We start from the raw sequence: 54135 nt of genomic DNA on the forward strand, positions 1-54135 counted from the left end.
TGCTGTGCCATCCACCAAGGTCAGTGTCAGGTCTTCCACCTCTCCGGCCACGCGGTCAGGAAAGACCGGTTCACCCGCAGCGTCCAGGTTGTCGTAAATGAAGCGTTTGCCCTCCACCCAGCCTACGGCTGTCAGCAACTCGGGGCCAAGATAGTATTTTCCATCGAGAAAGAAGCCAGTGAACTGGTGTGCACGTTCAACATTCTCCACCGAGTAGCGCTGACCTGCCTTCATACCTGTAGTTGGATCAATCATCACCTTCACCTCCATAGCTGGTATAGCGATGGAGATTGAGCCAGGCAGACCTGTTCCGAAGGGCTGACCAGCGGGCTAAAGCCTCGGTTGCAACCGGCCATGGCCAAGGCAACGATTACGAGAACGCTTTCGCTCATCAACGGTCTTGTTTGACCAGGCCAAGCTGGTGGTCGAGCGCGGCTTCATCGCCGCAGAGGATCACGCCCTCGGCGGCCAGCGCGCCACAGGCCTCGATGGCGCCTGCCTGGGTGAGGGCGCGGCAGGCCGGCAGGTACAGCAGCACCTGAAACCCGGCCTGGCGCAGTTGGCGGGCGGTGGTCTTGACGCAGTAGTCCAGGGCCAGGCCGCCGACGATCACTGCGGCTACCTGCTGCACCTTCAGAAATTCGATTACCCCGGTGGAGCGGCGTTCGGCCAGGTCGTGGTAGCAGGCGCCGTAGGGGTGCAGGTCGGGTTCGACCCCTTTCCACACGAAATAGTCGTAATCGATCGGCGCGGGCAGGCCGGGCAGCAGTTCGAAGCCTGGCGTGCCAGGCACGCAGTGGCTGACCCAGGTCAGGTCGGCGTTGGCCAACTGCAAGGGTTGCAGCATGCTCGCGGGCTCGGCCACCACCCACGCGGCGTTGGCAGGGTGGGCGTCCTTGCTTCCCAGGCGCAGGTCGGCGCGCAGGGCCATGGCATTCAGATCAGCCGCGATTTCGTCGCCTTCGGGGACGGGCAGCTCGTGCGGGGCGTTGGCGGTGAAGCCGTTTTGCGCGTCGACATCGAAACTGGCGATCTTCATGACGATTCCTCCTGGCCGTGGGGCGCGGGCATTTGTGTTTGACCAAAGTCTGATGCCAGGGGGGAAATGAGGTAATTGGACCTGACATGAATGCCAGCTTACCAACCTGCTGAGCGTGCTTGCTGTGAATTTCGAAGTTGAATTGCGTGAGTGAGGTCAATGCTGTAATTGCCGCGCATGAAGGGGCGCGCGCGTTTGCGCAGGATGCCCCGCCAGCGTATGGCTCTTGGTTCTAGACCACTAATAAAGCGGCCGCTCCCCTCGATAGTGTTATTCCTGTCGATCGAGCAGCCGCTTCACTTCATTGCGCGCAGCGGCTGGTATCCCCTTGCTCAGCCGGGGCCTTGCGCGCTGCTGCCAGGATAGTCGCCAGCACGATCAAGGCAGCCCCCGCCGCCATGCGCAGGGTCGGCTGGTCGCCGAACAACCACCACGCACCCAGAATCGCGTACACCGGCTCCAGCGCGATGATCATCCCCGCAGTGCGTGCTTCCAGGCCCTCCAGGCTCTTGACGAACAGGAACTGCGAAAGCCCGGTGCAAAATACCCCCAGCAGCGCCAGGTTGACCCAGTCACTGCCGCCCAGGCTGGTATTGCCCAGATGAGTGAAGGCAAACGGGGCCACCAGCGCAGCCACCACCACGTTCTGCCAGAACGCCACCTGCATGGCGTTCATGTTCGAGGCATTGCGGCGGTTGGCCACGGTCAGCAGAGCGAAGGCCAGGCCCGAGCCCAGGCCCCAGAGCAGGCCGATGGTGCCGCTGTCGAGCAGGTCGAACGATGGCACCACCATCACCAGGCCGGCAGTGACCATCAGCAACAGCAGACCTTGCACGGCACCGATCCGCTGGCCGAACACGCTGCGCTCGATCATGGCGATAAACGCCGGGAAGCTGGCGAAGCCCAGTGTGGCCACAGCCACGCCGCCCACTTTCACGGCGATGAAGAAGGTCACCCAGTGGGTGGCCAGCAGGGCGCCAGTCAGGCCCAGCACGGGCAGGTTGCGCAAGGTGATTGCATCGAGCAGGCGGGTGCCTTTCAGCCCGGCAACGAAGCCCAGGGCGATGAAGGCGAAGGTGGCGCGGCCAAAGGTGATGATGCTGGCGTCGGCTTCGATCAGGTGACCGAAGATACCGGTCAGGCCGAACAACACAGCGGCGATATGAGCAACGCACAGGGCGTTACGGTGGCCGGTGGCAGCACCGGCTACGGGGATTGAAGTCGCGATCATGGCAGTCAAGTCTTCACAATGTGACGCGCGCAAGCACTCCCGGCTGGCGCGGCGCGGGTCTTTAATACTGGAAGTTTTATCGTTATGAGCCCGGACGAACTGCCCGGTGCAAAAAGGCGCCACAGCGTTGGAATTGTGAAGCGAGGCTGCTTACTCGCAGGTACCACACCAGCCAGCCCACGGCGCGGGGCTGGTCGATGTGTGTATTATTTTTGTATACAGGGATTGGCAGCCGGTTGCGGGCGACGTGTGCTTGTCTGATCGCGACATTGGCTGTTGCCTTGCTGCGCCGCGTGGTGTCTGGCGGCTTTGTGCGGGGAGGGGCGTTGTGGGTTGTCTGATCTGGCCTCTTCGCGGGTGAACCCGCTCCCACTCAGGTATTACCGAGGTTGAGACCCGTGTAGGGTTTACCCGCTGAGGGGCCGGATCAGGCTGAATCAGTGCCCCATGGCAAGCTTGGCACTCGTCTGCCGACGACGGTAGGCACTGTCACGGCTGGCCAGCCACCAGTACAGGGGCGAGGTGATTGCCAACCCCACCAGCCAGGACAGATCGGCCCCGTTGATATGCTCGGAGATCGGCCCGACGTACAGCGGCGTGTTCATGAACGGGATCTGCACCACGATGCCGATCGCATACGCGATCAGCGCCTGCGGGTTGTAACGTCCGTAAATGCCGCCATCGACCTGGAAGATCGACTGGATGTCGTAGTCACCCTTGTGAATGACATAGAAGTCGATCAGGTTGATCGCAGTCCACGGCACAAGCACTACCAGCAGCACCAGCACCATGTCGACGAAGTGGCCGATGAAGTCTGCCGAGGCGAACACCGCCACCACGCAGCAGGCCGACAGCACGATCAGCGACAATACCGCTCGGCTCTTGGCGGTGGGGATCCAGCGGTAGGCGAAGGTTTGCACCAGGGTGATCAGCGACAGCACCGCACCATACAGGTTGAGGGCGTTGTGGCTGATCACGCTGAGCAGGAACAGCACCAGCATGACCGGGCCCAGGGTGCCGGTGGCCAGCTTGACCGCGTCCATGGTGTCCATGCCGGCCGGAATCGCCAGCACCGCCACGGCGCCAAAGATGAACGACAGGCTCGAGCCCAGGGCCGAGCCGAGGTAGGTGGTCCAGAAGGTAGAGCTGACTTTTACATCTGCCGGCAGGTAGCGCGAGTAGTCCGATACATAGGGCGCAAAAGCGATCTGCCACAGCGCCGCCAGCGACACGGTGGCCAGCCAGCCGGCCAGGTTGAAGCCGCCGCGGGTCAGGAAATCGTCGCTTTGCACGTGGGTGAAGATGTAGCCGAAGCCGACCACGATACCGATACCCAACACCCAGGTGCCAATGCGGTTGAGCACGTGGATGAAGCGATAGCCGATGATGCCGATGATGCCCGAGCCCAGCGCGCCGATGACGATGCCCACCGACACCGGCACGGCGTCGACCACACCATGCAGCGATTTGCCGGCCAGCACGATATTGGAGGCGAAGAAGCCGATGTACATCACCCCGGCGATCACCACCACCAGCAGCGCGCCGAGGGTGCCGAACTGGGCGCGGCTCTGGATCATCTGCGGGATGCCCATTTGCGGGCCCTGGGCCGAATGCAGCGCCATCAGCACGCCGCCGACCAGGTGGCCGACCAGGATGGCGACAACGCCCCACACCAGGTTCAGGTGAAACAGCTGCACGCCCAGCGCGCCGGTGACGATGGGCAGCGGCGCGATATTGCCGCCGAACCACAGTGTGAACAGATCCCTTACCTTTCCATGGCGGTCTTGCGGGGGCACGTAGCCGATCGTGTGTTTTTCTATCAGGGGTGCCGTATTGGCTGCACTGGTCATGACTGACTCCAAGGCAAGGTAGGGCATCGGGAACTGCCCGGGGGCGTGCCGGCGAAGGGCGACGCGTTCTTGTTGGAGCGATGATGCGGGGCGCCGGGATAACGGGAAATTAGTAAATATGTGCCCACAAACGTTAAAAAACCTAAGGCTGACAAAAGCTTAAGCGGGTGACGGTAGCAAGGAGGGTGCCATTTGGCGCGAGGGCCTGAAATAGAGGGATCAGGCGGATGGCAAGCCGGAACGGATGATCCGGCGTGGTGCATGTGTGCGTTTATGGGGCAGTCGATGTATCAGTTGTAGCCGCCTGGTGGCGGACGCCTACATAGGTAATAACCGATCCTGGATGACCTCTTTCATTACCAGGGTCGAGCTCAAGCGCTTCACATTGGGAATGCTGGTCAGGTGTTCGTCATACAGCTTCTGGAAGGCGGGCAAATCCCTGGCCACCACATGCAACAGGTAGTCCGGGTCGCCAAACAGCCGCTGCGCTTCGACAATCTGTGGGATCTCGGCCAGTGCCGCTTCAAAGTCCGCTACCGGCTGGCGGGTCACCTCGCGCAGGGTCACGAACACCAGGGCGGCAAAATTCAGCCCCAGCGCGCTGGGCGCGAGGCGGGCGTGATAGCCCAGAATCGCGCCCGAGTCTTCCAGCGCCCGGAGGCGCCGATGGCACGGCGACAGGCTGAGCCCCACGCGGTCGGCCAGCTCCGTCACCGAGAGCCGACCGTCTTTTTGCAGCTCGGCAAGGATTTTTCGATCAGTCCGGTCCATTGAGAAGATTCTTCCAGTCATTAGGCGCTCGGGGGAAATATACGAAAGATAATCCTCCAGTGGAATCCGTAATCTTTCGATATCCCCAAGCAGTGGAAAAGGAAGATACAAGTGGCTATCAGTGTTCTGACGGCGTTCTGGGCTGTGTCGATGCTGTTCGTGATTACCCCGGGTGCGGACTGGGCCTACGCCATTTCGGCGGGCATGCGCGGGCGCTGGGTGATGCCTGCGGTGGCGGGCATGTTGTCGGGGCATTTCCTCGCCACTTTGGTGGTCGCTGCCGGGGTGGGGAGTTTACTGGCCGGCCACCCGCTGGCGCTGACCCTGCTGACGCTGGCCGGGTGCGCTTACCTGCTGTGGCTGGGCGGCAACCTGCTGCTGAGCCCGGCCTTGCCCGAAGCCGGGCGGGCCGGGGCGGGGGAGTCTGGCTCGCGCTGGGCGTTGAAAGGGTTCTGCGTCAGTGGCCTGAACCCGAAAGTGTTCCTGCTGTTCCTGGCTTTGTTGCCGCAGTTCACCGACCCGCAGTCGAGCTGGCCGGTGCCATTGCAGATATTGCTGCTGGGGCTGGTGCATCTGTGCAGCTCGCTGGTGATCTATTCGCTGGTCGGTTACGGCGCCAAAGCCTTGCTGAGCACGCGGCCTGGGGCGGCGAAGCTGGTCGGGCGGGTGTCGGGGGGGGCGATGATCAGCGTGGCCCTGGGGCTGATCGCTGGGCAAATGGGATGAGTGCGCTCGGGCTGTCGCTGGCCTGCCTTATGGTCCGCACCCATGCCAGCTAAATGGTGCTGTTGATCTTGCCCAGAAAAACCGCGGAACGAACTGTTGATTGCAGCTCTCCTATCCAGAGATGGATGGCAATATGCCCGGGACTACCCAGACATGAGATCGCTTCAGCAATCGACGACCCCTGTGAACCCGGCGCTCGGCTTTCTGCTGAACGGCGGTGCCATCGGCAGCCTTCTGCAGACGATGGACTGGACCGAATCACCGCTGGGCCCACCAGAAACCTGGTCGCCGCACCTGCAGGCCGTGATGACCACGCTGCTGCCGGCCCAGGCGCAATTCGTGCTGTTCTGGGGCGCCGCCTATGTGGCGTTGTACAACGATGCCTACGCCCCCACCATCGGCACCAAGCACCCGCAGGCGCTTGGTCGACCGGCGCAGGAGCATTGGCGTGAACTGTGGGACGACCTGGAGCCGTTGCTGCGCGGCGTGCGGGAGACCGGCCAGACGTTCGCAGCCAAGGATCGCCCGTTCTATATCGAGCGGCGTGGGCTTGGTGAAACGGTCTACTTCGATGTTTCCTATTCGGCCGTGCGGGAGGCCGATGGCAGTGTCGGCGGCGTGTTGTGCCTGGTCACCGACACCACCGAGCGCGTGCGTTTCCAGCAGCGCCAGGCGTTTCTGCTGCAGCTGGGCCGGACCTTGCCAGGGTTGGGCTCGGCCGAGCGCATCGAGGCCTGTGCCGTGCAACGCCTGGCCAAGGAGCTGGGCGCGGCGCGGGTGTGCTTTGGCGAGGACCAGGGCGATGGGGTCTGCTTCAAGGTGAGCCAGGACTGGGCCGATGGCGTGCCATCGCTTGTTGGCCAGCATCGATACCAGGACTTCGGTGCTTCGTTGCACGCCCAGTTGACTGCAGGGCAGACGGTGCAGCAAGCCTATGAAGACTCGCCCGCCCGATTACCGGGCCTGCACTTGAGCCTGCACGTACCCATTCTCAGGGCAGGGCGCCTGGAGGCGATGCTGGGCTTGTATTTCCATAGCCCGCGCCAGTGTTTCGAAGACGATTGCCAACTGGTCGAGGAAACCGCCAAGCAGGTCTGGGCAGCCATCACCCACGCGCGTGCCGAGCGGGCCTTGCACTTGCTCAATGAAAGCCTTGAAGAACGAGTGGCGACTGCGCTGGCCCAGCGCGAGGCGGTCATGCTGCAGCTGCACGAAGCGCACAAGATGGAAATGATCGGGCAACTCACCGGGGGTATCGCCCACGACCTCAATAATATGCTCACCCCGATCATCGGCTCGTTCGAGCTGTTGCGCCGGCATCCGCATTCAGAGCGCGCACCGCGCTTGATCGACGGTGGCCTGCAGGCGGCCGAGCGCGCGCGCAACCTGGTCGGGCGCCTGCTGAGCTTTGCCCGCCGGCAAACCCTCAAGCCCCAGGCGGTGGCATTGTCGGCACTGGTGGAGGACATGCGCGAGCTGATGGCCCGTTCGCTGGGGCCGACCATCGCCGTGCAGCTGCAGATCGACCCGGCATTGCCGGTGGTGATTGTCGACCCGCATCAGTTGGAGCTGGCGTTGCTCAATTTGGTCGTCAATGGTCGTGATGCCTTGGGCGAAGGTGGCGGCCTGCGTATCGTCGCGGGCCTGGAGGCCCAGGGGCCACCGCGTCCCGCAGGCGTGGCGGCTGGGCGCCTGGTGTGGATCCAGGTGAGTGATGACGGCTGCGGCATGGACCAGGAGCAGTTGCGCCGCTGCATCGAGCCGTTCTTCTCGACCAAGGGCGTGGGCAAAGGCACCGGCCTTGGTCTGCCGATGGTGCAGGGCCTGGCGTTGCAGTCGGGTGGCGGCTTTGACATCCGCTCGACACCCGGCCAGGGCACCCAGGCCACTCTGTGGCTGCCGGCCAGCGATGAAGTGGCGGCGTGCCGTGCTGCCGATGCCCAGGAGGTGCCGCTGGCCGAGCGGCCGAGCCGGATATTGCTGGTGGACGATGAAAACATCGTGCGCCATGCCACCGCGCTGCAGTTGCGTGACCTGGGTTATGAGGTGACCGAAGCTGCCAGCGCGGCGCAGGCATTGCGGCTGGTAGAGCAGGGCTGGATGCCGGACGTACTGGTCACCGACCATGTCATGGCCGAGATGACCGGTGTGCGATTTGCCCAGCAGATGCGCGAGCGCCAGGCAGACTTGCCCGTGCTGATCATCACCGGGTATGCCAACCTGACGCCGCGTGAGCTGAAGGGGTTCGAGGTGTTGCGCAAGCCCTACCGGCGGGCAGAGCTGGCGCAGAGCGTGGCGCGGTTGCTGGCCGGGCGGCGGACCTGAGCGTTCCATGCTCAGCGAATGAAGTGCACTTTGCCGGTGTCGTCGTTGCCCATGTAGATCCCGTATACACCGGCTTGTCGCTCAAGGATGTAGCGCTCGAGAATCTGCCGGATGGCCGGGTAGTAGATCTCGTCCCACGGAATTTCGTCGGCCTCGAAGAACTTGTACGCCAGCGTCTCCGGCCCGTACTGGCCGGTCTCTTCGGTAGCGATGGCGCGGAAGATGATGTACACCTCGCTGATCTTCGGCACGCTGAAGATCGAATACGGCGAGACGATTTCGGCGCGTACCCCGGTTTCTTCCCAGACTTCGCGCAGCGCTGCCTGTTCGGTGGTTTCGCCGGCTTCCATGAACCCTGCCGGCAAGGTCCAGGTGCCGGGGCGCGGCGGGATCGCGCGCTGGCACAGCAGGTACTTGCCATCGCGCTCGATGATGCAGCCGGCGATCATTTTCGGGTTGATGTAGTGGACGTAGCCGCAGCCGTTGCAGAGCAGGCGTTCGTGGGTGTCGCCTGTGGGAACGCCCCGGGCCAGTTCTGTGGTGCAGTGCGGGCAGTAGCGCGGGGCGTTGGGCATGATCAGCGACCTATACGGGGTTCTATGCGGGGTTCCTTGAGGGCCAGGGGCTCGACCATGTCGCGCACCTTGGCGTTGTCGTCCTGTTTCTGGCGCAGGTAGTCCAGGGCCACCTTGGCGGCGGCGCGGACGTGGTCGACCGAGGCCTGGTGGGCCACCAGCGGGTCGCCACCCTTGATCGCCTCGACGATCTTTTCCATTTCGCGGTTGCTGGCGCCGCGGCGGTTTTCCTGCGATACCGACGTGGCCCGCAGGTAGCTGATGCGCGCCTGCAACTGGCGCAGCTGCTGCGCCGCCACCTGGTTGCCGGAGCCTTCCAGCAGCACATCGTAGAAACCCTGCACCGAATCCAGCACCTGTTGCAGCTCGCCTTCCTCCAGCGCTTCGCGGTTGACCTCCAGCGCGCGCTCCAGGGCACGGATGTCCTTGGCCTTGGCGTTGAGGGTGAACAACTGCACGATCAGGCCTTCGAGCACGCAGCGCAGCTCGTAGATATCGCGGGCGTCTTCCAGGGTGATGATGGCCACGCGCGGGCCCTTGGCATCGGCGAACTCCACCAGGCCTTCGGACTCCAGGTGACGCAGGGCCTCCCGCACCGAAGTACGGCTGACGCCGAGGCGGTCGCAGAGGTCGCGCTCGACCAGGCGGTCGCCTGGCAGCAAGTGGAAGTTCATGATCGCGGCGCGCAGCTTGTCGAGCACGATTTCGCGCAGGGTAACGGGGTTGCGGTTGACCTTGAAGCTGTCGTCGAGTGGCTGGCGTTTCATCAAGTGCGCTCTTAAAGAGGCTGCCCGGCCGCAACCGCAACAGCACCACGAACCTGGGGTGCTCCTTGCGTGGGTTCGAACAGCCCGGTGTTAACGGGTTGACTCCGCATCGGCTTCAGCGAACGCTTCGCGGGCCAGGCGGAAACTGTCCACCGCCGCGGGCACGCCGCAATAAATGCCGACCTGGAGCAGGATCTCGCGAATCTGTTCACGGCTCAGGCCATTACGCAAGGCGCCGCGAATGTGCAGCTTGAGCTCGTGGGGCCGGTTGAGCGCGGAAATCATGGCCAAGTTTATCATGCTGCGCTCTTTGAGCGACAAGCCTTCGCGGCCCCAGACGTGGCCCCAGCAGTATTCGGTGACCAGTTCCTGCAACGGTTTGGTGAAGTCGTCAGCGTTCTGGATCGACCGGTTGACGTAGTCCTCGCCCAGAACCTGGGTGCGGATCTGCAGGCCTTTTTCGTACTTCTCGTTGCTCATGGGCAGTACTCCGGAATAAAAAGGGGCCGCAACCGAGGGTGAGACGATTAGCGCGACCCCTGCAAAGCAGGAAGATCGGTGTTGGATTCTTCGCGGGTAAACCCGCGAAGGGGCCAGTGAGGTCTGTCAGCCAAGTGGCGGCAGGGCGCCCAGCTTGCCTTTGTGGTAGACCATCGGGGTCACCGGTTCGGCCGGCAGCACCAGGTTCTGCACCGCGCCGACGATGATCGCGTGGTCACCGCCGTCGTACTCGCGCCACAGTTCGCACTCGATGATCGCCGTGGCGTTGGCCAGCAGGGGATTACCCAGCTCGCTCAAGTGCCACTCGACACCTTTGGCCTTGTCCTTGCCCTTGCCGGCGAAGGCGTAGGCTTCGGCGGTCTGGTCGGCGGACAGCAGGTGAATCGCAAAACGCTTGCTGTCCCGCAGGATCGGGTAGGTGTCGGAGGCGTAGTTGGGGCAGAACAGCACCAGCGCCGGCTCGATCGACAGCGCGCTGAACGCGCTGGCGGTGATGCCGACGATGCCGCCGTCGGCGTCCAGGGTGGTGACAACCGTGACGCCGGACGGGAACGAGCCCATCACGTCTTTGTAGATGCCGGGTTCGATCATCTCGTGCTACCTCTTAGCGCATCACAAACGGGTCGGGCATCGGCGCGGTGGACAGGTTGATCCACACGGTCTTCAGCTCGGTATAGGCCAGCACCGAATCGATGCCGCTCTCACGGCCGTAGCCGCTGTTCTTGAAACCACCGATCGGTGCCATGGCCGACACGGCGCGGTAGGTGTTGACCCAGATGATCCCCGAGCGCACGTCACGGGCCAGGCGATGGGCACGGCCCAGGTCGCGGGTCCAGATACCGGCCGCCAGGCCGAACTGCGAGTCGTTGGCCATCGCCAGGGCTTCTTCCTCGGTCTTGAAGCGGATCACCGCTGCCACCGGGCCGAATACTTCTTCCTGCATGATGGTCATCGAGTTGCTGTCGCACTCGAACAGCGTCGGCTCGTAGAACCAGCCTTCACCCTCGACCTCGGCACGCTTGCCGCCCATGTGCAGCTTGGCGCCTTCGGCCTTGGCCGCAGCGACCAGGCCTTCGACCACGGCCAACTGCTGCGCGGTGGCCATCGGACCCATTTCGCTGGCGTCGTCCTGCGGGTTGCCGATGCGGATGCGCTTGGCGCGGGCGATCAAACGCTCGACGAACTCGTCGAAGATCTCGTCCTGCACCAGCAGCCGCGAGCCGGCCACGCAGCTTTGCCCGGAAGCGGCATAGATACCGGCCACTGCGCCGTTGATGGCGCTGTCCAGGTCGGCGTCGGCGAAGATGATGTTCGGCGACTTGCCACCCAGCTCCAGCGACAGCTTGGCGAAGTTCTCGGCGCTGCTGCGCACCACGTGGCGGGCAGTGGCGGCGCCGCCGGTGAAGGCGATCTTGCGCACCAGCGGGTGGCGGGTAAGGGCTGCCCCGGTGCTTGGGCCGTAGCCGGTGACCACGTTGACCACACCCGGCGGGAAGCCGGCTTCGAGGGCCAGGCGGGCCAGCTCGAGGATGGTTGCCGAGGCGTGCTCGGACGGTTTCAGCACGATGGTGTTGCCCGCAGCCAGGGCCGGGGCCAGCTTGATCGCGGTGAGGTACAGCGGGCTGTTCCACGGAATGATGCCGGCGACCACGCCAATCGGCTCGTGCACGGTGTAGGCAAACAGGTCGGGCTTGTCCAGCGGCAAGGTGCCACCTTCGAGCTTGTCGGCCAGGCCTGCGGTGTAGTGGAAGAATTCGGGCAGGTAGCCGACCTGGCCGCGGGTTTCGCGGATCAGCTTGCCGTTGTCACGGCTTTCCAGCTGGGCCAGGTGCTCCTTGTTTTCGGTAATCAGATCACCCAGGCGCCGTAGCAGCTTGCCACGCGCGGTGGCGGTAATGCTGCGCCATGCCTTGCTGTCAAAGGCACGCTGGGCGGCCTGCACGGCCAGTTCGACATCGGCTTCGTCGGCGTCGGGCAGTTGCGCCCAGGCCTGGGCGGTGGCCGGGTTGAGGCTGTCGAAGGTCTTGCCGCTTTGCGCATCGCGCCATTGGCCGTCGATGCACATCTGGAAACGAACGAGGGTCATGCAACTATCCCCTTGGCGGATTCGGTAAGGGTGCGGGCTTGGGCGAGGAAGTCCAGCAGCATCTTGTTGACTTCACGCGGTGCTTCCACCGGCATCATATGCCGTTGCTCGGCCAGCACCACGCTGTGTGCGCCAGGGATGCTGGCGGCAAGCTGGCGGGTCATGGCCGGGGTGGAGCCCGAGTCGAGTTCGCCGGTGGCGATCAGCGTGGGCACCTGGATGCTGCCCAGGTCGCTGGCGCGGTACATGTCCTGGGTGGCAAACAGCGAGTAAGTGGTGTGGTAGCCCTGCGGGTCGTTGCTCGCCAGCACCTGGCGAATGGCAGCGACCTGCGCCGGGTTGGCAGCCTTGTATTCACGGCTGAACCAGCGGTCCAGGGCGGCATCCACGTTTGCATCGGGGCCCAGCTCCGCGGCCTGGGCGGCGCGGGCGATAACGCCGGCACTCTGCTCGGGGGTGCGGTTGAACACGCTATTGAGCACCACCAGCGCAGCCAGGCGCTGCGGGTAATTGAGGGCGAAGGCCCGGGCAACCAGGCCACCCATGGAAAAGCCGATCACGGTGGCCTGTGGGATCTGCAGGTGGTCGAGCAGTTCGGCAAGCTGGGCGGCATAGCCTTCCAGGTTGGTGTCGGCAGCCGGCAGGGCACTTTGGCCGTGGCCGAGCATGTCATAGGCGATGACGCGGTAGTCGTTGGCCAGGCCAACGATCTGACCGCCCCACATTTCCTTGTTCAGGCCCACGCCGTGGATCAGTACCACGGGCTGGCCCTGGCCGACGGCAAGGTAGCTGGTGCCGGCAGGTGTGCGTTCAGCGACAGGCTGAATCATGGAGGGCGCTCCTTGAAGGTCGGGCGCGGCGGGTAAGCACGCCACGCCCCGGCCCGTCTTGGTTGTTGTTATTGAGCGTTGGCTTTTTCGGCAGCCAGTTCTTCCAGGTCGATGTAGCGGTTGCCGATACGCGGGTGCAGGCGGCCGCCGTCGGCTGCGCCCAGGACCACGACGATTTCGTCGGCACGCGGGGCGTCTTCGATCTGCATTTCCAGGGTGATGTAGTGCGAGCGCAGGCCTTCGTCGTCCTTCTGCATCATCGGGATCTGGATCGAAGTGCCTGGGCCGCCGCGCTTGTTGGTGAAGCTCAGGTAGCTCTTGGCCTGTACCGCTTCGCGGTAATGGTTGCCGAAGCGCAGGGTGTGGATCACCGCCGAAGCGTGCTCGATCTCGCCATCGGCGCCGACCACAGCGGCTTTACCGTAGGCTTCGATCTTGTCGGCACCGCCGATGGCGGCGGTCAGGCGCTCGACCATCAGCGCGCCCAGCTCGGAGCAGTTGGCGCGAATTTCCGGCTTCAGGTCTTCAACAAAACCGCGACCGGCCCATGGGTTCTTGATCACCACGGCCAGGCCGACCATGGTCACCGGCTTGTCGGTGGCCTTGCCGCCTTCGATGCGGGTCTCTTCGGAGTAGGTGACGATCTTGCGGATTTCGAAACTCATGGGTGGCTCCTGGTGAGGGTTATCAGCTCTTGTTGTCTGATGGTATACCATAATATTTGTTGTGCAAGAGATGTCTGGAAATTTCTCTTGCCGGGGGGACGAAAGGTGGGCTGATGCCTTGATTTCCGTGCCGTCTGTACTGGCCTCTTCGCGGGCACCACTCGAAAAAAAGCCCGCTCACGCGGGCCACAAGGGCCCACGGGAGCGGGCTGCGTCCCGCAACAATTCAGGCAATGGGAATTCAGGCGAACGCCGGTACCACTTCCTTGATGAACAGCTCCAGCGACTTCTTCTTCTCGGCGTGAGGCAGACTGTTGTCGCACCAGAAGCTGAACTCGTCGACGCCGAGCTCCTGGTAGTACTTGATGCGCGCGATGATCTCTTCCGGCGTACCGATCATGGTGTTTTTGCGGATGTTCTCCAGCTGGAACGCCGGCACTTCGGCAAACTTCGATTCCGGGCTTGGCTCAAGGAAGCCGTTGACCGGCACCGTCTTGTTGCCGAACCAGGCGTCGAAGGTGCGGTAGAAGCGCGAGATGGCCTGGGCGCCGACCTTCCAGCCTTCGGGCTCGGCCGGGCTGTGCACGTGGGTGTGACGCAACACCATCAATTGCGGGCGCGGCACGTCGGGGTTGTTGTCCAGTGCTGCCTGGAACTTGTTCTTCAGGTCCAGCACTTCTTCGTCACCCTTCATCAAGGGGGTGACCATCACGTTGCAGCCATTGGCCACGGCAAAGTTGTGCGAGTCTGGGTCGCGCGCGGCGATCCACATCGGCGGCGTAGCGTTGAATGGCTTGGGCACGCTGGTGGAGGTCGGGAACTTGTAGACTTCGCCGTCATGGGCATAGTCGCCTTCCCACAGCTTGCGCACCACCGGCACCATCTCGCGCAGCGCCTTGCCGCCGTCGGTGGCCGGCATGCCGTTGGCCATGCGATCGAACTCGAACTGGTAAGCGCCGCGGGCCAGGCCCACTTCCATGCGACCGTTGCTGATCACGTCGAGCAGGGCGCACTCGCCCGCCACGCGAATCGGGTTCCAGAACGGCGCGATGATGGTGCCGGCGCCCAGACGAATCTTCTCGGTGCGCGCGGCCAGGTAGGCCAGCAGCGGCATCGGGCTCGGCGAAATGGTGTATTCCATGGCGTGGTGTTCGCCGATCCACACGGTGCTGAAACCGCCGTCTTCGGCCATCAGGGTCAGTTCGGTCAGGTCTTCGAACAGCTGGCGGTGGCTGACCTGTTCATCCCAACGTTCCATGTGTACGAACAACGAAAATTTCATGTGGCTTTCCTCAACGCTTGAAAGTGGCTGGCACCGGGCAGGGCAGGCGCCAGTTGTCTCGATTCAGAATAGGCTTCAGGCAAAGGCCGGCAGGCTGGCCATCTTGCCGCGGCAGTACACCATCGGCCGCGGTGCTGCTTCAGGAACGATCAGGTTGTGCACCTTGCCGACCATGATGGCGTGGTCGCCACCTTCATATTCACGCCACAATTCGCATTCGATGACGGCGGTGGCACCGGCCAGGATCGGGTTTCCCAGCTCGCTCAGGGTCCACTCGATACCGCTGGCCTTGTCCTTGCCCTTCTTGGCGAACGCATAAGCTTCGGCTTGCTGCTCACCGGACAACAGGTGAATGGCAAAACGCTTTTGCTTGATCAGTACCGGGTAGGAATCGGAAGTGTAGTTGGGGCAGAACAGCACCAGCGGCGGGTCCATCGACAGGGAGGAGAAGGCGCTGGCGGTCAGGCCGACGACCGAGCCGTCGTCGTCCAGGGTGGTGATGACGGTTACGCCGGACGGAAAGGAGCCCAGGACGTTCTTGTAGACGGTTGCGTCGATCATCTGGTGTACCTCTAAAAGGCTGCGGTGGTCCGCGGTTTTTATCGTTGATGTGTCTGATGGTATACCGTAATACCTATTTTGCAAGCGGAATTTTCACTCGCTGTTTTTCACGATGAATGGCTACAAGCCACGTATAACGTGGCCTGTAGCGGTGAGGCGGTTTGTCGCACGGCAGGCGCAAGCGGATCAGTGGCCATTTTTTCATGCGGATCAGTGTTGTCAAAAGCTTGGAATACCATAATATGGTCCGCAGCTGAGAGGCCGCCTAGACGCGGTTTCCTTACAACGATAAAAACGACCTTTCGAGCTGAATCCTATGTCCCAATCGTCATCGCAAAACCAGTTTGTCGAGAATCACACGGTCGATTACGTTCCACCTGCCGAGCGCCATGGGAAGGCGCGCGATCTGTTCACCCTCTGGTTCAGTACCAACATTGCGCCACTGCCTATCGTCACCGGCGCCATGGTGGTCCAGGTGTTCCACCTGAACCTGCTGTGGGGGCTGATCGCCATCGTGCTGGGTCATCTTGTCGGGGGCGTGGTCATCGCCCTGGCCTCTGCGCAGGGACCGCAGCTGGGCATTCCGCAGATGGTGCAGAGCCGGGGCCAGTTCGGCCGCTATGGCGCCTTGCTGATCGTGTTCTTCACCGCGCTGATCTATGTCGGCTTCTTCATCTCCAACATTGTCCTGGCAGGCAAGACCATCCACGGCATTGCACCCAGCGTGCCGATGCCAGGGGCGATCGTGATCGGTGCCCTGAGCGCCACTGCCATTGGCGTGGTTGGCTACCGCTTCATCCATATCCTCAACCGCATCGGCACCTGGGTGATGGGCTCGGCGTTGCTGGCCGGCTTCATCATGATGTTTGTCCAGGACTTGCCGGCCGACTTCTTCAACCGCGGCGCGTTCAACCTGTCGGGCTTCATCGCCACGGTGTCGCTGGGGGTGATCTGGCAGATCAGCTTCTCGCCGTACACCTCTGACTACTCGCGCTACCTGCCGCGGGAAGTGGGCATTGCCAAGCCGTTCTGGGCGACCTACTTCGGCGCCACCCTGGGCACCATCCTGTGCTTCAGCTTTGGGGCGGTGGCGGTGCTGTGCGTGCCGGAAGGCACCGACGCGATGGATGCGGTGAAGCAGGCGACCGGCTGGCTGGGGCCGATCCTGATGGTGTTGTTCCTGCTCAACATCATCAGCCACAACGCCCTCAACCTGTACGGTGCGGTGCTGTCGATCGTCACCGCGATCCAGACCTTCGTCGCCGAGTGGACGCCGAGCATCAAGGTGCGGGTGATTCTGGCTTCGGTGATTCTGCTGGGCTGTGGCCTGGTGGCACTGAATGCTTCGGCGGGCTTCATCGGCCAGTTCATCGGCCTGATCCTGGCGCTGCTGCTGGTGCTGGTGCCGTGGGCTTCGATCAACCTGATCGACTTCTACCTGATCAAGAAGGGCCAGTACGACATCGCCTCGATCTTCAGTGCCGATGGCGGCATCTACGGCCGCTTCAACCACCACGCGATCATTGCCTACGCCTGCGGCATCCTGGTGCAGTTGCCGTTTGCCAATACATCGCTGTATGTGGGGCCGTATTCGAACATTGTCGAAGGGGCTGACCTGTCGTGGCTGTTCGGCTTGCTGGTGACGGTGCCGCTGTACTACTGCCTGGCGACCCGGGGCAAGGCTGCCGAGCAGCCGGGGCGGGTGGTGAGTATCAACGACTGATAGATAGAAGTTGCGGTGACAGGGGCTGCTTGGCAGCCCATCGCAGGCAAGCCAGCTCCTACAGGTACAGCGCAAGCCTTGGACATTGTGCAATCGGTGTAGGAGCTGGCTTGCCTGCGATGGGCCGCAAAGCGGCCCCAGCTGTTTCAGGTCATGCGTTGTATTGCTCGACCCAGCCAGCCACACCCACTGCAAGCCGGCCGCCGCGTTGCCTGGTAAAAATGCCAGTTCAACAAGAGATCATTTTTCCGCACAGTCTTACGAAAAGTAGTTCATGAAGGTGATGGAATGAACCGGCGCCGCAATCAAGTCTCAGACTGCCTACTTAACTATACGGCGTATGGTTACCTGCCAGTCAGCAGTGCTGAGGCAATGTTGGGGTTCAACGGCCAACTGCTGGATCGGATGATTCAGGGTTATTGGCTTGGCAACGGGCATCGGTCATACGCCCCCTCTCTCATGCGTTTTATCAGCCCGGACCAGCTGAGCCCATTTGGTGAAGGTGGGCTGAACAGTTATGCCTATTGCGCAGGTGACCCGATCAACTGGGTTGATCCGACGGGAAAAATACGCTGGCCTGGGCGTGCTTTCAGGCAGCGCAATGGACCGGGGAGTTACAAGGGCTTTCCGGAGCGTAGCGTGAATCGAACGGACATTTTGATGGCGATGGGAGAGAGCGCTCCGCGAAAAGATCTCTCAAAGCTCCCAACGCAAGAGGTCGTCGGTACTCCCTCAAATGGGCCAACTATCGATCAGTTAGTCCCTGAATGGTATTGGGAACACCGGCCAGTCCAACGCCCGTTTTCTCGTGATGAGATGATTGCCAATCATCAGCGAACCCAGGGAGGAGGAGAGATCGCGGCTGTTGAAAACAGGCAAGCAGACATCAGACAAATTCAGATCCTGTCCACTGTAGGACACGACCCACTCTGAACAACGGAACCAGTCGCCGTGAATGGTTGCAAGGCATTCAAGTTCCACCGCCGCGGTCATCTGGTTGACGGCGGTGGCGGCGTTACGGCATGAAGTGACAAAACCGCCATTTGCTGACGGTTCTGTCTGGAAATAGCCGTCAAACGATCGCGATCAGCGGGTCGGCCGCTGCCAGGGCCAGGGCGCGGTCCGCTGCTGGCGGGTAGATCCATACCGAGTTGATCTGGCGCTTGAGGTCCTTGCCTTCCTGGCCATGCAGCTTCAGTTCGCGCTCCCAGCCTTCACTGAAGGCTGCGCCCCAGTCGCCGAGGTCCAGGCAGGTGACATACTTGGGCTGGCGGTAGACCACCGGCTGCATGCCCAACAGGTCGGCCATGGCGTTATTGCCAGAGTGCCGGCCCATGGGGATGGCGTGCTGGCAGGTCATCAGGGCATGGTTGCCCAGCTCGTCGACGGCCGCCCAGGCAGTATCGCCGGTGGCGTAGATGTGCTCCTGGCCGATTACTCTCAGGTGGTCGTCTACCTTGAGCCGGCCGAAGTTGTCACGCTCGCCGTCCACCTGCGCAGTCAGCGGGCTGGCCTTGACGCCGACGGTCCAGATTACCGTGTTGCTGGCGATGTACTCGCCGTTGTCCAGGGTCACCCCACCGGCATCGACGGCCACCACCGACGTACCCGCCCGCCATTCGACACCGGCCTGCTCGCACGCTGCAATGATCGACGGCGTGATGCCTGCGCCCAGCGCCGCCCCGATCTTTGCGCCGCGGTCCACCACCAGCACCCGTACCGGCGCATCGCTGCCAAGCAAGGTACGCAAGCGCGCGGGCATTTCGGTGGCGGTCTCGATGCCGGTGAAGCCACCGCCACAGACCACCACGGTATTGCGTGCCGGCGAGGTGGGCAGGGCGGCCAGACCGGCCAGGTGCTGCTCCAGCTTGATCGCCGACTCCATCTGGTCGACATCGAAGACATGTTCTGCAAGGCCTGGCACTGCCGGGCGGGCGACCTGGCTGCCAGCGGCGAGGATCAGGCGCTCGTAGCCGATCTGCTGGCGCTGGCCGTTGGTGTCGGTGTAGCTGACGCTACGGCCAGCGGCATCGATGCCCTCGGCATTGCCGGTGATGAAACGCACGCCTACGGCCTCGAACAGGTCGCTGACCGACGCTTTCATGCTGTGCACATCGGCTTCGTAGAAGCGCGGGCGGATGCGCAGTTCCGGTTGCGGGGCCAGCACGCTGATGCTCAGGTCGTCGCGCTGCGCCTGGTCCAGGAGGCGTGCGGCGCTGAGGGCGCTCCAGACGCCGGCAAAACCAGAACCGATGATGAGGATGTTCGATTTCATGTAGGTGCTCCGCAAGGGTCGAAGAGGGCTTCGAGCACAGGTTGGGGTCGCTCGAATAACTACGACTGTATTTGTCGGAGTTGCTTGGTGCAAGTGTTTTTTTCGGGTGTTGGAGTTTTTGGCCGAGTGGTATGGCCTTGGGGAGATGGGTGTATGGGGCAGGCCGGTCGGTTGTGCGGGGTGGGGCTGACAGGTGCTGAAACTCTCATGTCGGTCACCTCTCAGCCCCAACCCCCACCCCCACGACAATCAGCCCATCCCCCACAACCAGGCCCGCAACCGACAGATTCACACTTTGCGCTATCCCTCTCCCACGCGTATTATTTACGACAATATTGGTCGGAGATTACTATGTCGCTCTACAGTGCTGGCGTCGAATACGGCATCCATTGCCTGCTGTTCCTGGTGGACGAGCGCGGTGATTCGCGAGATTCCAGCGTGCGCGATCTGGCAGAGTTGCAGGGTGTACCCCAGGAATACCTGGCCAAGGTGTTCACCAAACTGGCCCGAGCCGGGCTGGTGGCCGCCACCGAGGGCGTGCGCGGCGGCTTCCGCCTCGCCCGACCGTCCGATGAAATCACCGTGCTGGATATCGTCAATGCCATCGATGGGCAGAAAAAGATCTTCGACTGCCGCGAGATCCGTGAACGTTGCAGCCTGTTTGAGGGCTCGGCACCCAGCTGGGCGACCGAGGGCACCTGTGCCATTCACGCGGTAATGCTGGGCGCGCAGAAGCGCATGGAGGAGGCCCTGGCGCAGCAGACGATTCTCGACCTGGCGCGACGCTTCGGGCGCAAGGCGCCGGCCGAGTTCGGGCAGAAGGTCAATGCCTGGATGGGCGAGCGGCGGGATGGTAAAGGAGCAGGGGATATTCCGGTTAAACAAGTGTGAATCTGTTGGCTGTGGCGGTCTTATCGATGGGTAGCGCTCTGTGGCTCACCGCCCCTCATGCTGCCTGCGATAAGCCCCTGGCTGCACCCCCACGGCCTTGGCAAACGCCCTGGTAAACGCCGCCACCGACTGATACCCCACCTGCGCGCCAACCTGTTCTACCGTGTGCCCGGTTCTGAGCAGCTGGCTTGCATGGCGCATACGCAAAGCCAGCAGCACTTGCCCCGGCGACTGCCCGGCGACCTCACTGAACCGCTTGAAAAACGCCGACCGCGACAAACCGGTACACGCGGCCATGCTCTCCAGCGTCCAGGCTTGCCCCGGGTGCTCGATCAACTGCTGCAACAACCCGGCAAACGCCGCCTGCCGGGCCAGTGCAACCAGCCCGCCCAACGATTGCCCGGCATGCACCTGCTGGCGCAGCACATACAGGAACAGCAAATGCGTCAGCCGCTCCAGCAATGTCTGTGATGGCCCGGCGTCGCGTTGGCATTCTTGCAGAATCAGCTCGAACAACGCGCGTGCCGCATGCCCGGCCGGTTCGTTGCCGCGCAGCGTTATCCAGTCGGCCAGCCCTTCGACGATCAGCGCTGACAAGCCTGGCTTGAAATGGAAGAAACCGCACACCAGCCCAACCCCCTCGACCGCATCCGCTTCCAGTGCCTGCATGTGCTGGCGCGGCTGGGCGCAGGCGCTGGCCGGGTCCTGGTCGCTGGACAAGCGATAACCAAGGTCACGCAGCAGGAACACCGCGTCCCCGGCCTCCAGGCGCAGCGCCTGGGCATGGCCGTCGATGTGCAGCCAGCAATGCCCCTGAACCACCAGGTGGAAGCTGGCCCGGCCCATGCCTTGGGTGCTGGCGTGCCAACCGCCACAGTAGCGACCGACATGGAACAGGCTGGCATCGAGCTCCAGGCCTTCTAATAACCAATCGACAAGGGGGCTGGACGAAATCATCTAATACAAAGACTCGGGAGCAAGGAAAGGCGACTGATGAATATGGAGGGTAATTCTTATAACCAACAGACTGTAGTGACACCCATCAAAGGAGACCACTGCATGTCCTCGCGCATTACTCTACACACCCTGCAGACCGCACCGGAAGCGGCCCGTCCGTTCCTCGAGAACGCTCAGAAGGCATCCGGCTTCATCCCCAACCTGCTCGGCGTGCTGGCCAACGCCCCGGCAGCGCTGGAAACCTATGTGACCGTTTCGGCGCTCAATGGCAAGTCCGAACTGACCCTGGCCGAGCGCGAAGTGGTGCAGCTGATCGCCGCTACCCAGCATGGCTGCGATTTCTGTGTCGCCGGCCACACCGCCGTGGCCCTGAACAAAGCCAAGCTGCCGCAGGAAGTGGTCGATGCCCTGCGCGCCCGCGGCGAGCTGCCCGATGCCCGCTACGAAACCCTCGCCGCGTTCGCCCGTGAAGTGATCGCCACCCGCGGCAACGTCAGTGAAGCCACCTACCAGGCTTTGCGCGCAGCCGGTTTCAGCGAGGGCAACGCCCTGGAGGTGATTCTGGGCGTGAGTCTGGCAACGCTGTGCAACTTTGCTAATGTGTTCGCCCAGACGCCGCTCAATGAAGAGCTTGGCAAGTACCGCTGGCAGCCTTCCGCTTGATCCGCGCGTGACACCTGCCATAACGCGGTGGTTGTAGGAGCGGCTTTGTGCCGCGAATGGGCCGCACAGCGGCCCTGGCGTTTCCCAAGGAGCAAGACCATGCAAGATTGTGCATTTCGACGATGGCTGGACGCCAATGCCGAGGCCATCGACCGGGGCCAGTGCGAACCGCAATTGGTATTGGCGCAGATTGCCGAATCGCAGCTGCTGCGTATTGGTGTAGACCCGGCCCTTGGCGGCACGGGCGGGCAGGTTACCGACGCGGTCGAAGCCATTGCCGCCATCGCCAGTCGCTCGCTGGCCGCAGCCTTTGTCTGCTGGGGCCAACGCGCCTTCATCGAGTACCTGCTGCACAGTCCCAACCAGCCCCTGCGCGAGCGCCTGTTGCCGCGCTTGCTGACCGGCGAATTGGCCGGGGCTACCGGGCTGTCCAACGCCATGAAGTTTCTGTCCGGTATCGAAGCGCTGCAGGTGCGCGGTCGGCCGGCAGCCGATGGCTGGGACCTGGATGGGCGCCTGCACTGGGTGACCAACCTGCGCAAAAGTGGATTCGTGGTGGCGGCAGCGATTGAAGACGAGGCCGGAAGCGCGCCGTTCGTGCTGGCCATTCCATCGGACGTGCAAGGCCTGGAGCGTTCGGATGACCTGCAACTGATGGGCCTGCAGTCGAGCAACACGGCGGCGCTGGCTTTGCGCCAGGTGCAGTTGTCGCGGGAATGGCTGCTGCATGAGAATGCCCGCGAGTTCCTGCCGCGGGTACGCCCCGCGTTTCTGGCGTTGCAGTGTGGCATGGCCATCGGCCTGGCGCGACGTGCACTGGAGGAAGTACGGGCGCATCTGAATGGTCGTGCCTCGTTCCTGGAGGAGGCCCGCCAGGTGCTCGGCGAGCGTCTGGAAAATACCGTAAGCGAACTGAAACAGGGCCTGCTCGATGGCCGCTTCCAGCAGCAACCGGCGGCGTTGTTCAAGCTGCGCATCACCTTGGCTGAAAGCGCCGCCGACGCCGTACAACTGGAGCTGCAGGCCAGCGGTGGCAAGGCTTACCTGAGCGAGTATGGCGAAGGGTTTGCCCGCCGCTGGCGCGAGTCGGCCTTCGTGCCGATTGTCACGCCCAGCCTGGTGCAGCTGCGCGCCGAACTGCAGCGCCAGGCAGGCGCGGCATGAGCCCAGTGTTGCTCGAAGCCCGCGACATCAGCCTGGGCTACCCGCGCGAGGGGGGCTGGCAGCAGGTGCTGGCGCAGTTCGACCTGCAGCTGGCACCGGGCGAAGTGGTGAGCATTCTTGGCCCCAGTGGGGTTGGCAAGTCCAGCCTGCTGCGCGTACTGGCCGGCCTGCAGCAGCCACGCGCTGGCAGCGTCACCCTGCACGGTCAGCCGTTGCAAGGGCCGCACCCCCGGCTGGCCGTAGCGTTCCAGGACCCCAGCCTGCTGCCTTGGCTGAGCCTGGAGAAAAACGTCGCCTTCGGCCTGGACTTCGCCCGCCAGCCCAGACTGGCCGCAGCCGAGCGGCGTGCACGCATCGACCATGCCATCGCGGCCGTGGGCCTGGCCCATGCCCGTGGCCAGTTCCCGGCGCAGCTGTCCGGCGGCATGGCCCAGCGCACTGCACTGGCCCGTTGCCTGGCCCGCCAGCCCGAGGTGCTGTTGCTCGACGAGCCGTTCGGCGCGCTGGACGAAGTGACCCGGGCCGACATGCAGCAACTGCTGCTGCAGCTGATCGCCACCCACAACACGGCGGCGGTGCTGATCACCCACGATATTGACGAAGCCCTGCTGCTGTCCGATCGGGTGCTGCTACTGGGCAACCACCCAGCGCACATCCTCGGGCAGTGGCTCGTCGACCTGCCGCAGCCGCGCGCGCAGCGGGTCGACGAGCTGGGCGCCCTGCGTATCGAAATCCTCAAGACCCTTCGGCGGGCAAGCCGCACAGTCGAACCCACCCCAACCCCGTTGCCCTCGGAGGCTGTCCATGTGCATGGATGACTGCTGTTCCGCTTCTTCACGTCGCGATTTCCTCAAGCTCGGTGCCATGCTCACGGCAGCCGGCGCGCTGCCATTGCTTTCAAGCCTGCAGGCCCGCGCCGCCGCCGAACCGGACGCGCCGGTGCGTATCGGCTACCTGCCGATCACCGACGCCACGCCGCTGCTGGTGGCGCACAACAATGGCCTGTTCGAAGCCGAAGGCATCAAGGCCGAGCGCCCGGTGCTGCTGCGCAGCTGGGCCCAGGTGATCGAGGCGTTCATCTCCGGCCAGGTCAATGTCATCCACCTGCTGTCGCCGATGACAGTGTGGGCGCGCTATGCCAGCAAGGTGCCGGCCAAGGTGGTGGCCTGGAACCACGTGGGGGGCTCGGGTCTGACCGTGGCCCCGGACATCACCGACCTCAAGCAGTTAGGTGGCAAGACCGTGGCCATCCCGTTCTGGTATTCGATCCACAACGTGGTGCTGCAGCAGATGCTCAACGACAACGGCCTGACGCCGGTGTCGAGGCCGGTCACTGCCCAGCTGGGCGCCAATGAAGTCAACCTGCTGGTGCTGCCGCCGTCCGACATGCCGCCAGCCCTGGCCAGCAAACGCATTGCCGGCTACATCGTTGCCGAGCCGTTCAACGCCCTGGCCGAGAACCTCAAGGTTGGCCGGGTGCAGCGTTTCACCGGCGATGTGTGGCGCAATCACGCCTGCTGCGTGGTGTTCATGCACGAGCATGACCTGAACAATCGCCCGGAATGGTCGCAGAAAGTGGTCAACGCCATCGTCAAGGCGCAACAGTGGACGCGCGATCACCGCGCCGAAGCGGCGGCCTTGCTGTCCAGGGCCGGCCCCAACAAGTACACCCCGCACGAGCCTGCGGTGCTGGCCAAGGTGCTGGCGCCGGCCGCCGAGGACCGGGCTGGCTACATTGCAAGTGGTGCCATCCGCCATCAGCAGTGGGACGAAAAACGCATCGACTTCCAGCCGTACCCGTACCCCAGCTACACCGAAGCGCTGGTCAAGCGCTTGCAGACCACCCTGATCGAGGGTGACAACGCGTTCCTTGCCGGCCTTGACCCGGTGCAGACCGCCAGGGACCTGGTCGACGACCGCTTCGTGCGTAACGCCATTGCCGCCGTGGGCGGGCCGTCGGTGTTCGGCATTGCCGACAGCTACGAGCGTAACGAGGAGTTCGCGGTCTGATGCGCACGCATGTCCTGCACGCCGGGCTTGGTCTGGCGGGTTTGCTCGGTTTGTTACTGTTGTGGTGGGCGGGTGTTGCAGTGTTTGGCCAGGCCGATGGCTTGTCGGCGCGCTTTTCGCCCAACGCAACCCTGGCCAGCCTGGTCGAGCTGCTGGGGCAGGGGGAGGTCTACGGGCATATCTGGGTGAGCCTGAAACGCATCCTGATCGGGCTGCTGCTGGCGCTGCTGATTGGTGTGCCGCTGGGCCTGCTGGTGGGTAGCTACCGGCACCTGGAGGCGGCGACCACGCCAGCATTCCAGTTCCTGCGCATGATCTCGCCGCTGTCGTGGATGCCGGTGGTGGTGATGCTGATGGGCGTGGGCGACCAGCCGATCTATTTCCTGCTGGCGTTTGCCGCGTTGTGGCCGATTCTGCTGAACACCGCTGCCGGGGTCAGGCAACTGGACCCACGCTGGCTGCAGTTGAGCCGCAGCCTGAGCGCCACGCGCCGGGAAACCTTGTGCAAGGTGATCGTGCCGGGGGTGATCGGCCATGTGCTGACCGGGGTGCGGCTGGCCATCGGCATCTTGTGGATCGTGCTGGTGCCGTGCGAAATGCTCGGGGTCAGTGCGGGGCTGGGGTACTTCATCCTCGATACCCGCGACCGGCTGGCGTATTCCGAGCTGATGGCGATGGTGCTGCTGATCGGGGTGCTGGGCTTTGTGCTGGATGCCTTTGCGCGAGGGCTGCATCGGCGCTGGGTGCATGGCTGATGGGCCTATGAGGTTTCTTCGCGGGCTTGTCCGCTCCCACCGGTATTCATCGCCCTTGGGTCTTGTGATATCCCTGTGGGAGCGGGCGAGCCCGCGAAAAGGCCCCTCGATCAATGTACGGTCTTGCGCTGCCGCACACACTCCCGCGCCTGAACGGCCAGCTCGTCCAGCCGCTCATCGCGCATCTGTTCCGCTTCGATCATCGCATCTTCACCCTGCTGGTTAAGCAGGTAGGTATGAATCTGCATCACTTCAACCGCCTCGTAGATCGGTGCAATGTCCAGCCGCCCGATCAACGCACCGCTGGCTTGCCCGGTACTGCTCATCAGCACCTGCGGCCCGTTGGCGGCCACTGCCTGCATGCCCATGGCCTCGAACCACGGCACCTGGCTGGCAAAGGCGTTCAGTTCCACGCAGGCATGGCGCGCCTGCAGATCACCCAGCAAGGCGCGGGCGATACCTTGGCGGCGGTGGCTGGGTTGCACGGCCAGGAACGCCAGCGCGCAGGCCTGTTCGTCGTCCTCGGCCGGCAGCGACAGGGCAAAGCCCAGCAGCTGGTCGGGCGCCTCGGCGTCCAGCGCCAGTGTCAGCGCCACCGCCAGGCCGCGGGTGCCGTCCATGGCTTGCAGGTACTGGTGCACCTCCATGCCGACGCCGTACTGGTACAGCGGATACAGGGGGTTGTCGGCAGTGATGGCGACACTGCTCAGTTCGCTGACATTGTGGATCACCAGCTCGCGGATCTGGTTCTGGAAAGATTCGGGCGGCACGCTGTCGAGGCGGCTCAGGATGAACATCGGGTGACGGGCTCCGGCGGGTGGGAATACAGCCCGCGCCGTGCTGGCGCGGGCTGTACAGTTTAACCGGTTTTTCCGTTTCAGCCTTGTGCCTGTAACGCACCAAGCATCAGGTCCAGGTTTTGCACCGCCGCGCCCGAGGCGCCTTTGCCCAGGTTGTCGAACACCGCAGTCAGCAGTACCTGGCCGTGCTCGGGGTTGGCGAACAGCGCCAGGCGCAGGTCGTTGCTGTCGTTGAGCGCCTCGGGGTCGAGGTTGGCCGCAGCGCCGTGCTGGTGCAGGGGCATGACCTGGACGTGCCGGGCACCTTGATAGTGCTGTTCCAGGCAGGCTTGCAGCTGGCCGGCGCTGACCTGGCCAGGCAGCAGGCGCAACTGCAGGGGAATGCTCAGCACGATGCCCTGGCGGTAGGCGCCGTATCCGGGCATGAACATCGGCCGGGCCGACAGGCCGGCGTGCTGCTGGATCTCTGGTACGTGCTTGTGCGCCAGTTCCAGGCCATAGAGCTGCAGGGTCGGGGCCTTGCTTGCGTCGGGCTGTTCATGCCGTTCGACTGCAGCGCGTCCGCCGCCGGAGTAGCCAGAGATGGCGTGGATGTTCAGCGGATAGTCGGCAGGCAGCAGGCCGGCCTTTACCAGTGGGCGGAGCAGGGCAATGGCCCCGGTGGGGTAGCAGCCGGGGTTGCTGACACGCTTGCTTTGCGCAATGCGCTCGGCTTGTTGGTCGTCCAGCTCTGGCAGGCCATAGACCCAGCCCGGGGTGGTGCGGTGCGCGGAGCTGGCGTCGATTACCCGCACCTGCGGGTTGTAGATGGCCGCCACGGCCTCGTGGGCAGCGTCGTCGGGCAGGCACAGCAGGGCGATGTCGGCGCTGTTGATTGCCTCGCGGCGGCGTTGCGGGTCTTTGCGTTCGCTTTCGGGCAGGGTCAGCAGGCGCAAGTCGCTGCGGCCTTGCAGACGGGCGTGGATTTGCAGGCCGGTGGTGCCTTGGTCGCCATCGATGAAGACAACAGGGGTATGCATGGTCGGGGTCCGGTTGGGGAGGGGTGGGTTATGCTCGCCTGTGGCTTTGATTAAGGAAATTTGAATATCATGACGGTAGTGTTCAGATTTTCTGAACGAACATGTCAAGGCCGGCCCTTTAGCGGGTAGATCGGATCGCCGCACCGCCGCTTCTACACGGACGGGGCTGGGTTTGACAGGCCCTCAGGCTCTTCCTGTGAAGTGGACGGTATAGACAATGCGCGAAATCAGCCTCGACCGCCTCCGCACCTTGGTGGTCATCAGCGACCTTGGCTCGTTTGCCGAGGCTGCACGCCAGCTCAACCTGGCGCCGCCCACCATCAGCCTGCACGTGGCCGAGCTGGAGGCGCGGGTTGGCGGTGCTTTGCTCAGCCGCACCCGCGGCCAGGTTCGGCCCACCGCGATCGGCGAAACGCTGCTGGCGCGTGCCCGTCGCTTGCTGGCCGATGCCGACCTGGCGCTTGAAGAAGTGCGCCGGCAGGTCGAGGGGCTGACCGGCCGGGTGCGGCTGGGCGCGTCCACCGGGGCCATCGCCCACTTGTTGCCTCAGGCGCTGGAGCAGCTGCGGGTGGAGCACCCGAGGATCGACGTGCAAGTGCAGGTGCTGACCTCGCAGGCGTCGCTGGCACGGCTGCGCGAGGGCACGCTGGACATCGGCCTGGTGGCCTTGCCGCAGGTGGCGGGGAAAGGGTTGACGGTAACCCCTTGGCGGCGCGACCCGATCCTGGCTTATGTGCCTGCCGACTGGCAGCCACCGGCGAAGGTTACGCCGGCCTGGCTGGCGCAGCGGGCGTTGATCCTCAACGACAGCAGCACCCAGCTGTCGCGGGTGACCGGGGAGTGGTTCGCAGCGGCGGGGCTGTACCCCGAGCCGCGGATCGAGCTGAACTACAACGATGCGATCAAGAGCCTGGTCGGCGCCGGGTATGGGGCGACGTTGTTGCCGCAGGAAGGTGAGGCGGCGGAGCTGGACCGGCGTGTTATGCGCAGGCCGCTGCGGCCGGGGTTATGGCGGCAGTTGGGCATCGCTTGCCGGGAAGGGCAGGGGGAACGGGCAACGGAGTATGTGCTGCAGGCGTTGGAGCGTTTGCGGCAGTAGGGGCTCCATCGTTGGCAGGGGATTTTTGGGGGGATTGCATCGGGGCTGACAGGTGCTTGGCACAGCATTTTCAGCGCCTATGAGATCGAGCGCCGCCCGCGCGGCGCTCGATCTCATAGGCGCTGCACCTCTAATGGCAAGCACCTGTCAGCCCTGATGCAATTTGCCCTGGAGCATAGAATCACCCTCACACTCTGCGCAACGCCTGGTGATCGGTTCTCGTGTGGCAGCAACCTCACCGCCGCTCTCGCGCCCGTACCTGGGTCACCGTCTCCCCACCAACCCCCCAGTTATCGGTCGGCACCTCCTCGATCACCACAAAGGTACTGGCCGGCGGTTTGCCCAGCACTTGCTGCAACATGCGGGTGGTCTGCTCGATCAGCTGGCGCTTGTGCTCAGCAGTTACCCCTTCATCGGTCACACGAATATGCACATAAGGCATGGCTGCTTGCTCCTCTGTTCAGTGCCAGGTGCCGGCAGTGCTGCCGCCATCCACCGGCAAGATCACACCGCTGACGAAAGCTGAGTCGGCCAGGTACAGCACGGCGTCCACCACGTCCTGCGGCGAGCCGGTGCGGCCGCTGGGTGACAGCGCGCCCAGGCCTTGCACATTGCCCCCATGCAGTGGGGTATCGATGATTCCCGGTGCCACCGCATTCACCTGCACCCCGCTGGCCGCCAGCTCCAGCGCCAGGCCTTTTACTGCCTGGTTCAGGCCGCCCTTGACCAGCACCGGCAACAACGCGGGTACGCGGGTGTCTGGTTGCAAGGCGATGGAGGCGGTGATGGCGATGATCTGCCCGTGCCCTTGCCCTGCCATGATCCGCGCCGCTTCCTGGGCCGGGTAGAAGAACCCCTTCAGGTTGGTCCCGACCAGCGCGTCGACATCCACTGCGGTGTACTCGGTAAACGGTTTGGCAATGAAGATGCCGGCATTGTTGATAAGGATGTCGACCCCACCAAAGGTTTGCACCGCGCTGGCGAACAACCGCTCAGCCGTGCCTGGTTCGGCGATGTCGCCGGCCACACCAACAAAGCGCGAAGGATTGCCGAGGCGGCCGGCGGCCTGCTCCAGGCGCGCCTGGCTGCGGGCATTGCCGACGACATTGTCGCCGCGTTCGAGGAACGCCTCGGCCAGGGCGAAGCCCAGGCCGCTGGAGGCCCCGGTGATGATGACGGTTCTTGGCTGGGTCATGCTTGCGTACTCCGGAAGGTGAGCCGATGGCTCGGGTGGAGCTCACTGTAGGCTGCAACACATGCTTGAAAAATGTGCCGGATAGCATTTCAATCAATACACCATGTAATCAATCGAGCCCTCATGTCCCGCCACTTCGATGACCTGCAACTGGGCAGCCTGGAGCTGTTTTGCCTTGCCGCTGACAGCGGCAGCTTTACTGCCGCAGCCACCGAGGCTGGCGTCACTCCGGCGGCGGTAAGCCGCAGTGTGGCCCGTCTGGAGGAGCGCCTGGGAGTGCGCCTGTTCGTGCGCACCACCCGGCAGATGCGGCTTTCCGAGGCTGGGCAGGCGTATTACCAGCAATGCCGCCAGGCGCTCGGGCAACTGGTCGAGGCAGAGCGCCAGGTCACAGGCGGCCAGGTCGCGCCCAGCGGCCGCCTGCGCATCAGTGTGCCGACGCCTTACGCGCACCACCGGCTGCTGCCGTTGCTGCCGGCGTTCCAGCAACGCTACCCGCAGGTGCAGGTAGACGTACATGTCAGCAATCGCAACGTCGACTTTGCCGAGGAGCACTTCGACCTCGCCATCCGTGGCCGCGAGCCTGCCGACTCGCGGCTGGTGGCGCGGCGCCTGGAAGATGCCCCGTTGGTGGTGGTGGCCACGCCCGCCTACCTGGCACGCCGGGGCACACCGCAAGTGCCGGAAGACCTGGCTGGGCACGAGTGCATCCAGTTCGAACTGGCCAGCAGCGGCCGGCGCCCGCGCTGGAGTTTCCGCCGCGATGGCCGAGAACTGGAGTTGGAGACCGATGGCAGCTTCACCTGCCTTGGCGATTTTCTTGCCACCGCAACCCTGGTGCGCCACGGCGCCGGGCTGATGCAGGCCTACCGCTTTACCGTGCAGGAGGCGCTGGACAGCGGCGCGCTGGTGGAGGTGCTGGCCGAGTACGGCGGCACCTCGCGGCCGTTCGTGCTGATCTACCCGCAGTCCCGGCACATGCCGCTGCGGCTTCGGGTATTCATCGACTATCTGTTCGCTGAAGGCGCACGATCACACGGCTGAGCGCAGGTGTGGTTGCCCGAGGGGGACTATGCTGTGTGTGGCGTCGAGCCGATGTCGCTCGAGCATCTTTCGAATTTCCCAGGAGAATGTTGCATGAAATCCATGACACTGCTGGTGATTGCTTCGGTGCTGAGTTTTGCTGCACATGCGGATCCCAAGACCAACTGCGATGCGAAGATTCAGGAGTTGGAAGACTTCCACAAAGCTAGCGGTCAGGCGATGCACGGTGGCATGGCACATGACTTCAAGGTGAAAATGGAGGAGGCCAAGACGGCGCGGGACAAGGGTGACATGACCAAGTGCCAGTCGGCTGCGGACCAGGCCAAGACCATCTACAACAAGGCGCGTAGCAAGTAGGTGTGAGCCGTGCCGGCCTCTTCGCGGAACAAACCTGCGAAGACGCCGGCATAGCTGGCATCAGAACCAGCGGTCGTTCTTCTTCCGGCCACGGGTCAACGCCGGCAGGATCAGCCCCATCAGCAGCCCCGCGCCGGCAATGCTGCCGCCATACACCATGTAGCGCATCATCACCTGCTTGTTCTCATCGCCAAGGCGCGCCTGGGTATCACGCAGGGTCGACTGGCTCTCATCGAGCTGCTCGCTCAGCGCCTTGTTGCGCGCCTCCAGTTCGTCGACCAGCTTCTTGCGTGAGTCGAGGGTTTCCTGCATGCCCTGCACACGGTTCTTCCAGCTGTCGTCGATGGTCTTCAACTGCCCGGTCAACTCTGCGACCTGGGCATCGAGCAACGGCAGGCGTTCGTTCTGGCCGGGCACCGACTGCAGGTCGTTGCTGAGGATCCACACCACATCGCCATTCTGCCCGCGTACCTGGCTGTAGTTGCCCTGGCTGCCGACCAGGGTCAGCTTCTGCCCGGACTTGAGCGTGCCGACGATGCGGTGGCCGTCGGTCGGGCCGCTGCGCACGTAGGTGCTCAGGCTGTCACTGACCCAGCGTGCATCGCTGGCAGGCTCTTCGGCATGCGCCGGTGCGGCAAGGGCCACCACGGTGGCGATCAGGCCACCGCGCAGGGCAATGAGGGCGGAGGCAGTTGGGCGGGATTCGGGCATGTTGGGTCTTCGCTGAAACAGGACAAAAGTAGGCCCGGTGACTGGGCCGGTGAACCGGTCGGTGAGTTGACCGTCAGCGAAAGACCGCTTTTTTGTAAGCAGGTTCACTACCTGATGTCGGAAATGTCTGCAGAATGTTGCGGCGCCCGGCCTCAGGCAGCGCCCCTGCTGTCGTTGACTGTGGCGATGTTGCTGACCGCCATCGCCGGGCAGATTGTTGAGCGCAGCGCCAAGCTTGCTATCCTCGCCACAACAGCAGTCGCGAGACCCCCATGCCCAGACCCCGCAAGCAAGCCCGCCAACGGCAGGTCAATGGAAGGGCTCGCAGCAGGGGGATTTATCGTACAGGCGTACGGTAAAATCGGCTGTGCGGGCCTTGGGTCAATGCCGAGGCTAGACTCTAACGTTCTCCCTCATTCATGGAGCACCACCATGACGGCCAAGAACACAATCTGCCTCTGGTACGACCACGATGCCGAAGAGGCCGCGAATTTTTATGCCAGCACGTTTCCCGACAGCAGCGTGATCGCGGTGCACCAAGCGCCGGGTGATTACCCGTCGGGCAAGCAGGGCGACGTGATCACGGTGGAGTTCACGGTGATGGGCATCCCTTGTGTGGGCCTGAACGGTGGCCCGACGTTCAAGCACAGTGAAGCGTTTTCGTTTCAGGTCAGCACCGAGGACCAGGCCGAAACCGACCGGTTGTGGGACGCAATTATCGATAACGGTGGCGAGGCCAGTGTATGCGGCTGGTGCAAGGACAAATGGGGGATCTCCTGGCAGATCACCCCGCGCATCCTCATCGAAGCCATCGGCCACCCCGACCGTGCGGCGGCCAAGCGCGCGTTCGACGCGATGATGCAGATGGGCAAGATTGATGTGGCCGGTATAGAGGCGGCGTTGAACGGGTGATGCGTGACCCTGTGGGGCGCTTCCACCGAGATCGCGCCCCCGTTATTGCGCCCCAGCGGTGCTGCGGGGCTGTGCGACGAGTACCCGAGCATTGGTTACCCGGAAGACCCTGAATCCTATGGCTACGAAGGCGAGCTGCAGGCGGGCATGGCGCTGTGCGTGGAGGCCTGCATTTACGCGTTCGAGGACAGCTTCCTGGGCGATTGACTGGCCCTGAAAAACAACACATCCGCAGGCTTGCCAAGGCCCGGTAGGAGATCGCCCAGCTCATTGGGCTACGGTGTCGCGCATAGAACGGATGCTGGGCGCTCCGCGTACCCTGTGGGAGCGGGCGCGCCCGCGAAGAATCCAACCCGGTGCATGGCACCGGCTGCGCCGGTGTTCGCGGGCACGCCCGCTCCCACAGGTTCCCTGCTAAATCAGTGAGTTATGTGCAGTTCTACGAGAGCCCACCCGCGAATGCGTTGGCCAAACCAACGACGCATTTGCGGGTAAAGCCCAAAGAGACGAGCGCCAGCCGGTTTCAGCGCTGGGCCACTTCACTGGCCTCTGCCGCCGGCTTCACCGAGGCCTTCTTCTCCTGCACCACGATGTAGAACTCCTCGCCATGCTTCACCGCCCCATACAGCACGGCTTTTTCGATCAGCTCGTTGCCACGCAGGTGGCGCAGCATCATCGGGTCCTTGCGCAGGTCGCGGTACAGCGCCAGGCACAGCAGCACCATCACCACCACGAACGGCAAGGCCACGACAATGGTCAGGTTCTGCAGCCCGGTCAGCGCCTCGCCAGGGTCACCCGGGTCGCCGATCGCCAGCATGATCGCCGCCACCGTACCGGTCAGTGCACCCCAGAAAATCACCGTGCGCCGTGATGGCGCGGTGGTGCCATGTTCCGACAGCGTGCCCATCACCAGCGAAGCGGCATCGGCACCGGAGACAAAGAAGATGCCCACCAGGACCATCACCAGCACCGAGGTGGCCGAGGCCAGCGGGTAGCTGTCCAGCAACTGGTACAGCGCATGGTTGCTGTTGACCGCCCCGTTGGCCAGTTGCAGCGCGCCGTCGCGCAGGGCGTCGATGGCCGCGCCGCCGAACACGGTGAACCACACCAGGCTGACCAGGCTCGGCACCAGCAGCACGCCGGTCACGAACTGGCGAATGGTGCGGCCACGGCTGATGCGGGCGATGAACATGCCCACGAACGGTGTCCAGGAGATCCACCAGGCCCAGTAGAACACCGTCCAGCCGGCCAGCCAGTTGTCCATCTGCTCGCCGCCGCTGGCGTTGGTGCGGGCCATCATTTCCGGCAGCATCTTGATATAGATGCCGATCGAGGTCGGCAGCAGGTTGAGCATCAGCAGGGTCGGCCCGACCACGAACACGAACAGCGCCAGCAGCAGTGCCAATACCATGTTGGTGTTGGACAGCCACTGGATGCCTTTGCCGATGCCCGATACCGCCGAGGTGACGAAGGCAATGGTCAGCAGCGTAATGATCGAAATGTAGAACAGCTTGCCCGGGCTTTCGATCCAGCCGTTGTACTCCAGGCCGCCGGCGATCTGCAGCGCACCCAGGCCCAGCGAGGCGGCCGAGCCGAACAGCGTGGCGAAGATCGCCATCATGTCGATCAGCCGGCCCAGCGGGCCGTTGGCGTGCTTGCCGATCAAGGGGCGGAAGGCAGCGGAAATCAGCTGCGAGCGGCCGCGGCGGAAGGTGCCGTAGGCAATCGCCAGGCCGACGATGGCGTACATGGCCCAAGGATGCAGGGTCCAGTGGAACAGCGTGGTGGCCATGGCCACCTGCATCGCTTCGCTCGACTGGGGGCTGGCCGAACCAGGCGGCGGCGACACATAGTGCGACAACGGTTCGGCCACGCCGAAGAACATCAGGCCGATACCCATGCCGGCGCTGAACATCATCGCCACCCAGGACACCGTGCGAAATTCTGGCAGTTCGCCATCACGCCCCAGCGGCACCCGACCGTAACGGCTGGCGGCCAGCCACAGCACGAACACCACGAACAGGGTGGAAGTGAGCACGAAGAACCAGCCGAAGTTGAGAATGACCCAGGATTGCGCGCTGGAAGCGCTGCTGGCGAGGCTGGCCTGGTTGAGCAGGCCCCACAGCACGAATGCGATGGCCAGGCCGCTGGTGCAACCAAACACGATCCAGTCGAGCTTGCCCTCGAAACGCCGGTCCTGGCGGGCTTCTGCGGTTTTCGAGGGGTCGGTCACCCCAAGGTCGAGCGTTTCGGTGATGTGTTCCTTTGCCATGAAGAATGAGGCCCCTGTGGCTTACCTGCAGGTGCAGGCTTGTTGTTGTGTGGGCTACCGAGCTCGATGACGGCCTCGGCCGGGTGAGTTGCCGCCGCGATTATCCTGTGCCGCAAAAGGCGGCTCCTGTCCCGATTACGCCCTGGGGCGTCCATTGCGCGACCTGCCAACTGCTTTTAGTTCCGGGGGCCATGACCCTTTATACCTCGCGTTCTGGTAACCTGACGGTCATTACCCGGGCCTGCACATCCGAGCACCGTAGAAGCGCTGCTGCTTGTGGGCCAGGCCGTACCAGGAAACGGAGATTCGTCAATGGCCACTGACCGTGTGAGCCTGATTCATTTCGATAAACTGAGCATGAGCCCTGACGCAGCCGATCGGTTCCAGAAGGCTCTCGACGCGCTTGAAGCGCTGAAGTTGCAGGACCGTTACGTGTATCTCATCGCGCATTATCTGGGTGATATCGCCGACGCCTCCGACACTGAGCAACTGAATACCGCCTTGGCCCAAGGCATTCGCGTGGTCGATGAACTGCTGCCGCCCAGGTCGGTCAGCAAGGTCAAGGCTGCAGAACTGCGCAAGGTTTTCCACGACGCCGCCGAGCGCGCGCGTGCGCAATTGTCTGGCTGAGCACCGGCATGGCCAAAGACATCGACAACCCCTGCGTCTCGTTATGCCAGCTCAACAGCGAGCTGTGCGTAAGCTGTGGCCGTAGCCGTGACGAAATCCGCAAATGGCGGGGCATGAAACGCCCGGAAAAGATGGCCACCGTGCAACGGGCGGCGACGCGCATGAAGGCTATCGCCAAAAAGGCAGCCAAACGGCAGAATGCCGACTGAACCTGCGTGCCATCCACGCAGCCTTTGCCGATTGCCTGACGAGCCTGAAATGGATTCCCACTCGCTGCTTGCTTTTACCCTGGTTGCCGCTATCGCGATTGCCAGCCCTGGCCCTGCCACCCTGATGGCCATCAACAACAGCCTGGCCCACGGCCAGCGCAGCGCGATCTGGTCGTCGCTGGGCAATGGCTTGGGCCTGTTCTGCCTGTCGGCAGCCGCCATGCTGGGGCTGGGCGCGCTGCTGGCCAGTTCCGAAATGCTGTTCAATGCCGTGAAGATCCTGGGGGCGGGCTACCTGTTCTACCTCGGGGCGCGGCAATTGCTGAAAAAAAGCCCGATGCTGGTAGCGGGAAGTGCAGAGGGCGTGGCCAAGGTCCGGCCTACGCCTGTGAAACTGTTCAAGTCGGCCTTCTTCACGGCGGTCACCAACCCCAAGGCGACCATGTTCTTCACTGCATTGTTTCCGCAGTTCATCGACCAGGGCGCCGCATTGCTACCGCAGTTCCTGACCCTTACCGGGATTTTCGTGGCGTTGTCGCTTACCTCACTGAGCCTGTATGCCGCCTTGGCTGCGCGGGCAAAAGGGGTATTGACGCGGCCGTCGCTGTCGCGCTGGGTGAGCCGGGTGGTGGGTACGACCTTTATCGGGTTTGGTGCAGCGATCCTGGCGATGCGCCGCCAAGGCACGTGAAAATGCGTGGTCCGGCCGATGAAAGGCCAGCCTGCTAGCCGCTGATGGTCCAGACTGTCTGCAGCACGCGCAGATGATTGCTGCAGTCGACCACAGGAGGTGGCAGCCTTTGGCCGCTCCGCCGGGTCGGCGGATGTCACAGGTGCCGAGGGTCGTCGATGATCGAGCGTTGCTTTCGCTACGCCTTGCCAGTTTTTCTGTGCCTGCTGCTTCCCTTGGCGGCGGCAGCGGCTGAGCAATGTCGACGGCTGACCGCCACCGGTAACCCGGAATACCCCCCGTACCTGTGGCGCGACCCGCAAAACCCCCAGCAGCTGATCGGCGCCAATGCCGACCTGCTCAAATACCTGGGCAAGCAGCTTGGGCTGGAAATCGATGTGATCTACGCCGGGCCTTGGTCGCGCGCGCAGGAAGAAGTGCGTACTGGCCGGATCGACCTGCTGGCCGGGTATTTTCAGACCGATGCGCGTCGGCAGCAGATGGACTTCGTCGCACCGCCATTTCTGCACACACCCAGCGTGGTGTGGGTGCGCCGGGACAACGCCTTTGCCTATCGGCAATGGGCCGATCTTGCAGGTCGCAAGGGCGGTACGCTGGTCAACAACAGCCACGGCCAGCAATTCGACGACTACGCCAAGGCCAACCTCACCCTTGAAGCGGTGCCCGGTGCCCGGCAGGCGTTCGAGAAACTGATGCACAAGCGCAGCGATTACGTGGTGTACGAGCAGTACCCCGGCATGGCGCTGGCGCGCACGTTGGGTATCACAGGCACTCTCCAGGTGCTGGAGCCGCCGGTTTCCAGTGAGGGGTTGTACCTGGCGCTGTCGCGTAACTCGCGCTGCAACCAGTCACAGCTGCGTGAAGCGCTGGCACGGGAGATGGAGAGGATCGTTGCCGGGGAATTGCCGGAGCGGTTGTTGAAGCAGAACCTGGAGCGGGCGCAGCCGTAGCAGCCCGCCCCTGCTTCAGCGCATATGCAGAATGATCGGGCTGCTGCTGGCCGGGTCGGTATGTTCACGCAGCTTCCCCACCGCCTGCGCATTCACCGCACCACCGTGGTTGCCCCATGCCGTGCGCACGAAGCTCAGCACCTCGGCAATCTCCTGATCACTCAACTGCTCGCGCAAAGCCGGCATGCGATAGGCATCCGGCACCCCGGCAGTTACCACGCGCTGCGAACCGTTAAGGGTGATGTTGATCGCCGAGGCCGCCTCTTTGGCCAGGGCCGACGTGGCCCCGGCCAGCGGCGGCATCCATTCGGCCTGGCCCTTGCCATCCAGGCCGTGGCACGTTGCGCAGCGGGTCACATAGGTATATGCGCCCGGGCTGTCGAGCCGCGCCGTTGCAGATTCTGCCTGGTACTGCCACGGCACGCCGTCGCGCTGCGGGTCGCCGGGCAGCGATTTCAGGTAGCGGGCAATGGCGGCAAGGTCCTCGTCATGCATGAACTGCAAGGAGTTGTTGAACGCCTCGGTCATCGAACCGAACACCACCGCATGGCGGTTTCGCCCGGTCTTCAGGAACTGCGCAATGTCCGCCTCGCTCCAGCGCCCCAGCCCGGTATTGGGGTCGGCGCGCAGGCTCGGTGCGTACCAGCCATCGAGCAGGGCGCCGGCGAGGAACGGCTTGCCGCTGTCATCCAGGGCTTTCTCGTTGAAAGCCAGGCCCCGCGGGGTATGGCAGCTGCCGCAATGGCCGGGCCCCTGGACCAGGTAGGCACCACGGTTCCACTGCGCATCCTGCTCGGGTTTGTCTGTGTATGGTGTGTTGGCAGCGAACAGGCCGTTCCACAGGGCGATGGGCCAGCGCAGGTTCAGCGGCCAAGGGATATCGCTGGCCAGGTTGGCCTGCCGGGCAGGTTGCACCCCGTGCATGAAGAACGCATAAAGCGCCTTCACATCATCATCGCTGAGCTTGGCGTAGGACGGGTAGGGCATGGCCGGGTACAGCCGCCGTCCGCCAGGAGCCACGCCTTGACGCACGGCGCGGTCGAAGTCGGCCAGGCTGTAGTTGCCAATACCTGTGTCGCTATCAGGGGTGATGTTGGTGGCGTGGATTGCGCCCAGCGGGGTGGCCATTTCCAGTCCGCCGGCAAACGGTCTGGCGTCTGGCAGGCTGTGGCAGGCCACGCAGTCGGCGAGACGGGCCACGTACTCGCCGCGGCTGACCAGCGCCGGGTCGCTGGCCACGATCGGCGTCCCGGCAAACGGCGAGGCGGGCTCGCGGGTGACGTACCAGGCCAGCAGGCCTGCCGCGACCAGGCAGGGCAGCACCAGCCAGCCAGCGGTCCTTGCGAAACGATGGGTCATGGGGCGTTCCTTGTGCAGTCAACTGAAGGTATGGCGGCTCAATGGCAGGCTGCGCACGCGCTGGCCGGTAAGCTGCGCGACTGCATTGGCCACGGCCGGTGCCACGGCGGGCAGCGGCGGCTCGCCGATGCCACCCATCTTCGCGCCGCTTTCGACAATACGTACATGCACCCGGGCCATGCGCGAAGGTGGCAGGATCGGGTACAGGTCGTAGTTGCGCGCGCGCGGTTTGCCGTCCACGTACACCGCTTCCTCCAGCAACGTCTGCGATAGGCCCAGGGCGACTGCGCCGTTGACCTGGTGCTCGATGATCGCCGGGTTGACGATGCTGCCCGGGTCGATGGCCTGCCAGATGTCGTGCACCTTGACCTGGCCGTTGTCGATCGACACCTCGGCAATCACCGCGGCCTCCGAGCCGAACGGTGAGGCCATGGCCACGCCCCGCGCGCGCTTGCTGCCATCTTCGGCGGTGAACGGGCCGCGTTTCCAGCCACCGGACAATTCGGCGACCGCGTTCAGCAGGTTGGTCAGGCGCGGGTTGTCGCGTAGCAGGTGGCGGCGCAGTTCGAACGGGTCCTTGCCGCCCTTGTCGGCCAGTTCGTCGAGAAAGCTTTCATAGAAGAAGTCGTTCAGCGAATTGCCGACCGAGCGCCAGTAACCCAGCATGGCCGGGCCTTTGACGTAGATCTGGGCAATGCGCTTGTTGGCAATGGCGTAGGCCTTGCCCGATAGCCCTTCAAGCGCGGTTGGGTCGACTTTGTCGCCTTGCTTGCCGGCGATGGCCTCGGTGGGGCCTTCAGTGGCACTCACCGCCTCCAGCGCAACCGGCCAGCCCTCGGCGTCCAGCCCAGCGCGGAATTTCACCACAGCAACGGGCCGCAGCACATCGCGCAGAAACTCCTCTTCACGGCTCCAGATAAGCTTCACTGGCCGGCCGACTGCCTTGGCCAGGGCGATGGCCTGGGGGTAGGGGTTGGCCGAGTCGTACAGGAAGTGGCGGCCAAAGAAACCGCCCAGCAGCGGCGAGTGGAGGAGGATCTGTTCAGGGTCCAGGCCCGTACGCTTGGCAATGTCGTCACGGAACATGTCCGGTGCCTGGTTGGGCAGCCAGACCTCCAGGGTGCCGTCGGGGTTGTAGCGGGCGAGGGCAGAGGGTGGCTCCAGCTGGGCGTGGTTCAGGTACTGGTTATGGTAGCTGGCTTCGATGCTGGTCTTGGCATTCCCCAGTGCGCCGGCGATATCGCCTTCGTTCTCCTCGTCGCGGGCCGGCCCCTGCACGGTGGCCAGGTGCTCGCGCCAGCCGTCGCTGGAAAAGTCCGCGGGCATCGGCCGCACCTTGGTGTCCGCCGCCGGCTCTTTCCAGTCTACCTGGACCGCTTCCACCGCGCGCTTGGCGTGCCACCAGCGCTCGGCGACCACGGCGACGGCGCCTGGCAGCTGATGCAGTGAATGCACACCTTTCATGGCCTTGACCTGATCCTCATTGCGCAGGCTGCCCACGGTCATGCCCAGACGGGGTGCGTGCTGCACGGCGGCATGCAGCATGCCGTCGACTTTCATGTCGATGCAGTACTGGGCCTTGCCGGTTGACTTGTCATAGGCATCCAGGCGGCGCACGGGTTTACCGATCCAGCGAAACTGGCTGGGGTCGCGCAACTTGACCGTGCTCGGATCAGGCACCGGCAGGTCCATCGCGCGCCCGGCCAGCTCACCGTAGGGAATTGAGCGGCCAGTCGTGGTATGTACTACGTTACCCGGCGTGGTGGACAGCTGTTCGACCGGTACGCCGAGCTGTTCGGCGCCTGCCTGCAGCAGCATGGCACGGGCCAAAGCGCCCAGGCGGCGCATGGTCGGGTAGCTCATGCGCACCGACATGCTGCCACCGGTAATACGCATGCCGTTTTCCATCACCACATAGGCTTCGCCGGGTGGCGCGCTGTCCACCACGAAGTTGGCAGGGTCGACATCCAGCTCTTCGCCGACGATCTGCGCCATGGCGGTAAAAGGCCCCTGGCCGCCTTCCATGAACGGGCTGAGCAGGCGCACCGTACCGTCCGGGCGGATCTCCAGAAACGCCGGCACCTGGGTGCCGCGTTGCGCGCTTGCTGTGGCCGCCGCTTGCACCCGGGCCGTGCCCATGGGCAGGCCGAAGCCAAGTACCAAGGCGCCGACCGCAGTGCCGGCGATAAAGCGCCGGCGTGACAGATTGACTGTTTCGCCAAGCTGCAGTTTGAGCAGTTCGGCGGGGGTATCGGCTGGGGTGTTCATCAGGCTGTTTCCCCCTGAGCCAGGTCATGCACGGCGACATGGATAGCGTTATAGGTGCCGCAGCGGCACAGGTTGACCATCGCCGCTTCGATCTGCGCGTCACTGGGTTTGGGGGTGTGCTTGAGCAGCGCCGTGGCCGCCATCACCTGGCCAGACTGGCAGTAGCCGCACTGGGCCACCTGGTGCTCGACCCAGGCGGCGACCACGCGCTTGCCGACCGCATCGGCCTCGATCGCTTCGATGGTGGTGACCTCGCGCCCGACCACTCCGGCCACCGGGGTAACGCAGGCGCGCACCACATTGCCGTCCACCAGCACCGAGCAGGCGCCGCACTGGGCCAGGCCGCAGCCATACTTGGTGCCGGTCAGGCCCAGGTCATCGCGAATTACCCACAACAAGGGCGTGTCGGCGTCCGCCTCGACCTGATAGGTCTTCTGGTTGATGCGTAGTTCCATGGTTCACCTGCCATTCACGGTTGCTGTCGCTGTGTTTTTTGCCTGGGGAATACGTTGTTCTCCAGTGCAGAAACGCTAGCACACCTCTACGACCGCGCGTCCCTTGACCGGGCGGCGGCAGAGGATCGGGCAAGCAATCCGGTGAAATGCGCAAGCCTGCGGCCGCGCTGCGTTCAGATGCGGGGAGGACTTCCTGCGTGAAAACCCGGATAATGCCGGCCAATTTCGTTTTGCACGCTTAAATCACGGTAAACCCGCATGGAAATCAAGGTCAATTTTCTCGACAATCTCCGTCTAGAAGCCAAGTTCGACGACTTCACGGTGATCGCCGACCAGCCGATCCGTTACAAGGGCGATGGTTCGGCCCCAGGCCCGTTCGACTACTTCCTGGCGTCCTCGGCCTTGTGCGCGGCTTACTTCGTCAAGTTGTACTGCCAGACCCGCGACATCCCCACCGAAAACATCCGCCTGTCGCAGAACAACATCGTCGACCCGGAAAACCGCTACAACCAGATTTTCAAGATCCAGGTGGAGCTGCCCGAGGACATTTCCGAGAAGGACCGCCAGGGCATCCTGCGCTCCATCGACCGCTGCACGGTCAAGAAGGTGGTGCAGACCGGCCCGGAATTCGTCATCGAAGTGGTCGACAACCTCGATGCCGATGCCCAGGGGCTGCTGATGCCGGTGTCGGACACCAGCACCTACATTCCCGGCAAGGACCTGCCGCTGGAGCAGACCATCGCCAACATGTCCGCCATTCTCGCCGGGCTGGGCATGAAGATCGAGATCGCTTCGTGGCGCAATATCGTGCCTAACGTGTGGTCGCTGCATGTACGCGATGCGCAGTCGCCGATGTGCTTCACCAACGGCAAAGGCTCGACCAAAGAGGCCGCACTGGCCTCGGCGTTGGGCGAATTCATCGAGCGCCTGAACTGCAACTTCTTCTACAACGACCAGTTTTGGGGCGAAGACCTGGCCAACGCGTCGTTCGTGCATTACCCGAACGAGCAGTGGTTCATGCCTGGCCCACGCGATGCGCTGCCGGCCGAAATCCTCGATGCGCACTGCCTCGAGGTCTATAACCCGGATGGCGAGCTGCGTGGCTCGCACCTGTACGACACCAACTCGGGCAACAAGGCGCGCGGCATCTGCTCGCTGCCGTTCGTGCGCCAGTCCGACCAGCAGGTGGTGTACTTCCCGTCCAACCTTATCGAAAACCTGTTCCTCAGCAACGGCATGAGCGCCGGCAACACCCTGGCCGAGGCGCAGGTGCAGTGCTTGTCGGAAATCTTCGAGCGCGCGGTCAAACGCGAAATCCTTGAAGGCGAGCTGTGCCTGCCGGACGTACCGCAGGAGGTGCTGGCCAAGTACCCGGCCATCGTCGCCGGTATCCAGGGGCTGGAAGAGCAGGGGTTCCCGGTGCTGGTGAAAGATGCCTCGCTGGGCGGTGAGTTCCCGGTCATGTGCGTGACCCTGATGAACCCGCGTACCGGCGGCGTGTTCGCCTCGTTCGGCGCCCACCCTAGCCTTGAAGTGGCGCTGGAGCGCAGCCTTACCGAACTGCTGCAGGGCCGCAGCTTCGAGGGCCTGAACGACCTGCCGCAGCCCACCTTCGAAAGCCACGCGCTGACCGAGCCGAACAACTTCGTCGAGCACTTCATCGATTCCAGCGGTGTGGTGTCGTGGCGCTTCTTCAGTGCCAAGGCCGACTTCGAATTCGTGGAGTGGGACTTCTCCGGCCACGGTGAGGATTCCAACCTCCAGGAAGCCGCCACCCTGTTTGGTATCCTCGAAGCGCTGGACAAGGAAGTGTACATGGCGGTGTATGACAACCTTGGCGCCACCGCGTGCCGCATTCTGGTGCCTGGTTATTCGGAAATCTACCCGGTCGAGGACCTGATCTGGGACAACACCAATCGCGCCCTGTCGTTCCGTGCCGACATCCTCAACCTGCACAGCCTCGATAGCCGCTCGCTGAAGCTGCTGCTCAAGCGCCTGGACAACTGTGACGTCGATGACTACACCACCATCACCACGCTGATCGGCGTGGAGTTCGACGAGAACACGGTGTGGGGGCAATTGACCATTCTTGAGCTGAAGCTGCTGATCTGCCTGGCGGTGCAGCGTTTTGAAGATGCCAAGGAACTGGTCGAGGCGTTCCTGCAGTTCAACGACAATACCGTCGAGCGCGGCCTGTTCTACCAGGCCCTGAACGTGGTGCTGGAAGTGCAACTGGACGACGAGCTGGAAATGGTCGACTACGAAGCCAACTTCCGCCGCATGTTCGGCAACCCGCGCATGGACGCGGTGCTGGGATCGGTGGACGGCAGCGTGCGTTTCCACGGCCTCACCCCTACCAGCATGAAGCTCGAAGGCCTTGACCGCCATCTGCGCCTGATCGAAAGCTACAAGAAACTGCACGCTGCCAGGGCCAAAATGGCCTGACCGCAGCTGCATCCAGCCGCTCCTACAGGGATCATGTGGTCCCTGTGGAGCGGGCTTGCCGGCGAATCCGATATCACCGCCAACAATCAATGCCAAAGTCATATGAAGGGCCGGGCATACCTCATATAACGCCTCGATCTTGTCCCTATCCCTATTTCGTCTTGCCGCTGCGCCTGCCAAAGGCGTAGCTTTCTGCACCCATCCTTTTGATCCACCGGCGCATACACCGCCAGAAGGACCTCGGCCGCGCACAACAAGAAGGCGCAGACCATGAGCACCCCTTTGGACAACAATGCCCTGAAAACCCGCCAACAAGCCGCTTGGGCAAGTGGTGATTACGCGGTAATCGGCACCACTCTGCAGCTGGTTGGCGAACGCCTGGCCGAGGCCTGTGACCTACGCTGGGACGAGCAGGTGCTGGACGTTGCCGCCGGCAACGGCAACGCCACCCTGGCCGCTGCCCGGCGCGGCTGTCGCGTTACCTCCACCGATTACGTGCCCGAACTGCTCAAGCGCGGCGAAGAACGGGCGCGGGCCGAGCACCTGAACGTGGTGTTCCAGGCCGCCGATGCCGAAGCCTTGCCATTCGCCGATGGCAGTTTCGATGCAGTGCTGTCCACCTTCGGTGTGATGTTCGCCCCCGACCAGACCCAAGCCGCGCGCGAGCTGGCGCGGGTGTGCCGGCCCGGTGGTCGCATCGGCCTGGCCAACTGGACCCCGCAAGGCTTCGTAGGCCAGATGTTCAAGACCCTTGGCCTGCATGTACCACCGCCCGCCGGGGCTTTGCCGCCTTCGCGCTGGGGCGATGAGGCCCAGCTGCGCGTGATGTTCGAGGGGGCGCATGGCGAATTGAACGTCAGCCGCCAGCACTTCAATTTCCGCTACCGCTCGGCAGCGCACTTCATCGAGGTTTTCCGGACATGGTACGGGCCGGTGCACAAGGCGTTCGCCGCTTTGGAGCCGGAGGCGGCCAAGGCGTTGGAGCGTGATCTGGCTGAATTGTTGAATGCAAACAATGTGGGTGGCCCATCGTCGCTGGTGGTGCCGAGTGAGTATCTCGAGGTGGTGGTCACTCGAGAGCGTTAGCAGGCGCGCTTTCAAAAGCCTCAGCGGGTGGCGCCGCTGCGCGGACATTGAAGAGCTTGCAGACGAAGTACCAGGCAATGGCGACTGTGAGGTTGTAAGGGAACAGAACGGCCCAGAATGGCAATTGCCAGTTCTTTTTGCCCCGCATTTCTCCCGGCTCGCCGGTTCGCCATGGGGCATAGTGGCGCCAGGCTTCCGCCGGGGTCAGGCAGATCGCGTGCAGGGGCTTGTGCCACCAGTTGGGTTCGCCTGGCGGGGGAAGTTTGTCCGGGCCGTGGTCCATGAAGTGGCGAAGGTATTCCCAGACTTCGGCGACGTACAGAATGTCGGATTCGGTGGGCGAGTTACTGTCGACCCACAGGCAGTCTTTCTGGTGCAGGCTGCCATCTTCTCGGCGAGGGGCGAAGGCTAAGGCGTAGCTGGTGGTAAAGGATGATCCACCGAATTCAGTGCGTTTGAATCGGCCTCCCCTGATGTTGCTCCAATCAAAAGTGAATAGTTTTCCGAAGCGTTTATAATAGATTTTTTGTGTTGTCCTATTCAGGTAGATGTCAGAAAGCTTTTTTATATAGATTATTCTATAGGCTAGGAAAGGTGTAAAAATAAAAGGTACTATAATCTGCGCTACCAGAAATGCGTAGGCGCCCTCTAGCTCATAGTTGGTTGTGTCATCTAAAAGAAGAGTGTACACAAATATTGCAGTAGCTAGGCACATTGCCGTGTACATTTTCCCCATAAATACTGAGTCAGTAACCCATGGATTTCTCAAGCGCAGGAAGAAGCTGGTGGAATCAACTAGCTGGTCTGAGATTTTAGGTTCTATGTCGTTTTTTTGATGGGGGTTGAATAACCATATGGTTGCCATGCGTCACCTCTCGATACAGAATTGGGTATTTAGCTTTAATCGTGTGGCTAATCCATGATTTAGATGATAGTTGATTGTTAGTCTTGCGCTTTTGGTTGCTTTTTTTTGGGTCTTGTAATGGAGTACTAAGCCAGCTGGTGTTATATAGCATATTGGTAGCGTGGTAATCGTTGTTGTATGTCCATCACGATCGCTGGACTCCAACGCTCCTGACCATTCGCTTTGTTCGAGCATGAAGTTTGGCAGCAATATGGTGAATTCTATTGTGGGCGTGGCCTGTGATACTTGACTGTGTATAATTGTTGCCCAGTCCGGGGTAGGCCATTGGCTGTTTACGCTAAGGTCTGTGGTAAGCCCTTCTAGACCTAATTGTGTAGAGTGATCCAGCGAAAGTGCTAATGGAGCATATGTCTCAGAATGCCATGATTCGATTTCCATAATTATGTTATCGAAGCGAGGAAGTTTTTGCTCAAAGTCTAGAGTCAAGTCAGGGCGGATTTCACCATCGCTTTGTCTGGTTCCAAAAATACATCTGCTCGCCCATAACTCTATCGGGCTGTGTAAGCGTTCATGCGCCTTGGAATAGAGATATAGCCCTCCTGCCATAAGAGAGGCTCCCATCAACACTACACCCGCTGCGGCCCAGCCTGCGAAAGGTATAAAAAATGTCGGACCAGCGATGGCAAGGCTCCCCTCTAATATGAGGGCGGAGCCTATGGCACTTACCGCGCCGCCGGTAATATTATATAGACCGGTAACTGAATTACCGTTTTGTGATTGGCGCCATCCCTTGGTAAAGTCAGATAGAAGGCCCAGTATTATCGCCGGGTAGCCTGATGCTCTCGCGAACAGGTGACTATTGAGTAGCGTGATGATTCCCTTGCCGAAGGCAATACCTGGCGCCATTGGGCTAAGCCTCGAGATTACAACTCTTTGCGCTGCCCTTACGCTGACCAATGTTGCCGCCGCTGCACCGATCACGCCGAAAATGGATGAAGCAAACCCCATGGTGTATTCCGGGGCATCGCTCTTCTGCAGGCTGTTATAGGCCGTCTTCAGCGACAGCACGTTGAACCACAGCATCCCCGCGTTCAAACCGCCTCCGCCGCCAGAAACAAGCAACCCGACAAAGTTAGGCTTCACCCGCGCGGTAGTGGTCAGTTCAATTGACACCGTTCGGCTTCCCGAGATACGCAGTTGCTTCATTTCTTCAACTTGCGCCATCCCGTTCTTGAGGTATTTCTCTACCTCCTGGCTGAACGGATTTTCCCGAATTGCCTGCTCGGTGATCCGATACCGGGCTGCCAGCAGCCCCAGCGCTTTCTCGGCATTGCCTTCACGTGCTGCCAGCAGCACTTGCTGACGCAGGCCATGACTGGCATCCCACCGGGTCTTTCCACGCAGGCGCTTGAGCACCACGGCATTGACCGACTGGGCGGTGAGGTCGCTGATATCGGCCATGGCCGGGAAACGACCGGCCAGGCCCTCGATTACATCGTCGCTGGCGCCGAACAGACTGCCGATCGAGTCGGCCTTGTCCTTGAACGGGTTGAACGGTGCCAGGGCTGTGTACAGCGGGCTGTCGTGCTGATCCAGCCACTGTTCCAGACGTTTGAAGCGTCGATCCTGGTCTTCGGTACCGGGTGTTGGCTGACCCATTGGATTGATTATCAGCGCCAGGGATATTTCCAGGCCGCGGGCGGAGAGGCGTTCGTCACGGTCGTAGCAGGCCAGCGCCGCAGCAAGGCTGTAGGGATTATCGACAGCAGCGGCCTCCGCCGTGGCCAGCCAGACGTCGTGATCGTTGCTGGCTTGCAAGGCCAGGTTGCGCAGGCTTGCAAGCCGCTCTTCCAGCGCATCGCGTTCAGCGAGAAAGCGCAGGTATTTGGCGGTATCAATGCGCTGTGCCAGGCGGGCGCCGCCGGGGGAGTAGTCCTGGTGAGTGAGGGCCTCGAAGCGTGCCGCTGCCGGAGCAGCGGCGGGGCCGCGGCGTTCCGTGTTGATCCTGAAGGCGGCCAGCTCCGGTGACGGTGCATCGGCCGGGTACAGGCTTTCCAGCGTCTTGTTCAGCAGCATGCCCACCAGGTTGCGATGGTGGAAATCGCGGCTTTGTCGGCTCAGCTGTTCGGCATCCAGCCGGTAGCACGCTGGCACTCGTTCATGCTCGGGGCCTTGCGCAGGTCGGGTGTGTTCCAGCTGCTCGGCGGGCATCAGGTCACGCAGTTGATGCTGGTAGGCCGACACCGACAGGCCCAGGTCCAGGGCCATGCCTTCGGCATCGGCGAGGGCCACCACCACCGGGACTTTCGGCTGGGTACTCGGGTAGTGCCGCGCCATGGCGATGAGGTTGCCGATGGGCAGCGTGTCGGTGAACGGATGGCTACTCCAGGTCAGTGGCATGCGCCGGCTGGCCGGCTTGAAGTCTTCGACCCAGGTTTGCAGGGCGCTGACCGGCAACACATGGGGCTGGCTGGACGGGGACTGGTTGCTGGCCAACAGCTCGGCCATGTCCAGCTGGCGCATATGCCGTTTGCGCAAGGCGGCCGAGCCGGTGATGCGCGCGGTCGTGGCGTTGGTCCACAAATGCGGGCTGTAGCCGATCCACACTTCCTTGGCGGTGTCCGGGCAGGTATCGGCCCACACCCAGCCCACGGTCCGGCTGGCCTGGTAGCGATGACGCAGGTGATAGGCCTCCAGGCCCCGGTAGTGCAGTTCCTTGTAGTGGCCTTCGCCGTCGTATTCATGAATGACCAGCTTTTCGCCCTGGGGGCCTTGCATGAACACGTAGATGTAGCCAGGGCGCAGGGCACGCAGGGTGTAGGCGGAGTGCTGCAGGGGGGTAAAGCCTTGTTCCAGGTTGAAGCCTGCGTCGGCGTAGCGGCAGGCAGGGGTAGCGCCGGTACGCGGCACGATGGCATAGCGCACCGGCAGGATCGGCACGCACGCACTGCAGGCAGGGCCGGAGGTGGCACTGCTGACGGAGGCATTATTCATGCAAGTTCCTTATTCATGGCGAAGCCTTTTCAAACCAAGGCTCAGGTATTTGAGATGGTGTGAGCTTCTTTGCTTGAATTATCTGCGGGGTGCAAATTTCGCTTTGGATGCTGGCGCAAACTGATTACTTGCGTGTAAAAGACAATGCCTCCATTCCTGCGTTTTGGTCGAGGCTGAAAGTGTAAGATTTTATTGAGGTATGTTTGTGTTTTTGTTTGCGCGATACTGTGCGGGAGAAGTTGTGCTGTAAGTTGTAGGAATTATCTGACAGCAAATAGCCTACATACTCAGTTTTTGCACTTGGCCATCACCACCTGGCAAGTCCTGGGCGTACCTCCCGACCGGCTGGCATAGCGCATGCAATTGTTCATGGATTTGTGCCGGGCAATGCTCAGGGTGTCGCCCCACGCCAGGCCGCCTTCGCCAGTTGTCGGTACGGCTTTGGCGAAGCAATTGGAGCCTGTGGCAGGCGTCGCGTAGCGCGCCTTGCCGGCTTTACTGGAACAGCCGGCGGTGAGCGCCAGGCTGAGGGCGAGCAGCGCGGTCAGCGCCCAGCATCCGACCGGATGGATCAGTGTTCTGCTCATGGCGTCCTCTTCTGCGCTGGGCATGGAATGCCTGACAGAATATTTCATTTCAAGCGAAGCGGTGAACTATCGCGTCGTCAAGGGGCTCCCTTGCTAGGCGCATCCTGCGCTCACCTGATGGTGCACAGCCATCAGCCCGGGTCACTGAATGAAAAGGAGGCACCGTGACCGCATCTGACCAAGCGCTGTACCGCTGCACGCCCAGCCCACTGCATGCACTGTTGCTGGCTGGCAGTGTGCCCTTGTTTCTAGGCGCGCTACTGAGCGACATCGCCTACTTCAACAGTTACCAGATTCAGTGGAGCAACTTCGCTGCCTGGCTGATAGCCGGTGGCCTGGTGTTCTGTGGCCTGACCCTGTTGTTCGCGCTGGCCAACCTGGTCCGCGCCGAGCGCAAGGGCGGGCGGCCGACGCTGTACTTCCTGCTGCTGCTGGTGACCTGGGTACTCGGGCTGATCAATGCCTTCGAGCATGCCAAGGACGCCTGGGCGGTGATGCCATCGGGGCTGGTGTTGTCGGTGATCGTGACGGTGCTTGCAGTGGTAGCTGCCTGGACCGGCCTGAGCAACTTGCGTTCGGGAGGTGCGGCATGAAGCCTTTGCATGCATTGAGCCTGTTAAGCGTGGCGCTGCTGCTGAGCGCGTGTGGCGGGGATGGCGAGCCGACCCAGGCCCGTGGCCCAGACCCGAAACTGCCTGACCCGCAGCGCGGTCTGCTGCCGAGCATGAAGATTGCCGAACCGGTCGCCTGGGGTGAACAGAAACCCACCGTGCCAGAGGGCTTCAGCGTCACGGCCATTGCCACCGGCCTGAAGATTCCGCGCCAGAGCCTGGTGCTGCCAAACGGCGACATTCTGGTGGCCGAGGGCAGGGGTGGCAGCGCGGCCAAGCTCAAGCCCAAGGATGTGATCGCCAGCCAGATCAAGGCCAAGGGCAACACCCAGGTCAAAGGTGGCAACCGCCTGACGCTGCTGCGCGACGCCGACGGTGATGGCACCTACGAGGTGCAGACCGTGTTCGCGGACAACCTCAACGCGCCGTATGGCCTGGCGTTTGCCAACGGCAAGCTGTACGTGGCCAACCAGGATGCGCTGGTGCGTTTCGACTACCAGGACGGCCAGACCACAGCCGGTGGCCCGCCGACCAAGGTCACCGACCTGCCGGCCGAAATCAACCACCACTGGACCAAGTCGCTGACTGCGAGCCCGGATGGCCGCTATCTGTACGTGGGCATCGGTTCCAACAGCAACATCACCGAGCGTGGCCTGGAGGTGGAGATCGACCGGGCGATGGTCTGGCAGGTAGATGCCGAAACCGGCGCGCACCGGCCTTACGCGACCGGCCTGCGCAACCCGACGGCGCTGGCCATGCAGCCGCAGACCGGGCAACTGTGGGCGGTGGTCAACGAACGCGACGAGCTGGGACCGGACCTTGTGCCGGACTACCTCACCTCGGTCAAGGAGGGGGCGTTCTACGGCTGGCCCTACAGTTACTGGGGGCAGAATGTCGACGACCGGGTACGCCCGCAAAACCCTGACAAGGTCGCTTCGGCCACCAAGCCGGACTACAGCCTCGGTTCGCATGTCGCAGCGCTCGGCGTCGATTTTTCGATCCCGGCCATGGGCGAGCGCTTCGCCAATGGCGTGTTCGTGGGCGAGCACGGCAGCTGGAACCGGCCCAATCCGGTGGGCTACAAGGTGATTTTCGTGCCTTTCAGCGACGGCAAGCCGGCGGGGGAACCCATCGACTTCGCCACGGGATTCAGGGGTGAAGATGGCAAGACCCGTGGACGGCCGGTGGGGGTGACGGTGGATCCGCGCGGGGCGTTGATCATTGCCGACGACCTGGCGAACACGGTGTGGCGGGTGACGCGTAACCGCTGAGAACTACCAGGCGGCTGCTTCAACATACTTACCGAGGATGGCGCATCCTCGGGTGGCAGCGGGTTCACCCGGGAAGCTGGCACCGCGGTGCATGGCACCGACTTAGCCGGTGTTCGCGGGTGAACCCGCTCCCACAGAGACCAGCAGACAAAATGGGTCGCAAGGGCGGGTTCCGGCACAGCGGCAGGGAATGGCTATGCTTGTCAGCGCATACACAGTTCACCCACCCGTTCGGTCTTGATCACATGGAAGCAGGCCTATGAACCCGATTCGCTCAGTTGCTCGTGCTGTTGCCCTCGCCACGCTGGCCTCTGCTGCCAGCTTCACGGCGCAGGCTGCCGATATCCCCATTGCCAGCGAGGCGCTCGAAAGCCATGTCACCACGCAGGTCACGGCCATTGATATGGCCAACCGCCAGGTCACAGTGAAGGGCCCGGATGACAAGAAAGATGTGACCTTCCAGCTCACCGAAAAAGCCAAGGCGCTGCCCAACCTCAAAGTCGGTGACCAGGTCGACATCTACGTCACCCGGGCGGTGGCCTATGTACTGAATACACAAGTGGGCGGGGCGCCGAAGGCCAGCGAGGAGTCCGGTACCATCCGGGCCACGGCGGCTAACCCCAACCCGGGCGGCGAAGCGTTCCGCCAGGTCAGGGTCACCTCGCAGATCAAGAAGATCGACCTGAAACAGCATGAGGTAAGCCTGTTGCCACCCGAGGGCAAGCTGCAGGTGGTCAAGGTAGAAAACCCTGACCTGCAGGCGCGAATGAAGAATCTCAAGGTCGGGCAGACGGTCGATGCGATCTACACCGAGGTACTGCGTATAGAAACCTCGCGCTGACAATCATTTGGGCAGGCTTCGGGTTGCCCGCAGGTGGATCCGCCGTGATGCCTTGCATGACGGCGGGTATCGTTCAAATAGCTGAATCACCCAATCGGGCCGGCTCTTGCTGGCATCGTTGAGCCAGTTGGCGACCGAGTCCTGCGCATATTTCTCTGTTTCGGCGAGGTTCGGTACCAGCAGTGGCTCGGCTGCTTCCGGCGTTTGCTTGAGCTCGGCAATGTGCTCACACCAGACGCCGCGCGGGCGCAGCACCTCGATGCAGAAGCGACGTACCAGCGGGTTGCTGTCGCTGGCATGCCGGGCGAGCAGCACCAGCGCACTGTCCAAATTGTGGGTCAAGCGCGGGCGCAGGGCGATCCAGGCCCATTCGCGGACGCCGAAATGCTCATCGCGCGCAAAGCGCAGCTGGGCCAGGAAGGCTGCTTCAAGGTCCAGGTCGCGCGACAGGTACGCCTGGGCGAAGGCCGCCCAACTGCGCACCGTATCGGACAGGTGCGCACTGCAGTGCTCGAAGACGGCTTCGGCAACGGACGGCGGTGCCTGTTCCAGCCACTGACCGAGCGCCAGCCCGATCGCTGCGATTTTTTTCGAAAGGCCCATCGCCTGGGCGGCTTCGGCACACTCCGCCAACTGTTGTGCCAAGGAGCCGGGCAGTTGGCTTGCCAATGCGTTGACCAGGACCGCCTGGTTCACTGCCAGGCATTCGGCCAGGTTGCGCGTGGGCAACTGGCCAAGGTCGATAAAGGTTGTACGTTCATTCATTTCAGCCACCTCCATGTGGTCGTGCGGTGCATGCATGCTACGAATAATGGGCGTGCATGTCTTTGATTTCCATCATCGGGGCTGACCGAACCATCATGTGGGTCATGCGTAGACAGATGGAGAACGATCGTGCTGAGCAAACCGATGATACTGCTGGTGTTGCCAGTGGCCATGGCCTTAGTGGCGGGGGCGGTGCTGCCGTTCCAGGCGGCGGGCAATGCCGCTGTCGGCCGGGCGTTGGGGCACTGGTTGTGGGGCGCGTTCACCTCGCTGACGGTGAGCTCAGTGGTGGTGATTGCCGCGTTGCTGGTGCTGCGGGTGCCGGCGCCCGACCTGGGCAAAGCCCTGCAAGGCCCTTGGTGGTTATGGGTGGGTGGTGTACTGGGCGCACTGTACGTGGCCGGCGCTGCGGCGCTTACCCCCAAGCTGGGGGCGGCGGGGTTTCTGGTGTTGGTGGTTGCCGGGCAGATCATCACGGCAGTTGTCGCCGACCATTTCGGGATGATGGGGCTGGGCGGCAAGCCGCTGAGCGTGGCCAGGCTGGTGGGGGTAGGGTTGATCCTGTGCGGAGTGCTGCTAGTGCAGGGCACGTGGGCTGCGGGTTCAAAGGTGACTACCGCCCCGGTTGTAGAACAGTCTGACGGCTGACTAGCGGCCCGGCTGGCTGCACGCCCATACCGTTTCGCGTAACCAGCGGTGGCCTGGGTCGCTGTCCTTCCTGCGGTGCCAGGCCTGTTGGTAGTCGAATGCGGGTATCGCCAGTGGAGGCTCGAACCTGCGCAACGTCGGGTGCTGGCGCAGTGAGCCCACTGCACGGCTGGCCACGGTCAGGATCAGGTCGGTACCGGCCAGTACCTCGACCGCTGCGCTCCAGTGCGGCAAGGCCAGGGCGATACGTCGGCGCAGGCCTTGGGCTGCGAGCGCGCGCTCGATCTCATCGAAGGCATCCGGGCGCATGGCCATCAACACATGCGGTCGCGCCAGCCAGTCATCCAGGGCCAGGCCGCCGCGGTCGGGCAACACCTGGCGATCGGCGACACTGATGAAGCTGT

54 protein-coding genes and 1 pseudogene (2 of these 55 running past the window's edge) are annotated in these 54135 nt (G+C 63.0%); 25 read left to right on the forward strand and 30 right to left on the reverse strand.

Annotation, left to right across the window (positions count from 1 at the left end):
- From AC5O5R_RS11825 to AC5O5R_RS11845, 5 genes and pseudogenes are all read right to left on the reverse strand, one after another.
- A pseudogene (locus AC5O5R_RS11825) lies at positions 1–255 on the reverse strand (SDR family oxidoreductase) (its annotated part extends 25 nt beyond the left edge of the window); the annotation flags it as partial.
- 136 nt (positions 256–391) lie between these two features.
- Positions 392–1039, reverse strand: coding sequence for an isochorismatase family protein (locus AC5O5R_RS11830; RefSeq protein WP_172226329.1), 648 nt, complete (start codon positions 1037–1039; stop codon positions 392–394).
- A 301-nt stretch (positions 1040–1340) separates the two neighbouring features.
- A complete protein-coding gene (locus AC5O5R_RS11835) occupies positions 1341–2270 on the reverse strand; it encodes a DMT family transporter (RefSeq protein ID WP_494515394.1) in 930 nt (309 codons plus the stop codon).
- Positions 2271–2707: 437 nt separating this feature from the next.
- Positions 2708–4120: a purine-cytosine permease family protein gene (locus AC5O5R_RS11840; RefSeq protein WP_172226335.1), complete on the reverse strand. Its 1413-nt coding sequence runs from the start codon at positions 4118–4120 to the stop codon at positions 2708–2710.
- Positions 4121–4438: 318 nt separating this feature from the next.
- Complete coding sequence (locus tag AC5O5R_RS11845; protein WP_172226338.1) at positions 4439–4891, reverse strand: Lrp/AsnC family transcriptional regulator; 453 nt, start codon at positions 4889–4891, stop codon at positions 4439–4441.
- Between the two features lie 111 nt (positions 4892–5002).
- Between AC5O5R_RS11845 and AC5O5R_RS11850 the strand changes: the two genes are divergently transcribed.
- On the forward strand, positions 5003–5617 hold the full coding sequence (locus AC5O5R_RS11850) for a LysE family translocator (protein WP_172226341.1): 615 nt from the start codon (positions 5003–5005) through the stop codon (positions 5615–5617).
- 153 nt (positions 5618–5770) lie between these two features.
- Complete coding sequence (locus tag AC5O5R_RS11855) at positions 5771–7942, forward strand: response regulator (RefSeq protein WP_172226344.1); 2172 nt, start codon at positions 5771–5773, stop codon at positions 7940–7942.
- 11 nt (positions 7943–7953) lie between these two features.
- Here the strand turns inward: AC5O5R_RS11855 and AC5O5R_RS11860 are convergent, their stop codons facing one another.
- The 9 genes from AC5O5R_RS11860 to AC5O5R_RS11900 all read right to left on the reverse strand — a co-directional run bounded on the left by AC5O5R_RS11860 (position 7954) and on the right by AC5O5R_RS11900 (position 15209).
- A complete protein-coding gene (locus AC5O5R_RS11860) occupies positions 7954–8517 on the reverse strand; it encodes an NUDIX hydrolase (RefSeq protein WP_172226347.1) in 564 nt (187 codons plus the stop codon).
- 2 nt (positions 8518–8519) lie between these two features.
- Positions 8520–9284: a GntR family transcriptional regulator gene (locus AC5O5R_RS11865; RefSeq protein ID WP_172226350.1), complete on the reverse strand. Its 765-nt coding sequence runs from the start codon at positions 9282–9284 to the stop codon at positions 8520–8522.
- A gap of 90 nt (positions 9285–9374) precedes the next feature.
- The gene (locus AC5O5R_RS11870; RefSeq protein WP_008100863.1) at positions 9375–9764 is read right to left on the reverse strand and encodes a carboxymuconolactone decarboxylase family protein; all 390 of its coding nucleotides are present in this window, start codon (positions 9762–9764) and stop codon (positions 9375–9377) included.
- 126 nt (positions 9765–9890) lie between these two features.
- On the reverse strand, positions 9891–10376 hold the full coding sequence (locus tag AC5O5R_RS11875) for a flavin reductase family protein (protein ID WP_172226353.1): 486 nt from the start codon (positions 10374–10376) through the stop codon (positions 9891–9893).
- Between the two features lie 13 nt (positions 10377–10389).
- Positions 10390–11871: an aldehyde dehydrogenase gene (locus AC5O5R_RS11880; RefSeq protein WP_172285275.1), complete on the reverse strand. Its 1482-nt coding sequence runs from the start codon at positions 11869–11871 to the stop codon at positions 10390–10392.
- Positions 11868–12701, reverse strand: a complete 834-nt coding sequence (locus AC5O5R_RS11885) for an alpha/beta fold hydrolase (RefSeq protein WP_172285276.1) — start codon at positions 12699–12701, stop codon at positions 11868–11870. Before AC5O5R_RS11885 ends, AC5O5R_RS11880 begins: the two co-directional genes overlap by 4 nt.
- A 68-nt stretch (positions 12702–12769) precedes the next feature.
- The gene (locus AC5O5R_RS11890; RefSeq protein ID WP_003256068.1) at positions 12770–13366 is read right to left on the reverse strand and encodes an amino acid synthesis family protein; all 597 of its coding nucleotides are present in this window, start codon (positions 13364–13366) and stop codon (positions 12770–12772) included.
- Between the two features lie 241 nt (positions 13367–13607).
- The gene (locus AC5O5R_RS11895) at positions 13608–14648 is read right to left on the reverse strand and encodes an LLM class flavin-dependent oxidoreductase (RefSeq protein WP_172232850.1); all 1041 of its coding nucleotides are present in this window, start codon (positions 14646–14648) and stop codon (positions 13608–13610) included.
- Between the two features lie 75 nt (positions 14649–14723).
- Entirely contained in the window at positions 14724–15209 is a 486-nt protein-coding gene (locus AC5O5R_RS11900; protein WP_172230222.1) for a flavin reductase family protein, read from the reverse strand.
- A 316-nt stretch (positions 15210–15525) separates the two neighbouring features.
- Here AC5O5R_RS11900 and AC5O5R_RS11905 point away from each other — a divergent pair, with 316 nt between their 5' ends.
- A complete protein-coding gene (locus AC5O5R_RS11905; protein WP_172230225.1) occupies positions 15526–16932 on the forward strand; it encodes a purine-cytosine permease family protein in 1407 nt (468 codons plus the stop codon).
- 288 nt (positions 16933–17220) lie between these two features.
- Positions 17221–17865: an RHS repeat-associated core domain-containing protein gene (locus tag AC5O5R_RS11910; protein WP_172230227.1), complete on the forward strand. Its 645-nt coding sequence runs from the start codon at positions 17221–17223 to the stop codon at positions 17863–17865.
- Positions 17866–18004: 139 nt separating this feature from the next.
- Here the strand turns inward: AC5O5R_RS11910 and AC5O5R_RS11915 are convergent, their stop codons facing one another.
- Positions 18005–19207 carry an NAD(P)/FAD-dependent oxidoreductase gene (locus AC5O5R_RS11915; protein WP_172285279.1) on the reverse strand — a complete coding sequence of 401 codons (1203 nt, stop codon included), beginning with the start codon at positions 19205–19207 and terminating at the stop codon, positions 18005–18007.
- A 351-nt stretch (positions 19208–19558) separates the two neighbouring features.
- On the opposite strand from AC5O5R_RS11915, the gene AC5O5R_RS11920 reads away from it, so the two are divergent.
- Positions 19559–20098, forward strand: a complete 540-nt coding sequence (locus AC5O5R_RS11920; protein WP_494515395.1) for an RrF2 family transcriptional regulator — start codon at positions 19559–19561, stop codon at positions 20096–20098.
- Positions 20099–20143: 45 nt separating this feature from the next.
- Here the strand turns inward: AC5O5R_RS11920 and AC5O5R_RS11925 are convergent, their stop codons facing one another.
- Positions 20144–21055, reverse strand: a complete 912-nt coding sequence (locus AC5O5R_RS11925; protein WP_494512600.1) for an AraC family transcriptional regulator — start codon at positions 21053–21055, stop codon at positions 20144–20146.
- 102 nt (positions 21056–21157) lie between these two features.
- Between AC5O5R_RS11925 and AC5O5R_RS11930 the strand changes: the two genes are divergently transcribed.
- The 5 genes from AC5O5R_RS11930 to AC5O5R_RS11950 all read left to right on the forward strand — a co-directional run bounded on the left by AC5O5R_RS11930 (position 21158) and on the right by AC5O5R_RS11950 (position 25647).
- Positions 21158–21718, forward strand: coding sequence for a carboxymuconolactone decarboxylase family protein (locus tag AC5O5R_RS11930; protein ID WP_172285281.1), 561 nt, complete (start codon positions 21158–21160; stop codon positions 21716–21718).
- Positions 21719–21817: 99 nt separating this feature from the next.
- Positions 21818–22882, forward strand: coding sequence for an acyl-CoA dehydrogenase family protein (locus AC5O5R_RS11935; protein ID WP_172229715.1), 1065 nt, complete (start codon positions 21818–21820; stop codon positions 22880–22882).
- Positions 22879–23700, forward strand: coding sequence for an ABC transporter ATP-binding protein (locus AC5O5R_RS11940; RefSeq protein WP_172229718.1), 822 nt, complete (start codon positions 22879–22881; stop codon positions 23698–23700). The genes AC5O5R_RS11935 and AC5O5R_RS11940 overlap by 4 nt, the downstream gene beginning before the upstream one ends.
- Complete coding sequence (locus tag AC5O5R_RS11945) at positions 23687–24892, forward strand: ABC transporter substrate-binding protein (protein ID WP_494515396.1); 1206 nt, start codon at positions 23687–23689, stop codon at positions 24890–24892. Before AC5O5R_RS11940 ends, AC5O5R_RS11945 begins: the two co-directional genes overlap by 14 nt.
- Positions 24892–25647 carry an ABC transporter permease gene (locus tag AC5O5R_RS11950; RefSeq protein ID WP_172229724.1) on the forward strand — a complete coding sequence of 252 codons (756 nt, stop codon included), beginning with the start codon at positions 24892–24894 and terminating at the stop codon, positions 25645–25647. The genes AC5O5R_RS11945 and AC5O5R_RS11950 overlap by 1 nt, the downstream gene beginning before the upstream one ends.
- A gap of 110 nt (positions 25648–25757) precedes the next feature.
- Here AC5O5R_RS11950 and AC5O5R_RS11955 read toward each other — a convergent pair whose 3' ends face one another.
- Both AC5O5R_RS11955 and argC read right to left on the reverse strand, forming a co-directional pair.
- Positions 25758–26444, reverse strand: a complete 687-nt coding sequence (locus AC5O5R_RS11955) for a GNAT family N-acetyltransferase (RefSeq protein WP_172229726.1) — start codon at positions 26442–26444, stop codon at positions 25758–25760.
- 80 nt (positions 26445–26524) lie between these two features.
- Positions 26525–27466, reverse strand: coding sequence for an N-acetyl-gamma-glutamyl-phosphate reductase (gene argC, locus AC5O5R_RS11960; RefSeq protein WP_494515397.1), 942 nt, complete (start codon positions 27464–27466; stop codon positions 26525–26527).
- A gap of 217 nt (positions 27467–27683) precedes the next feature.
- On the opposite strand from argC, the gene AC5O5R_RS11965 reads away from it, so the two are divergent.
- Positions 27684–28565, forward strand: a complete 882-nt coding sequence (locus AC5O5R_RS11965; protein WP_172229730.1) for a LysR family transcriptional regulator — start codon at positions 27684–27686, stop codon at positions 28563–28565.
- A 235-nt stretch (positions 28566–28800) separates the two neighbouring features.
- Here AC5O5R_RS11965 and AC5O5R_RS11970 read toward each other — a convergent pair whose 3' ends face one another.
- Together AC5O5R_RS11970 and AC5O5R_RS11975 are read right to left on the reverse strand one after the other, a co-directional pair.
- Complete coding sequence (locus tag AC5O5R_RS11970) at positions 28801–29007, reverse strand: tautomerase family protein (protein WP_172227776.1); 207 nt, start codon at positions 29005–29007, stop codon at positions 28801–28803.
- 18 nt (positions 29008–29025) lie between these two features.
- Positions 29026–29760: an SDR family NAD(P)-dependent oxidoreductase gene (locus AC5O5R_RS11975; protein WP_172227778.1), complete on the reverse strand. Its 735-nt coding sequence runs from the start codon at positions 29758–29760 to the stop codon at positions 29026–29028.
- 123 nt (positions 29761–29883) lie between these two features.
- On the opposite strand from AC5O5R_RS11975, the gene AC5O5R_RS11980 reads away from it, so the two are divergent.
- Together AC5O5R_RS11980 and AC5O5R_RS11985 are read left to right on the forward strand one after the other, a co-directional pair.
- Positions 29884–30804 (forward strand): LysR family transcriptional regulator, encoded by a 921-nt coding sequence (locus AC5O5R_RS11980; RefSeq protein WP_172227780.1) that lies wholly within the window; start codon positions 29884–29886, stop codon positions 30802–30804.
- Between the two features lie 93 nt (positions 30805–30897).
- Positions 30898–31161 carry a PA2433 domain-containing protein gene (locus tag AC5O5R_RS11985; protein ID WP_172227782.1) on the forward strand — a complete coding sequence of 88 codons (264 nt, stop codon included), beginning with the start codon at positions 30898–30900 and terminating at the stop codon, positions 31159–31161.
- 60 nt (positions 31162–31221) lie between these two features.
- Here AC5O5R_RS11985 and AC5O5R_RS11990 read toward each other — a convergent pair whose 3' ends face one another.
- Entirely contained in the window at positions 31222–31872 is a 651-nt protein-coding gene (locus AC5O5R_RS11990; protein WP_172227784.1) for a TIGR04211 family SH3 domain-containing protein, read from the reverse strand.
- Between the two features lie 432 nt (positions 31873–32304).
- Between AC5O5R_RS11990 and AC5O5R_RS11995 the strand changes: the two genes are divergently transcribed.
- Both AC5O5R_RS11995 and AC5O5R_RS12000 read left to right on the forward strand, forming a co-directional pair.
- Positions 32305–32784, forward strand: coding sequence for a VOC family protein (locus AC5O5R_RS11995; RefSeq protein WP_172227786.1), 480 nt, complete (start codon positions 32305–32307; stop codon positions 32782–32784).
- A 3-nt stretch (positions 32785–32787) separates the two neighbouring features.
- Positions 32788–32991: a hypothetical protein gene (locus AC5O5R_RS12000; RefSeq protein WP_256678494.1), complete on the forward strand. Its 204-nt coding sequence runs from the start codon at positions 32788–32790 to the stop codon at positions 32989–32991.
- A gap of 316 nt (positions 32992–33307) precedes the next feature.
- Here the strand turns inward: AC5O5R_RS12000 and AC5O5R_RS12005 are convergent, their stop codons facing one another.
- Entirely contained in the window at positions 33308–35056 is a 1749-nt protein-coding gene (locus AC5O5R_RS12005) for a BCCT family transporter (RefSeq protein ID WP_172227788.1), read from the reverse strand.
- Positions 35057–35368: 312 nt separating this feature from the next.
- On the opposite strand from AC5O5R_RS12005, the gene AC5O5R_RS12010 reads away from it, so the two are divergent.
- The 4 genes from AC5O5R_RS12010 to AC5O5R_RS12025 all read left to right on the forward strand — a co-directional run bounded on the left by AC5O5R_RS12010 (position 35369) and on the right by AC5O5R_RS12025 (position 37536).
- Positions 35369–35686, forward strand: a complete 318-nt coding sequence (locus AC5O5R_RS12010) for a hypothetical protein (protein WP_172227790.1) — start codon at positions 35369–35371, stop codon at positions 35684–35686.
- Between the two features lie 8 nt (positions 35687–35694).
- On the forward strand, positions 35695–35895 hold the full coding sequence (locus AC5O5R_RS12015) for a DUF1289 domain-containing protein (protein WP_172227792.1): 201 nt from the start codon (positions 35695–35697) through the stop codon (positions 35893–35895).
- A gap of 49 nt (positions 35896–35944) precedes the next feature.
- Positions 35945–36586, forward strand: coding sequence for a LysE family translocator (locus AC5O5R_RS12020; protein ID WP_172227794.1), 642 nt, complete (start codon positions 35945–35947; stop codon positions 36584–36586).
- A gap of 158 nt (positions 36587–36744) precedes the next feature.
- Positions 36745–37536 (forward strand): substrate-binding periplasmic protein, encoded by a 792-nt coding sequence (locus tag AC5O5R_RS12025; RefSeq protein WP_172227796.1) that lies wholly within the window; start codon positions 36745–36747, stop codon positions 37534–37536.
- 15 nt (positions 37537–37551) lie between these two features.
- Here the strand turns inward: AC5O5R_RS12025 and AC5O5R_RS12030 are convergent, their stop codons facing one another.
- The 3 genes from AC5O5R_RS12030 to AC5O5R_RS12040 are packed head-to-tail and all read right to left on the reverse strand — an operon-like array spanning position 37552 to position 41618.
- Complete coding sequence (locus AC5O5R_RS12030) at positions 37552–38895, reverse strand: c-type cytochrome (protein ID WP_172227798.1); 1344 nt, start codon at positions 38893–38895, stop codon at positions 37552–37554.
- A gap of 18 nt (positions 38896–38913) precedes the next feature.
- Positions 38914–41163, reverse strand: a complete 2250-nt coding sequence (locus AC5O5R_RS12035; protein WP_494515398.1) for a xanthine dehydrogenase family protein molybdopterin-binding subunit — start codon at positions 41161–41163, stop codon at positions 38914–38916.
- The gene (locus AC5O5R_RS12040; protein ID WP_172231659.1) at positions 41163–41618 is read right to left on the reverse strand and encodes a (2Fe-2S)-binding protein; all 456 of its coding nucleotides are present in this window, start codon (positions 41616–41618) and stop codon (positions 41163–41165) included. The genes AC5O5R_RS12035 and AC5O5R_RS12040 overlap by 1 nt, the downstream gene beginning before the upstream one ends.
- Before the next feature lie 258 nt (positions 41619–41876).
- Between AC5O5R_RS12040 and AC5O5R_RS12045 the strand changes: the two genes are divergently transcribed.
- Positions 41877–44063, forward strand: coding sequence for an OsmC domain/YcaO domain-containing protein (locus AC5O5R_RS12045; protein ID WP_172231662.1), 2187 nt, complete (start codon positions 41877–41879; stop codon positions 44061–44063).
- Between the two features lie 270 nt (positions 44064–44333).
- Positions 44334–45149: a class I SAM-dependent methyltransferase gene (locus tag AC5O5R_RS12050; RefSeq protein WP_494515399.1), complete on the forward strand. Its 816-nt coding sequence runs from the start codon at positions 44334–44336 to the stop codon at positions 45147–45149.
- Here AC5O5R_RS12050 and AC5O5R_RS12055 read toward each other — a convergent pair.
- The 3 genes from AC5O5R_RS12055 to AC5O5R_RS12065 all read right to left on the reverse strand — a co-directional run bounded on the left by AC5O5R_RS12055 (position 45133) and on the right by AC5O5R_RS12065 (position 49595).
- On the reverse strand, positions 45133–46014 hold the full coding sequence (locus AC5O5R_RS12055; protein ID WP_494515400.1) for a DUF6708 domain-containing protein: 882 nt from the start codon (positions 46012–46014) through the stop codon (positions 45133–45135). The genes AC5O5R_RS12050 and AC5O5R_RS12055 overlap by 17 nt on opposite strands.
- A gap of 3 nt (positions 46015–46017) precedes the next feature.
- Positions 46018–49008, reverse strand: a complete 2991-nt coding sequence (locus AC5O5R_RS12060) for a T6SS effector BTH_I2691 family protein (protein WP_494515401.1) — start codon at positions 49006–49008, stop codon at positions 46018–46020.
- Positions 49009–49295: 287 nt separating this feature from the next.
- Positions 49296–49595, reverse strand: a complete 300-nt coding sequence (locus AC5O5R_RS12065; protein ID WP_172227874.1) for a hypothetical protein — start codon at positions 49593–49595, stop codon at positions 49296–49298.
- A gap of 164 nt (positions 49596–49759) precedes the next feature.
- Between AC5O5R_RS12065 and AC5O5R_RS12070 the strand changes: the two genes are divergently transcribed.
- The 3 genes from AC5O5R_RS12070 to AC5O5R_RS12080 all read left to right on the forward strand — a co-directional run bounded on the left by AC5O5R_RS12070 (position 49760) and on the right by AC5O5R_RS12080 (position 52318).
- Positions 49760–50188, forward strand: coding sequence for a DUF2231 domain-containing protein (locus tag AC5O5R_RS12070; protein ID WP_172227876.1), 429 nt, complete (start codon positions 49760–49762; stop codon positions 50186–50188).
- Positions 50185–51477 (forward strand): PQQ-dependent sugar dehydrogenase, encoded by a 1293-nt coding sequence (locus tag AC5O5R_RS12075; protein ID WP_172227878.1) that lies wholly within the window; start codon positions 50185–50187, stop codon positions 51475–51477. The genes AC5O5R_RS12070 and AC5O5R_RS12075 overlap by 4 nt, the downstream gene beginning before the upstream one ends.
- 259 nt (positions 51478–51736) lie before the next feature.
- Positions 51737–52318 carry a hypothetical protein gene (locus AC5O5R_RS12080; protein WP_172227880.1) on the forward strand — a complete coding sequence of 194 codons (582 nt, stop codon included), beginning with the start codon at positions 51737–51739 and terminating at the stop codon, positions 52316–52318.
- Between the two features lie 3 nt (positions 52319–52321).
- Here the strand turns inward: AC5O5R_RS12080 and AC5O5R_RS12085 are convergent, their stop codons facing one another.
- Positions 52322–53083 carry a hypothetical protein gene (locus tag AC5O5R_RS12085; RefSeq protein WP_172227882.1) on the reverse strand — a complete coding sequence of 254 codons (762 nt, stop codon included), beginning with the start codon at positions 53081–53083 and terminating at the stop codon, positions 52322–52324.
- Positions 53084–53212: 129 nt separating this feature from the next.
- Between AC5O5R_RS12085 and AC5O5R_RS12090 the strand changes: the two genes are divergently transcribed.
- Positions 53213–53731, forward strand: coding sequence for a DMT family transporter (locus AC5O5R_RS12090; RefSeq protein WP_172227884.1), 519 nt, complete (start codon positions 53213–53215; stop codon positions 53729–53731).
- Here the strand turns inward: AC5O5R_RS12090 and AC5O5R_RS12095 are convergent, their stop codons facing one another.
- Positions 53732–54135: the final stretch of a LysR family transcriptional regulator gene (locus AC5O5R_RS12095; RefSeq protein ID WP_172227886.1), read on the reverse strand. It continues 505 nt past the right edge of the window; only the last 404 of its 909 coding nucleotides appear in the window; its start codon lies beyond the right edge, outside the window; it ends in the stop codon at positions 53732–53734.

It is taken from the genome of Pseudomonas sp. 8_5_2, assembly GCF_059295255.1.

Coding starts and splice junctions, on each gene's coding strand:
- AC5O5R_RS11830 (WP_172226329.1), bottom strand. CDS start 1,039: ATGAAGATCGCCAGTTTCGATGTCGACGCGCAAAACGGCTTCACCGCC.
- AC5O5R_RS11835 (WP_494515394.1), bottom strand. CDS start 2,270: ATGATCGCGACTTCAATCCCCGTAGCCGGTGCTGCCACCGGCCACCGT.
- AC5O5R_RS11840 (WP_172226335.1), bottom strand. CDS start 4,120: ATGACCAGTGCAGCCAATACGGCACCCCTGATAGAAAAACACACGATC.
- AC5O5R_RS11845 (WP_172226338.1), bottom strand. CDS start 4,891: ATGGACCGGACTGATCGAAAAATCCTTGCCGAGCTGCAAAAAGACGGT.
- AC5O5R_RS11855 (WP_172226344.1), top strand. CDS start 5,771: ATGAGATCGCTTCAGCAATCGACGACCCCTGTGAACCCGGCGCTCGGC.
- AC5O5R_RS11860 (WP_172226347.1), bottom strand. CDS start 8,517: ATGCCCAACGCCCCGCGCTACTGCCCGCACTGCACCACAGAACTGGCC.
- AC5O5R_RS11865 (WP_172226350.1), bottom strand. CDS start 9,284: ATGAAACGCCAGCCACTCGACGACAGCTTCAAGGTCAACCGCAACCCC.
- AC5O5R_RS11870 (WP_008100863.1), bottom strand. CDS start 9,764: ATGAGCAACGAGAAGTACGAAAAAGGCCTGCAGATCCGCACCCAGGTT.
- AC5O5R_RS11875 (WP_172226353.1), bottom strand. CDS start 10,376: ATGATCGAACCCGGCATCTACAAAGACGTGATGGGCTCGTTCCCGTCC.
- AC5O5R_RS11880 (WP_172285275.1), bottom strand. CDS start 11,871: ATGACCCTCGTTCGTTTCCAGATGTGCATCGACGGCCAATGGCGCGAT.
- AC5O5R_RS11885 (WP_172285276.1), bottom strand. CDS start 12,701: ATGATTCAGCCTGTCGCTGAACGCACACCTGCCGGCACCAGCTACCTT.
- AC5O5R_RS11890 (WP_003256068.1), bottom strand. CDS start 13,366: ATGAGTTTCGAAATCCGCAAGATCGTCACCTACTCCGAAGAGACCCGC.
- AC5O5R_RS11895 (WP_172232850.1), bottom strand. CDS start 14,648: ATGAAATTTTCGTTGTTCGTACACATGGAACGTTGGGATGAACAGGTC.
- AC5O5R_RS11900 (WP_172230222.1), bottom strand. CDS start 15,209: ATGATCGACGCAACCGTCTACAAGAACGTCCTGGGCTCCTTTCCGTCC.
- AC5O5R_RS11905 (WP_172230225.1), top strand. CDS start 15,526: ATGTCCCAATCGTCATCGCAAAACCAGTTTGTCGAGAATCACACGGTC.
- AC5O5R_RS11910 (WP_172230227.1), top strand. CDS start 17,221: ATGAACCGGCGCCGCAATCAAGTCTCAGACTGCCTACTTAACTATACG.
- AC5O5R_RS11915 (WP_172285279.1), bottom strand. CDS start 19,207: ATGAAATCGAACATCCTCATCATCGGTTCTGGTTTTGCCGGCGTCTGG.
- AC5O5R_RS11920 (WP_494515395.1), top strand. CDS start 19,559: ATGTCGCTCTACAGTGCTGGCGTCGAATACGGCATCCATTGCCTGCTG.
- AC5O5R_RS11925 (WP_494512600.1), bottom strand. CDS start 21,055: ATGATTTCGTCCAGCCCCCTTGTCGATTGGTTATTAGAAGGCCTGGAG.
- AC5O5R_RS11930 (WP_172285281.1), top strand. CDS start 21,158: ATGTCCTCGCGCATTACTCTACACACCCTGCAGACCGCACCGGAAGCG.
- AC5O5R_RS11935 (WP_172229715.1), top strand. CDS start 21,818: ATGCAAGATTGTGCATTTCGACGATGGCTGGACGCCAATGCCGAGGCC.
- AC5O5R_RS11940 (WP_172229718.1), top strand. CDS start 22,879: ATGAGCCCAGTGTTGCTCGAAGCCCGCGACATCAGCCTGGGCTACCCG.
- AC5O5R_RS11945 (WP_494515396.1), top strand. CDS start 23,687: ATGTGCATGGATGACTGCTGTTCCGCTTCTTCACGTCGCGATTTCCTC.
- AC5O5R_RS11950 (WP_172229724.1), top strand. CDS start 24,892: ATGCGCACGCATGTCCTGCACGCCGGGCTTGGTCTGGCGGGTTTGCTC.
- AC5O5R_RS11955 (WP_172229726.1), bottom strand. CDS start 26,444: ATGTTCATCCTGAGCCGCCTCGACAGCGTGCCGCCCGAATCTTTCCAG.
- argC (WP_494515397.1), bottom strand. CDS start 27,466: ATGCATACCCCTGTTGTCTTCATCGATGGCGACCAAGGCACCACCGGC.
- AC5O5R_RS11965 (WP_172229730.1), top strand. CDS start 27,684: ATGCGCGAAATCAGCCTCGACCGCCTCCGCACCTTGGTGGTCATCAGC.
- AC5O5R_RS11970 (WP_172227776.1), bottom strand. CDS start 29,007: ATGCCTTATGTGCATATTCGTGTGACCGATGAAGGGGTAACTGCTGAG.
- AC5O5R_RS11975 (WP_172227778.1), bottom strand. CDS start 29,760: ATGACCCAGCCAAGAACCGTCATCATCACCGGGGCCTCCAGCGGCCTG.
- AC5O5R_RS11980 (WP_172227780.1), top strand. CDS start 29,884: ATGTCCCGCCACTTCGATGACCTGCAACTGGGCAGCCTGGAGCTGTTT.
- AC5O5R_RS11985 (WP_172227782.1), top strand. CDS start 30,898: ATGAAATCCATGACACTGCTGGTGATTGCTTCGGTGCTGAGTTTTGCT.
- AC5O5R_RS11990 (WP_172227784.1), bottom strand. CDS start 31,872: ATGCCCGAATCCCGCCCAACTGCCTCCGCCCTCATTGCCCTGCGCGGT.
- AC5O5R_RS11995 (WP_172227786.1), top strand. CDS start 32,305: ATGACGGCCAAGAACACAATCTGCCTCTGGTACGACCACGATGCCGAA.
- AC5O5R_RS12005 (WP_172227788.1), bottom strand. CDS start 35,056: ATGGCAAAGGAACACATCACCGAAACGCTCGACCTTGGGGTGACCGAC.
- AC5O5R_RS12010 (WP_172227790.1), top strand. CDS start 35,369: ATGGCCACTGACCGTGTGAGCCTGATTCATTTCGATAAACTGAGCATG.
- AC5O5R_RS12015 (WP_172227792.1), top strand. CDS start 35,695: ATGGCCAAAGACATCGACAACCCCTGCGTCTCGTTATGCCAGCTCAAC.
- AC5O5R_RS12020 (WP_172227794.1), top strand. CDS start 35,945: ATGGATTCCCACTCGCTGCTTGCTTTTACCCTGGTTGCCGCTATCGCG.
- AC5O5R_RS12025 (WP_172227796.1), top strand. CDS start 36,745: ATGATCGAGCGTTGCTTTCGCTACGCCTTGCCAGTTTTTCTGTGCCTG.
- AC5O5R_RS12030 (WP_172227798.1), bottom strand. CDS start 38,895: ATGACCCATCGTTTCGCAAGGACCGCTGGCTGGCTGGTGCTGCCCTGC.
- AC5O5R_RS12035 (WP_494515398.1), bottom strand. CDS start 41,163: ATGAACACCCCAGCCGATACCCCCGCCGAACTGCTCAAACTGCAGCTT.
- AC5O5R_RS12040 (WP_172231659.1), bottom strand. CDS start 41,618: ATGGAACTACGCATCAACCAGAAGACCTATCAGGTCGAGGCGGACGCC.
- AC5O5R_RS12045 (WP_172231662.1), top strand. CDS start 41,877: ATGGAAATCAAGGTCAATTTTCTCGACAATCTCCGTCTAGAAGCCAAG.
- AC5O5R_RS12050 (WP_494515399.1), top strand. CDS start 44,334: ATGAGCACCCCTTTGGACAACAATGCCCTGAAAACCCGCCAACAAGCC.
- AC5O5R_RS12055 (WP_494515400.1), bottom strand. CDS start 46,014: ATGGCAACCATATGGTTATTCAACCCCCATCAAAAAAACGACATAGAA.
- AC5O5R_RS12060 (WP_494515401.1), bottom strand. CDS start 49,008: ATGAATAATGCCTCCGTCAGCAGTGCCACCTCCGGCCCTGCCTGCAGT.
- AC5O5R_RS12065 (WP_172227874.1), bottom strand. CDS start 49,595: ATGAGCAGAACACTGATCCATCCGGTCGGATGCTGGGCGCTGACCGCG.
- AC5O5R_RS12075 (WP_172227878.1), top strand. CDS start 50,185: ATGAAGCCTTTGCATGCATTGAGCCTGTTAAGCGTGGCGCTGCTGCTG.
- AC5O5R_RS12080 (WP_172227880.1), top strand. CDS start 51,737: ATGAACCCGATTCGCTCAGTTGCTCGTGCTGTTGCCCTCGCCACGCTG.
- AC5O5R_RS12085 (WP_172227882.1), bottom strand. CDS start 53,083: ATGAATGAACGTACAACCTTTATCGACCTTGGCCAGTTGCCCACGCGC.